This window comes from Streptomyces sp. NPDC086766 (assembly GCF_044746005.1).
Classification (GTDB): Bacteria; Actinomycetota; Actinomycetes; order Streptomycetales; family Streptomycetaceae; genus Streptomyces.
The window spans coordinates 1-57,231 of the sequence record NZ_JBIVBI010000006.1; the positions used below are offsets into that span (position 1 = coordinate 1).

General features: G+C 73.9%; 45 protein-coding genes and 2 pseudogenes (1 of these 47 only partly in view). 20 read left to right on the forward strand and 27 right to left on the reverse strand.

Annotation, left to right across the window (positions count from 1 at the left end):
- Positions 1-457: 457 nt before the first annotated feature.
- Entirely contained in the window at positions 458-907 is a 450-nt protein-coding gene (locus ACIPM1_RS12990) for a PTS glucose transporter subunit IIA (protein ID WP_402432986.1), read from the forward strand.
- Positions 908-988: 81 nt separating this feature from the next.
- Entirely contained in the window at positions 989-2,659 is a 1,671-nt protein-coding gene (gene ptsP, locus ACIPM1_RS12995) for a phosphoenolpyruvate--protein phosphotransferase (RefSeq protein ID WP_402432989.1), read from the forward strand.
- Positions 2,660-2,753: 94 nt separating this feature from the next.
- On the opposite strand, the gene ACIPM1_RS13000 is transcribed toward ptsP, so the two are convergent.
- Together ACIPM1_RS13000 and ACIPM1_RS13005 are read right to left on the reverse strand one after the other, a co-directional pair.
- Positions 2,754-3,650, reverse strand: a complete 897-nt coding sequence (locus ACIPM1_RS13000) for a hypothetical protein (RefSeq protein ID WP_402432992.1) — start codon at positions 3,648-3,650, stop codon at positions 2,754-2,756.
- A 25-nt stretch (positions 3,651-3,675) separates the two neighbouring features.
- A complete protein-coding gene (locus ACIPM1_RS13005) occupies positions 3,676-4,884 on the reverse strand; it encodes an MFS transporter (RefSeq protein ID WP_402432995.1) in 1,209 nt (402 codons plus the stop codon).
- Positions 4,885-4,996: 112 nt separating this feature from the next.
- Here ACIPM1_RS13005 and ACIPM1_RS13010 point away from each other — a divergent pair, with 112 nt between their 5' ends.
- Entirely contained in the window at positions 4,997-6,316 is a 1,320-nt protein-coding gene (locus ACIPM1_RS13010) for an aminotransferase class I/II-fold pyridoxal phosphate-dependent enzyme (RefSeq protein ID WP_402432998.1), read from the forward strand.
- Between the two features lie 9 nt (positions 6,317-6,325).
- On the opposite strand, the gene ACIPM1_RS13015 is transcribed toward ACIPM1_RS13010, so the two are convergent.
- Positions 6,326-8,293, reverse strand: a complete 1,968-nt coding sequence (locus ACIPM1_RS13015; protein ID WP_402433001.1) for an acetoacetate--CoA ligase — start codon at positions 8,291-8,293, stop codon at positions 6,326-6,328.
- A gap of 212 nt (positions 8,294-8,505) precedes the next feature.
- On the opposite strand from ACIPM1_RS13015, the gene ACIPM1_RS13020 reads away from it, so the two are divergent.
- On the forward strand, positions 8,506-10,875 hold the full coding sequence (locus ACIPM1_RS13020) for a TIM-barrel domain-containing protein (RefSeq protein WP_402433004.1): 2,370 nt from the start codon (positions 8,506-8,508) through the stop codon (positions 10,873-10,875).
- A 136-nt stretch (positions 10,876-11,011) separates the two neighbouring features.
- Here ACIPM1_RS13020 and ACIPM1_RS13025 read toward each other — a convergent pair whose 3' ends face one another.
- Positions 11,012-11,548: an NUDIX domain-containing protein gene (locus ACIPM1_RS13025; RefSeq protein WP_402433008.1), complete on the reverse strand. Its 537-nt coding sequence runs from the start codon at positions 11,546-11,548 to the stop codon at positions 11,012-11,014.
- 106 nt (positions 11,549-11,654) lie between these two features.
- Positions 11,655-12,464, reverse strand: a complete 810-nt coding sequence (locus ACIPM1_RS13030; RefSeq protein WP_356195080.1) for a M15 family metallopeptidase — start codon at positions 12,462-12,464, stop codon at positions 11,655-11,657.
- 312 nt (positions 12,465-12,776) lie between these two features.
- On the opposite strand from ACIPM1_RS13030, the gene ACIPM1_RS13035 reads away from it, so the two are divergent.
- From ACIPM1_RS13035 to glpK, 3 genes are all read left to right on the forward strand, one after another.
- Complete coding sequence (locus tag ACIPM1_RS13035; protein WP_402433011.1) at positions 12,777-14,402, forward strand: EAL domain-containing protein; 1,626 nt, start codon at positions 12,777-12,779, stop codon at positions 14,400-14,402.
- 271 nt (positions 14,403-14,673) lie between these two features.
- Complete coding sequence (locus ACIPM1_RS13040; RefSeq protein ID WP_402433014.1) at positions 14,674-14,817, forward strand: hypothetical protein; 144 nt, start codon at positions 14,674-14,676, stop codon at positions 14,815-14,817.
- Positions 14,818-14,819: 2 nt separating this feature from the next.
- The gene (gene glpK, locus ACIPM1_RS13045; protein ID WP_402433017.1) at positions 14,820-16,340 is read left to right on the forward strand and encodes a glycerol kinase GlpK; all 1,521 of its coding nucleotides are present in this window, start codon (positions 14,820-14,822) and stop codon (positions 16,338-16,340) included.
- A 114-nt stretch (positions 16,341-16,454) separates the two neighbouring features.
- On the opposite strand, the gene ACIPM1_RS13050 is transcribed toward glpK, so the two are convergent.
- From ACIPM1_RS13050 to ACIPM1_RS13070, 5 genes are read right to left on the reverse strand one after another with little or no spacing between them, the layout of a single operon-like run.
- Positions 16,455-17,060: a GTP-binding protein gene (locus ACIPM1_RS13050; protein ID WP_402433020.1), complete on the reverse strand. Its 606-nt coding sequence runs from the start codon at positions 17,058-17,060 to the stop codon at positions 16,455-16,457.
- A complete protein-coding gene (locus ACIPM1_RS13055) occupies positions 17,041-20,667 on the reverse strand; it encodes a hydantoinase B/oxoprolinase family protein (RefSeq protein WP_402433023.1) in 3,627 nt (1,208 codons plus the stop codon). The genes ACIPM1_RS13050 and ACIPM1_RS13055 overlap by 20 nt, the downstream gene beginning before the upstream one ends.
- A gap of 24 nt (positions 20,668-20,691) precedes the next feature.
- The gene (locus tag ACIPM1_RS13060) at positions 20,692-21,087 is read right to left on the reverse strand and encodes a DUF742 domain-containing protein (protein ID WP_356195617.1); all 396 of its coding nucleotides are present in this window, start codon (positions 21,085-21,087) and stop codon (positions 20,692-20,694) included.
- Between the two features lie 9 nt (positions 21,088-21,096).
- Positions 21,097-21,531, reverse strand: a complete 435-nt coding sequence (locus ACIPM1_RS13065) for a roadblock/LC7 domain-containing protein (protein WP_402433028.1) — start codon at positions 21,529-21,531, stop codon at positions 21,097-21,099.
- Positions 21,528-24,380, reverse strand: coding sequence for a nitrate- and nitrite sensing domain-containing protein (locus ACIPM1_RS13070; protein WP_402433032.1), 2,853 nt, complete (start codon positions 24,378-24,380; stop codon positions 21,528-21,530). The genes ACIPM1_RS13065 and ACIPM1_RS13070 overlap by 4 nt, the downstream gene beginning before the upstream one ends.
- 419 nt (positions 24,381-24,799) lie before the next feature.
- Between ACIPM1_RS13070 and ACIPM1_RS13075 the strand changes: the two are divergent.
- Positions 24,800-25,430, forward strand: a pseudogene (locus tag ACIPM1_RS13075) (hypothetical protein).
- 137 nt (positions 25,431-25,567) lie between these two features.
- Here the strand turns inward: ACIPM1_RS13075 and ACIPM1_RS13080 are convergent.
- The 5 genes from ACIPM1_RS13080 to ACIPM1_RS13100 all read right to left on the reverse strand — a co-directional run bounded on the left by ACIPM1_RS13080 (position 25,568) and on the right by ACIPM1_RS13100 (position 33,885).
- The gene (locus ACIPM1_RS13080; RefSeq protein ID WP_402433037.1) at positions 25,568-30,271 is read right to left on the reverse strand and encodes a hypothetical protein; all 4,704 of its coding nucleotides are present in this window, start codon (positions 30,269-30,271) and stop codon (positions 25,568-25,570) included.
- Positions 30,272-30,329: 58 nt separating this feature from the next.
- Positions 30,330-31,208 carry a hypothetical protein gene (locus ACIPM1_RS13085; RefSeq protein ID WP_356184990.1) on the reverse strand — a complete coding sequence of 293 codons (879 nt, stop codon included), beginning with the start codon at positions 31,206-31,208 and terminating at the stop codon, positions 30,330-30,332.
- Positions 31,205-31,555, reverse strand: coding sequence for a hypothetical protein (locus tag ACIPM1_RS13090; RefSeq protein ID WP_402433040.1), 351 nt, complete (start codon positions 31,553-31,555; stop codon positions 31,205-31,207). The genes ACIPM1_RS13085 and ACIPM1_RS13090 overlap by 4 nt, the downstream gene beginning before the upstream one ends.
- Positions 31,552-33,078: a hypothetical protein gene (locus ACIPM1_RS13095; RefSeq protein ID WP_402433043.1), complete on the reverse strand. Its 1,527-nt coding sequence runs from the start codon at positions 33,076-33,078 to the stop codon at positions 31,552-31,554. Before ACIPM1_RS13095 ends, ACIPM1_RS13090 begins: the two co-directional genes overlap by 4 nt.
- Positions 33,079-33,189: 111 nt before the next feature.
- Positions 33,190-33,885, reverse strand: a complete 696-nt coding sequence (locus tag ACIPM1_RS13100) for a GntR family transcriptional regulator (RefSeq protein WP_402433046.1) — start codon at positions 33,883-33,885, stop codon at positions 33,190-33,192.
- A 177-nt stretch (positions 33,886-34,062) separates the two neighbouring features.
- Between ACIPM1_RS13100 and ACIPM1_RS13105 the strand changes: the two genes are divergently transcribed.
- The 5 genes from ACIPM1_RS13105 (at position 34,063) to ACIPM1_RS13125 (ending at position 38,571) form a co-directional block, all read left to right on the forward strand.
- A complete protein-coding gene (locus ACIPM1_RS13105; protein ID WP_402433050.1) occupies positions 34,063-35,382 on the forward strand; it encodes an MFS transporter in 1,320 nt (439 codons plus the stop codon).
- A 110-nt stretch (positions 35,383-35,492) separates the two neighbouring features.
- Entirely contained in the window at positions 35,493-36,314 is an 822-nt protein-coding gene (locus ACIPM1_RS13110; RefSeq protein WP_402433983.1) for a putative hydro-lyase, read from the forward strand.
- An 18-nt stretch (positions 36,315-36,332) separates the two neighbouring features.
- Complete coding sequence (locus tag ACIPM1_RS13115; protein WP_402433053.1) at positions 36,333-37,091, forward strand: LamB/YcsF family protein; 759 nt, start codon at positions 36,333-36,335, stop codon at positions 37,089-37,091.
- Positions 37,088-37,705, forward strand: coding sequence for a 5-oxoprolinase subunit PxpB (gene pxpB, locus ACIPM1_RS13120; protein WP_402433056.1), 618 nt, complete (start codon positions 37,088-37,090; stop codon positions 37,703-37,705). The genes ACIPM1_RS13115 and pxpB overlap by 4 nt, the downstream gene beginning before the upstream one ends.
- Positions 37,702-38,571 (forward strand): biotin-dependent carboxyltransferase family protein, encoded by an 870-nt coding sequence (locus ACIPM1_RS13125; RefSeq protein WP_402433059.1) that lies wholly within the window; start codon positions 37,702-37,704, stop codon positions 38,569-38,571. The genes pxpB and ACIPM1_RS13125 overlap by 4 nt, the downstream gene beginning before the upstream one ends.
- Here the strand turns inward: ACIPM1_RS13125 and ACIPM1_RS13130 are convergent.
- From ACIPM1_RS13130 to ACIPM1_RS13140, 3 genes and pseudogenes are all read right to left on the reverse strand, one after another.
- A pseudogene (locus ACIPM1_RS13130) lies at positions 38,552-39,053 on the reverse strand (hypothetical protein); the annotation flags it as partial. The gene ACIPM1_RS13125 and the pseudogene ACIPM1_RS13130 sit on opposite strands and share 20 nt — an antisense overlap.
- Positions 39,054-39,425: 372 nt before the next feature.
- On the reverse strand, positions 39,426-40,844 hold the full coding sequence (locus ACIPM1_RS13135; protein ID WP_402433063.1) for a HEAT repeat domain-containing protein: 1,419 nt from the start codon (positions 40,842-40,844) through the stop codon (positions 39,426-39,428).
- Positions 40,845-41,169: 325 nt separating this feature from the next.
- The gene (locus ACIPM1_RS13140) at positions 41,170-41,562 is read right to left on the reverse strand and encodes an ankyrin repeat domain-containing protein (protein WP_356185025.1); all 393 of its coding nucleotides are present in this window, start codon (positions 41,560-41,562) and stop codon (positions 41,170-41,172) included.
- A gap of 306 nt (positions 41,563-41,868) precedes the next feature.
- On the opposite strand from ACIPM1_RS13140, the gene ACIPM1_RS13145 reads away from it, so the two are divergent.
- Together ACIPM1_RS13145 and ACIPM1_RS13150 are read left to right on the forward strand one after the other, a co-directional pair.
- Positions 41,869-42,063 carry a hypothetical protein gene (locus ACIPM1_RS13145; protein WP_356185027.1) on the forward strand — a complete coding sequence of 65 codons (195 nt, stop codon included), beginning with the start codon at positions 41,869-41,871 and terminating at the stop codon, positions 42,061-42,063.
- Positions 42,064-42,141: 78 nt separating this feature from the next.
- Positions 42,142-43,794, forward strand: coding sequence for a hypothetical protein (locus tag ACIPM1_RS13150; protein ID WP_402433067.1), 1,653 nt, complete (start codon positions 42,142-42,144; stop codon positions 43,792-43,794).
- A 393-nt stretch (positions 43,795-44,187) separates the two neighbouring features.
- Here the strand turns inward: ACIPM1_RS13150 and ACIPM1_RS13155 are convergent, their stop codons facing one another.
- Positions 44,188-45,687, reverse strand: a complete 1,500-nt coding sequence (locus ACIPM1_RS13155) for a PLP-dependent aminotransferase family protein (RefSeq protein ID WP_402433070.1) — start codon at positions 45,685-45,687, stop codon at positions 44,188-44,190.
- Between the two features lie 101 nt (positions 45,688-45,788).
- Here ACIPM1_RS13155 and ACIPM1_RS13160 point away from each other — a divergent pair, with 101 nt between their 5' ends.
- The 4 genes from ACIPM1_RS13160 (at position 45,789) to ACIPM1_RS13175 (ending at position 49,281) form a co-directional block, all read left to right on the forward strand.
- Positions 45,789-46,442, forward strand: coding sequence for a YitT family protein (locus ACIPM1_RS13160; protein WP_402433073.1), 654 nt, complete (start codon positions 45,789-45,791; stop codon positions 46,440-46,442).
- A complete protein-coding gene (locus tag ACIPM1_RS13165; protein ID WP_402433076.1) occupies positions 46,439-47,206 on the forward strand; it encodes a glycerophosphodiester phosphodiesterase in 768 nt (255 codons plus the stop codon). The genes ACIPM1_RS13160 and ACIPM1_RS13165 overlap by 4 nt, the downstream gene beginning before the upstream one ends.
- A 62-nt stretch (positions 47,207-47,268) precedes the next feature.
- Entirely contained in the window at positions 47,269-48,627 is a 1,359-nt protein-coding gene (locus tag ACIPM1_RS13170; RefSeq protein WP_402433079.1) for an MFS transporter, read from the forward strand.
- A 279-nt stretch (positions 48,628-48,906) separates the two neighbouring features.
- Positions 48,907-49,281, forward strand: coding sequence for an RNA polymerase-binding protein RbpA (locus tag ACIPM1_RS13175; RefSeq protein ID WP_071364377.1), 375 nt, complete (start codon positions 48,907-48,909; stop codon positions 49,279-49,281).
- 179 nt (positions 49,282-49,460) lie between these two features.
- Here ACIPM1_RS13175 and fxsA read toward each other — a convergent pair whose 3' ends face one another.
- From fxsA to ACIPM1_RS13195, 4 genes are all read right to left on the reverse strand, one after another.
- Positions 49,461-50,015, reverse strand: a complete 555-nt coding sequence (gene fxsA, locus ACIPM1_RS13180) for an FxsA family membrane protein (RefSeq protein ID WP_402433083.1) — start codon at positions 50,013-50,015, stop codon at positions 49,461-49,463.
- A gap of 90 nt (positions 50,016-50,105) precedes the next feature.
- Positions 50,106-50,900, reverse strand: a complete 795-nt coding sequence (locus ACIPM1_RS13185; RefSeq protein WP_356185050.1) for a polyprenol monophosphomannose synthase — start codon at positions 50,898-50,900, stop codon at positions 50,106-50,108.
- A 546-nt stretch (positions 50,901-51,446) separates the two neighbouring features.
- Positions 51,447-53,057 (reverse strand): amidohydrolase, encoded by a 1,611-nt coding sequence (locus ACIPM1_RS13190; protein ID WP_402433087.1) that lies wholly within the window; start codon positions 53,055-53,057, stop codon positions 51,447-51,449.
- A gap of 48 nt (positions 53,058-53,105) precedes the next feature.
- Positions 53,106-53,546, reverse strand: coding sequence for an Lrp/AsnC family transcriptional regulator (locus ACIPM1_RS13195; protein ID WP_356185056.1), 441 nt, complete (start codon positions 53,544-53,546; stop codon positions 53,106-53,108).
- 270 nt (positions 53,547-53,816) lie between these two features.
- Between ACIPM1_RS13195 and ACIPM1_RS13200 the strand changes: the two genes are divergently transcribed.
- Positions 53,817-54,263 (forward strand): hypothetical protein, encoded by a 447-nt coding sequence (locus ACIPM1_RS13200; protein WP_356185059.1) that lies wholly within the window; start codon positions 53,817-53,819, stop codon positions 54,261-54,263.
- Between the two features lie 352 nt (positions 54,264-54,615).
- Here ACIPM1_RS13200 and ACIPM1_RS13205 read toward each other — a convergent pair whose 3' ends face one another.
- The 4 genes from ACIPM1_RS13205 to ACIPM1_RS13220 all read right to left on the reverse strand — a co-directional run.
- On the reverse strand, positions 54,616-55,788 hold the full coding sequence (locus ACIPM1_RS13205; RefSeq protein WP_402433091.1) for an acyl-CoA dehydrogenase family protein: 1,173 nt from the start codon (positions 55,786-55,788) through the stop codon (positions 54,616-54,618).
- Positions 55,789-56,050: 262 nt separating this feature from the next.
- Entirely contained in the window at positions 56,051-56,743 is a 693-nt protein-coding gene (locus ACIPM1_RS13210; RefSeq protein ID WP_402433094.1) for a TetR/AcrR family transcriptional regulator, read from the reverse strand.
- 70 nt (positions 56,744-56,813) lie between these two features.
- Positions 56,814-56,954 carry an SCO1431 family membrane protein gene (locus ACIPM1_RS13215; protein WP_402433097.1) on the reverse strand — a complete coding sequence of 47 codons (141 nt, stop codon included), beginning with the start codon at positions 56,952-56,954 and terminating at the stop codon, positions 56,814-56,816.
- Positions 56,955-57,109: 155 nt separating this feature from the next.
- A protein-coding gene (locus ACIPM1_RS13220) for a peptidase C39 family protein (RefSeq protein ID WP_402433099.1) crosses the window boundary here: on the reverse strand, positions 57,110-57,231 show its 3' portion. It continues 1,279 nt past the right edge of the window; 122 of the gene's 1,401 nt are visible here — the last part of the coding sequence; its start codon lies beyond the right edge, outside the window; it ends in the stop codon at positions 57,110-57,112.

The window sequence follows — 57,231 nt, forward strand, 5'->3', positions numbered from 1 at the left end:
CAGTCATGACGACCGGAGACGGGGTATCAACATATCTGGCGTTGACTTTTGGCACGCTGTTGAGTTCTCAAGGAACGGACGCTTCCTTTGTACTCGCCCTCTCGGGCTTTCCTCCGGGCGCTTCCCTTCGGTCTTGCGTTTCCGACTCTATCAGTGTTTTCCGCTCTCCCTGACCACCGTCTTGCAGACATGCAAAAGGCGACCCAAAGATAGGATCTGACGAGTTGGATGCTGTCAGGTCTGGACACTTGACGCGTCGCATCTCCCTGAGCAGGGGTACGACTGTACATGCGGCCGTGGAGCCCGTGCAAATCCATTACCTTGGTGGTCTAGACCACCGAGGTGAGCTGGCGTAAGCTCACGCTCGTTACCTGCACTTACCGTGACATCCTGCTGCACAGCGCCGTCCGGGACAGGCGGTGACGGCCCATAGATCTCCACCCCTGGGAGGCTTCCCATGACCACCGTGACGTCCCCGCTCGCAGGACGCGCCATCGGGCTGGCGGCTGTGCCGGACCCCGTCTTCTCGGGAGCCATGGTCGGCCCCGGTACCGCGATCGACCCGGTGCGTGAGCCGTCCGAGGCCGTCTCCCCGGTCGACGGGATCATCATCTCGCTCCACCCGCACGCTTTCGTCGTGGTGGACCCCCAGGGACACGGGGTGCTCGTCCATCTCGGGATCGACACGGTGCAGCTCAACGGCGCGGGCTTCGAACTGCTCGTCGCCAAGGGCGACACGGTGGCGCGAGGACAAGCCGTGGTGCGGTGGAACCCCGCCGCCGTCGAGGCCGCGGGCAAGTCTCCGGTGTGCCCGGTGGTGGCGCTCGAGGCCACCGCCGAGTCCCTCTCCGATCTTCGTGACGGCGGTGACGTGAAGGCCGGCGACACCCTCTTCGTCTGGAAGTGACACCAGTGCTGTCCTGAGAGGGACGGCCGACAGGAAACCATCGCGGCGGCGGGACCCGCCGCACTATCGGGGACGGGTGAGATGGAGACAACGCTGCGAGGCGTCGGCGTGAGCCACGGAGTGGCGATCGGCGAGGTTCGGCACATGGGAACGGCGGTGCTCGAACCGCCGGCCAAGCAGATCCCGGCGGACGAGGCGGAGCGCGAGCAGGGGCGCGCCCGTAAGGCCGTGGAGGCTGTGGCGGCCGACCTGATGGCGCGCGGCAATCTGGCGGGTGGGGAGGCCCAGGCGGTGCTCGAGGCACAGGCACTGATGGCACAGGACCCGGAGCTGATCGCGGATGTGGACCGGCGGATCGCGGTCGGAAGCACGGCCGAGCGCGCGGTCTACGACGCCTTCGCTGCGTACCGGGACCTGCTGGCGGGTGCCGGTGAGTACCTCGCGGGTCGTGTGGCCGACCTCGACGACGTGCGGAACCGCATCGTCGCCCGCCTGCTCGGTGTCCCCATGCCGGGCGTGCCGGACAGCGACCAGCCCTACGTCCTGGTCGCCCGCGATCTGGCGCCGGCCGACACGGCGCTGCTGGACCCGGCCCTCGTCCTCGGTTTCGTCACCGAGGAGGGGGGTCCGACCAGCCACAGCGCGATCCTTGCGCGGGCGCTCGGTGTGCCGGCCGTCGTGGCGCTGCCCGGCGCAGGCGAGCTGGCCGAGGGCACGGTGATCGCCGTGGACGGCAGCACCGGCGAGATCTTCGTGAGCCCCGGTGAGGAGAAGAAGGCGCAGCTGGAGGCCGCGGCGGCCGCGCGCAGGGCGGCGCTCGCCGCCTCGCACGGGCCGGGCGCCACCTCCGACGGTCACAAGGTGCCGCTGCTCGCCAACATCGGCGGTCCCTCGGACGTGGCGGCGGCCGTGGAGGCCGGTGCCGAGGGCGTCGGCCTGTTCCGTACCGAGTTCCTCTTCCTGGACGACCACAAGAAGGCGCCCTCCGCCGCGAAGCAGGTCGAGGCCTATCGGCAGGTGCTGGAGGCCTTCCCCGAGGGCCGTGTCGTCGTGCGGGTGCTGGACGCGGGCGCGGACAAACCGCTCGAGTTCCTGACGCCTGCCGACGAGCCCAACCCGGCGCTCGGTGTGCGGGGGCTGCGGACGCTGCTCGACCACCCGGAGGTGCTGCGCACCCAGCTGACGGCGCTCGCCGAGGCCGCCGAGGGCCTGCCTGTCCACCTCGAGGTCATGGCCCCGATGGTGGCGGACCGGATCGATGCGAAGGCGTTCGCGGAGGCGTGCCGCGCGGCGGGGCTTCGGGCGAAGTTCGGCGCGATGGTCGAGATCCCGTCGGCCGCGCTGCGGGCGCGGTCGATCCTGCGGGAGGTCGAGTTCCTGTCGCTGGGGACCAACGACCTCGCGCAGTACACCTTCGCGGCCGACCGGCAGGTGGGTGCGGTGGCCCGCCTGCAGGACCCGTGGCAGCCCGCGCTGCTCGACCTGGTCGCGCTGGCCGGCGAGGCGGCGAGGGCCGAGGGGAAGAGCTGTGGCGTGTGCGGTGAGGCCGCGTCCGATCCGCTGCTCGCCTGTGTGCTGACCGGTCTGGGGGTCACCTCCCTCTCGATGGGGGCCGCGTCGATTCCTTATGTCCGGGCGACGCTGGCCAAGTACACGCTGGCGCAGTGCGAGCGTGCGGCAGCGGCCGCGCGTGCCGCGGACAGCGCCGACGAGGCGCGCCACGCCGCCCGGGCGGTGCTGTCCGGCGAGTGACCGGTGCTGTCCGGCGAGTGACCGGTGCGGTCCGTTCGCCGGCCGCTTCCGAGGGGCGTCCCACCCGTGTGCGGTTGGGACGCCCCTCTCGCGTCTAGTGCCGGTGCCCGGGTGTCGGTCCCTCCTCTCCGAGGTCGGGGGGCGTGCCGTAGTCCACGTCCGGCTCCGGGGAGATGAGGTCGCCGGATTCGACGTCGGTGCAGTAGGCGTCGAAGACCTCGCCCGCGGTGAGGGGTTCGAGTCCGTCGCCGCGCAGGCGCCAGCCGTAGACCCGGTCGGGGGTGCCGGGGGCGCTGGTGCGCATGACGAGCCCGCCCGGGCTGCGGGTGGCGAGGCCGAGGGCGAGGACGGTGGTGAATTCGAGGGCTTCGGCCTCGTCGAGCTGTGCGGTCCGGGTGTCGTCGTCCTCGTCCGCGTGGAGGACGGCGAGCAGGGTCTCCGGTGTGCCTCGGACGCTGCACACCAGGTGCCGGTTGCCCGGCGGGGCCGTGGCGAGGATGCGGGTGAGGAGGTCGGCGGCCCGGGTGAAGGCGGCGCGGCCGATGTCCTCGCCGCAGGAGGCGCAGGGGCCGAGCCGTGTCAGGAGGGTGGAGGCGTACTCCCAGGTGGCCTGGCGGACGGCTTCGTCGACGAGTTCGGGAACGAGTTCGGCGAGGGGGCGGCCGTCGTAGGGAAGGGCGGGGCCGGTGATCGCGAGTTCGGCGGTGTAGCGGGTGCGGGTGGACGCGGCGTCCGGGTCGAGTCCGTGGTCGGCGCAGAACTCGGCGTATTCCCCGGGGTCGAAGAGGGCCACCGTGGTGTGGCCGCCCTGGGCGGAGCGGGTCCGAAGGAGCGCCTCGACCTGTCGGAGGTAGTCGGTGTGGTCGTCGAAGACGAAGCTGCGGTAGCGCCGCATGGCGCGGAAGTCCTGCTCGTCGGTGAGCAGGCCGATGGTGCCGGCGATCTCCCGGCGCAGGACGCTTCGCATGGTCCGGTGGTCGGTGTGCGCCATGTTTCCCCCATGTGTGCGCAGTCGATCAATGCTCACTCACAGTAACCGGTGGCACTGACAACGCGGTCCGGTGGAGGCGGGCGCGGACGAGGCGGTGCTGGATCAGACAGGTCGCGGCGATGACGGTCCCGAATGCCGTCCAGCCGACGGGTCCGGTGGCGACGGCGCCGGTGACCGCGAGGGGGCCGAGGCTGCGCTGGGCCGACTGGGCGAGTCCGTGGACGCCGAGGTAGGCGCCCTGTGCGGTGTCGGGGGCTAGGGCGACGGAGAGTTCCCAGGAGACCGTGGCGTGCAGGATCTCCGAGAGCGTGAAGAGGGCGGCAGAGGACGTGAGGAGCAGGGTGGCGCTCACGGTGCCGCCGGTGGACGAGAGCGCCATCGTGGCGCCCCCGAGGGCGAAGGCGGCGGAGAGTGGGATCAGCAGGGCGCGGGCGGCCCGGGTGGTGGCGCCGAACCGGGCCAGAGGGACCTGGAGGGCCACCACCATCACGTTGTTGAGCACCATCAGCAGCGGGGCGAGCCCGTGCGGTGCGCTGCTCGCGTGCGCGATCCAGAGGGGCAGGCCGATCTTGAAGACGGCGTCGTCGAGGAAGAGGACGCTCTCGCTGGCGACGTAGGCGAGGTAGGCACGGTCGCGCCAGGGGTTCGCGGGCCGGGCGGTGGGCGCGGGGGCGTGCGAGCCGGTGACGGTCCGGGAGGGCGAGGGCGGTTCCGCGCAGCGCCGGGTGAGCAGGGCGGCGGCGGCGAAGGAGAGGGCGTCGCCGAGCAGCAGCCAGCGGTAGGCGGTGTCGGTGCCGAGGGTGAGCGCCGCCGCGGCTCCGAGGCCGCCGAGGGCCCAGCCGGCGTTGGCGACGGTGCGGTTGACGGCCTGGTAGCGGACGCGGTCCGGGCCGGCGACGCGGGTGGCGTAGAGCCTCGTCAGGACGCTGGCGGCGCGGTCCGCGAGGCTGCCGACGGCCGAGAAGGCGAGCAGGAGGCCGTAGGCGTGGGTGGTGAGCAGGGCCAGCGAGGCCAGGGCGCGCAGGAGTTGCAGGGCGATGAGGACGCGGGTGAGTGGGAGCCGGTCGGCGAGGCGGCCGCCGATCGGGGCGCCGGCGATGCCCACGGCTCCGGCGAGGGCTGCGAGGGTGCCGACCTGGGCGACGGAGAGGCCGGAGACGTAGGTGAAGTACAGGACGGAGACGGAGGCCCACAGGCCGCTGCCGACGCGGTCGACGAGGGTGATGACGAGCATTCTGCGGCCGTCGCGGCCTCCGGGTGTCCGTGGCTTCCTTCCGGTCGCGCGGCGTGTGATGCCCACTGGCTCCCCCTTGCCCCGAGTTATGTATTGATACATAATTATCAACGTGGCAACACAATATGGGATCAGCGGGACGACGGCCAAGGGAATCGCCGCGTCCGTCGAACGCGGCGTGGCCGAGGGCGTGTTGGGGCCGGGGGCGGCGCTGCCTCCGGTGCGGCGCCTCGCGGACGAACTGGGCGTGAGCCCGGGGACGGTGGCCACCGCGTACAAGGAACTGCGCGGACGGGGCATCGTGGTCACGCGCGGGCGGGGCGGGACCGTGGTGGCGTCCGCACCCGCGGTGGCCTCGCGCCGGCCGCCCAAGGTGCCGCCCGGGCTGCGGGACCTGGCCGGCGGCCATCCTGACCCCGGGTTGCTGCCCGGCCTGGTGCCGCCCTCGCGCCTGGCGCCCGGGGCCCGGTCGCACCGCTCCACGCCTCGGCTGGCGCGACTGGAGGAGGTGGTGCGGGACTGGCTGCGGCCCGACGGCGTGCCGGTGGACCACGTGACGTTCGCGCACGGGGCGCTGGACCTGATCGGGCGGCTGCTGTCCGTGGAGCTGCGCCCCGGCGACGCCGTCGCGATGGAGGACCCCGGCTATCACCACCTGCTGGACCTGGTCACCGCCCTGGGACTGCGGAGCGTCCCGGTCACGGTGGACGACGAGGGCATGCGCCCCGACGCCCTGCACGGGGCGCTGCGGGCGGGTGTGCGGGCCGTGGTGTGCAGTCCGCGGGCGCAGAACCCGTACGGAGGGTGCTTCTCGGCAGAGCGCCGCGACGCGCTCCGTGAGGCGCTGGAAGAGCAGCCCGACGTGCTGGTCGTGGAGAACGACCACGCCTCGGCGGTGACGGAAGCCCCCCTGCGGACGCTCACCGGCGGGGGCCTGACGCGCTGGGTGCACGTGCGGACGGTGAGCAAGTTCCTCGGGGCGGATCTGCGCTGGGCCGCGGCGGCCTGCGACGCCACCACGCTGGCCCGGCACGACGGCCGGCTGCTGCTGACCTCCGGCTGGGTCAGCCACCTGCTCCAGGATGCGGTGTACGGGCTGCTGACCGACGAGGCCACGCGCGCGCTGGTGTCGCGCGCGCGGGAGACCTACGCGCTGCGCCGCACCGCCCTTCTCCGGGAGCTGGGAGCCCGGGACTTCGAGGCGCACGGGGTGAGCGGGATGAACGTCTGGGTGCCGGTGGCGGACGAGTCCGCCGTGGTCAACGGATTGCGGTCGTACGGCTGGTGGGTCGCCGCGGGAGCCAGGTTCCGGCTGTCGTCGGGGCCGGGCGTACGGATCTCCGTCGCCGAGCTGGAACCGGCCGACGCGGCGCGGCTGGCCTCGGACTTCGCCGCCGTGCTCGGCGAGTCCGAGGCCACCTATGGCGGATGAGCGGGTTCCTCAGGCGCGCTTGCGGGCCAGGTCCTCGTAGAACCGCAGCAGGTCGAGGTCGTCGATGGATCCCGGATTGACCGCCTTCTCCAGCGGGGTTCCCTGGAGGAGGCGCTTGACCGGGACCTCGATGCGCTTGCCGGTGAGGGTGTGCGGCACCCCGGGTACCTCGATGACCTCGTCGGGGACGTGGCGCGGGGAGAGCTGCTCGCGGATGGTCCGCTTGATGCGGTCGAGGAGATCGTCGTCCAGGACGGCTCCGGGGATCAGGTGCACGAAGAGGGGCATCCAGTAGCCGCCGTCGGGCTGCTCGATGCCGACGACCAGGGACTCCTTGATCTCGGGCAGGCGTTCGACCGCTTCGTAGATGTCGGCGGAGCCCATCCGCACGCCCTGGCGGTTGAGCGTGGAGTCGGAGCGGCCGTGGATGACCACCGAGCCGCGGGAGGTCAGTGTGATCCAGTCGCCGTGGCGCCACACGCCCGGGTACATGTCGAAGTAGCTGTCGTGGTAGCGGCTGCCGTCGGGGTCGTTCCAGAAGTGGATCGGCATCGACGGCATGGGGTTGGTGACCACGAGCTCGCCGACCTCGTCGACCAGCGGACGGCCGCTGGGGTCCCAGGACTGCAGGTCGGTGCCCAGCGAGGGGGCCTGCAGTTCGCCGATGTGGACCGGCAGCGTCGGCACCGCTCCCGCGAAGCAGGAGCACACGTCCGTGCCGCCGCTGACGGACGCGATCCACAGGTCGTCGCGGACCTCGTCGTGCAGCCACTGGAAGCCGTCGGGCGGCAGCGGCGAGCCGGTGGTGGCGACGCACTGGACCCGGGAGAGGTCGAAGTCGCGGGACGGGTGCACGCCCGTCTTGCGGCAGGCCATGACGTAGGCGGCCGACGTGCCGTAGAGGGTGGCACCGGTGCGCTCGGCGACCCGCCACTGGGCACCCGTGTCGGGGTACCCGGGGCTGCCGTCGTACAGGACGATCGTCGTACCGGTCAGCAGGCCGGAGACGAGGAAGTTCCACATCATCCAGCCGGTCGAGGTGTACCAGAAGAAGCGGTCCTCGGGGCCGAGGTCGCAGTGCAGGCCGAGCTGCTTGAGGTGCTCGACCAGGATGCCGCCCTGCGACTGGACGATGGCCTTGGGCAGGCCCGTCGTGCCGGAGGAGTACAGCACCCACAGGGGGTGCTCGAAGGGCACCTCCTCGAAGACGGGCTCCACGTCCGCGGAGGTCAGGGCCGACCACTCCAGGGCGCCCTCCGGCGCCTCGGTCCCCAGGAGCGGGATGTGGACGACGGCGCGCAGGGTGGGCAGCTCGCTGCGCAGTTCGGCGACGACGTCGCGGCGGTCGTGCTCCTTGCCGCCGTAGCGGTAGCCGTCCACGGTGAACAGGACGACGGGCTCAACCTGCTGGAAGCGGTCGAGGACGCTGCGGGCGCCGAAGTCGGGCGCGCAGGAGGTCCACACGGCGCCCACGGCGGCCGTGGCGAGGACGGCGACGACGGCCTGGGGGATGTTCGGCAGGTAGCCGCTGACCCGGTCGCCGGGGCGTACGCCGAGGGCGCGCAGTTCGGCGGCGAGGGAGCCGACCTGGCGGCGCAGTTCGGCCCAGGTCACCGGGCGCACTTCGTGTGTCTCGTCGACGTACAGCAGGGCCGGTTCGTCGGCGCGGGAGCCGGCCGCGCGCAGGGCGTGCTCGGCGTAGTTCAGGGTGGCGCCGGGGAACCACTGCGCCCCGGGCATCGAGCGGTCGCCCAGCACGCGCGCGTAGGGGCTGGAGAACCGCACGTCGAACCACTCCGTGACGGCCTTCCAGAAGGTGTCCAGCTCGTCGACGGACCAGCGGTGCAGGGCCGCGTAGCCGCCGTCGGCGGGGGCTCCGTGGTGCTCGGCCGCCCAGGCCTGGAACCTGGTGATCCGGGCCCGGGCGATGCGTTCGGAATCGGGCTGCCAGAGCGGCTGGGGGTTCTCGGTCGGCATGGTACGGCTCCCGGACTGTACGCGTCGTGTGCGTCGGTCGCGCACGGGCGGGGTGTGCGCGTGACGCGGCTGACACGGACGATGCCATGTGATCGACTTCCGCACCAGGGTGCACCCCACATAGTCGGTGTCGTGAAGATGTGGCCTTGGCACGGGTGAACGGCAGTTGAACGACACCCGCGCGGAGGACTTTCGATGGCAGGCTGAGCAGCATGGAGGGTCGTGACCTGGTGCGTTCGGTGAGGGCGGTCGGTTCGGCGGGGGCGGCACAGGGGGTGCGCACCGTACGGGCCGCCTGGCGCAGGTGGCGTGCCGACGCCAAGGGGCTGCCGTCACGGGGGGCCGAGCGCGCACGGGTCCCCGGCCCGGTGCGGGGCGTGGAGCCCGGGCCCGGGGGTGGGATCGTGCGCTTCACCCGCTCCGACCTGCGGATCACCGTCGCCGTGAACGGGGCGGTCTTCTGGGGCTGGGACGGAGCGGCGCCGGAGCCGTCGTACGCGCTCGCGGGCCGCTGCCCGGAGCCGGATCCCCGCGCGGTGCTGGAGCCGGACAAGGACGGCGGCTGGCGGGTCGTGGCCGAGCGGGTGACCGTGACCGTCTCGCGGCACGGCGCGGTGGAGGTGTGCACGCCCGGTGGGGTGCCGCTGCGGCGCGCTCTGCCGCCTCGCTGGTGGGAGCCGGTGGGCGGCGGGGGCGCGGCGCGCTGGACGCAGCGTTCGGAGGTGGCGGCGGACGCCCGGTTCTTCGGTCTGGGCGGCCGGGCGTCGGGGCCCCGGCTGCGGGACGGCACGTACCGGCTGTGGAACACCGATCCCGGTCGGCCGTTCGGCCCGGGGGACGATCCGCTCTACGTCACCATGCCGGTCGAGCTGGTGGTGGCCGACGCCGGCACGCACCTGGTCTTCCACGACAGCTCGTGGGACGGCTCGGTGACCCTGCGGGAGGGCGCCGAGGGGGCCGGCTCCGGCCACGACAGGGCCGGGACGGTCGAGCTCAGGATGGACGGGGGCCCGCTGCGCTGCTGGGTCGTCGTCGGCACTCCCGCACGCGTGCTGCAGGTCTGGGCAGCGCTGACCGGGGCGGCCGCGCTGCCGCCCGCCTGGGCGCTGGGCCACCATCACGCGCGGTGGGGCTTCGGCAGCGAGCAGGAGGTGCGCCGGATCGTCACCGGGTACCACGAGCACGGTCTGCCGCTGGACGCCGTCCACCTGGACATCGACCACTACGACGAGCACCGGGTGTTCACGGTCGACCACGACCGCTTCCCGAAGCTGCCCGTGCTCGCCGAGGAGCTGCGCCGGGACGGGATCCGGCTGGTGTCGATCGTCGACCCGGCGGTGAAGGCGGAGCGGGGCAACACCGTGTACGACAGCGGGACGGCCGAGGACGTCTTCGTACGGGACGCGGCCGGGCGGGTCGTCCGGGGCGTGGCGTGGCCCGGTGAGACGGTCTTCCCGGACTTCACGGACGCGCGCGTGCGGCGGTGGTGGGGCGGGCTGTACGAGGAGCGGCTGGCCCACGGGTTCGCCGGCTTCTGGCACGACGTGAACGAGCCGACCTCCTTCACCGCCTTCGGCGAGACGACACTGCCCCGGTCGGCCCGGCACGCCCTCGACGGCCGCGGCGGCGACCACCGTGAGGCGCACAACGTGTACGCGCTGTGCATGGCGCGGGCCGGGTACGAGGGGCTGCGCGGTCTGGTCCCCGAGGAGCGGCCGTTCGTGTTCTCGCGCTCGGGATGGGCCGGGATGCAGCGCTACGGCGGCACGTGGTCGGGGGACGTGGCCACCGGCTGGCCGGGGCTGCGGGCGTCGCTGTCGCTGGTGCTGGGCCTCGGGCTGTGCGGGGTGCCCTACTCGGGTCCGGACGTGGGCGGGTTCGACGGGAGCCCCTCGCCGGAGCTGTATCTGCGCTGGTTCCAGCTCGGGGCGTACCTGCCGCTGTTCCGCACGCACGCCGGCCTGCGGGCGGGGCGCAGGGAGCCGTGGGAGTTCGGGCCGGAGGTGCTGGAGCACGCGCGCGCGGCACTCGTCGAGCGCCGGCGTCTGCTGCCGTTCTTCATGACCTTGGCGCATCTGGCACGGCGCACGGGGGCGCCCTATGTGCGCCCGGTGTGGTGGGGAGCACCGGAGGACCGCGCGCTGCGGGACTGCGAGGACGCCTTCCTGCTCGGCGACGGCCTGCTGGTGGCGCCGGTGCTCACCCCGGGCACGGAGCGGCGGGCGGTGCGCATACCGCGGGGGCGCTGGCACGACACGGCGACGGGGCGTGTGTACGAAGGACCGGCGCGGGTGCTGGTCGACGCCCCGGCGTCGCGGATCCCGGTCCTCGCGCGCGCGGGCGCGGTGATCCCGGTGCGGGGCGCGGACGGCGGGCTGGAGCTGGAGGTCTGGGCACCCGCGCGCGGGCGTACGGGTGGCGGGCTGGTGGTGCCGGACGCGGGCGACGGCTGGGACGAGCCGGAGATCGAACGCTACGGCGTCCGCTGGGAGGGGCGGCGGGTGGTCGTGGAGCGCGAGCGGGAGACCGGCGCGGGGGTGCCGCCCTACCCGGTGCGCATACGCGGGCTCGAGGAGCGCTGACGTCCGCCGGGGCCCGGGTGGGGCGGGGCCCCGTGGGGCGCCGGGCCTCGGCCGCTGCCCGGCGGCCCCGGGGCGCGCGGCGGGGCTCAGTCGCCGGACCCGGGGCGGCCCCGAGGAGCCTCGGAAGAGCACGGGCTCAGATGTACCGGCCCTCGAACCAGGCGCGTGCGGCGAGGGTGTGCAGCGGGAAGGCGAGTTCCTCCGCCCTGCGCAGCAGGTGCCAGCCCTCGGTCTCGTCCGTGGCGGCGGACTGCGGCAGGCCCTCGGCCGGGCGCTCGGGCAGCAGCCCGAAGAGGAGCAGATGGCCGTCGGGCGAGCTCATCGCGTCGGCGAGGTGCACGTCTCGGCTCGCCGCGTCGATGCCCGTCTCCTCCTTGAGCTCGCGCACGACGGCCTGCCGCCAGTCCTCCCGGTCGTCGATGTAGCCGCCCGGCAGGGCCGTGCCCCCGCGCGCGGGGGCCACGGTGCGGGTGATGACGACCAGGGCGGTGCCCCGGGTGTCGTACACGGGCTGGAGGGCCACCGCGACCGGAAGGGGGTTGCGGTAGGCGACGGCCCCGCAGGCCGGGCAGGTGCGGGGCCAGCCCGAGACGCCCTCTCCGTAGGGCGCTCCGCAGCTCGAACAGTGGGAGTCCGGCACGGAGTTGACGATGGGATGTTGGTTTTCGGACACGCGCGGACTGTATCCGATCGGAAGGCGTCCGTCCTCCGTCAGGATGCCGGGCCGCTGTCAGGAGGCAGGGCACCTGACAGGAGGCCGGGCAACACCTCCGGGTGGCTCAGCGCCCGGGCGTCAGGGACTTGCTGGAGACCGGGAAGTCGAAGTAGGTGTCGGGGTACGGCTCGGGCTTGTAGGTGTAGTGCCACCACTCCTCGGCCAGGTTCACGAACCCGAGGTTCTCCAGGGTGTTCTTGAGCAGGAGCCGGTTGGCGCGCTGAGGTCCCTGGACGCGCGGGTCGAGAGTGTGGGCGAGGGTGTCGAAGCAGTCGAACCCGGTCCCCATGTCGATGGAGTTGTCCGGAAACCGCTGGTCCTTGGGTGCGTAGCAGGGCACCAGCGCCTGGCCGGGGACGTAGGGGTGCGTGGGCCTCACGGGGAGCTTCACGATCGTCAGGTCCATGGTCGAACCCCGGCTGTGCCCGGACTTCTGCGCGATGTAGCCGTCCTCGAAGAGCCGGGTCTTGTCGACGTTGGGGTAGAACTCTGCCTTCATGGCCTGGTCGTCGAGGTCCTCGGCCCAGCGCACGAAGTGGTCGACGGCACGCTGCGGCCGGTAGCAGTCGTAGACCTTGAGCGTGTAGCCCTGGCTGAGCAGCTTCTCCTGGGCCCGGTGGAGGGCCTGGGCGGCCGGCCGGGTGAGGATGCAGAGGGGCTGCTCGTAGCCGTCGATGCGCTCGCCGACGAAGTTGTGCGGCGTGAAGTAGCGCATCTCCTGGACGATCGTGGGGTCCACGCTGCGCAGCGCCACGAAGTCCTCAGGCGCCCTGGGCTCGGGCGTCGCCCGCGCGGTGGCGGAGGCCGTGGTGACGGTCAGCAGGGCGGTGAGGGCGGGGACGAGTCCGCGCAGGGCCCGGGAGAGTCGTGTCATGTCCCCTGCATCTATCAGGTGCGGTGGCCGTTACGGAAGCGATGACGCATCGGCTCCCCGTGTGGTGGCACAGGGACGGCCGGCAGGTGCCGCCCGGCGTCACCCCCACACGAGCGATCGAGAAGCACGGCTCGGAGGTGACCGCGGCGGGGCTCGGCGGTGACCGCGGCGGGGCTCGGCGGTGACCGCGGCGGGGTGACGGGCCGGCCGACCGAAAGCCCTTTCCCATACGCTGTGTGACCGGCCGGGAATGCTGCGTGAACGTCTCATGAACCGGGCCCGGGCGGGCTCGGCCGACGCCATCCTGCAACCGTGCACTCCTGGACGGATACTCTCCGCTTCGCCTTCCAGCCGGTGGTCAACCTCGCCACCGGCGGGGTCACCGCACTGGAGGTCCTCGCGCGGCCGGAGACGGGCGACGTCCTGGCAGAGGCCCGCCGGGACCCCGACCTCGACGGCCGGCTGGCCGTGCTGGCGTTCCGCGCGGCCGCCCGCCAGGCGACCCCGCTGCCGCTGCATCTCAACGTGTTCGCCGGCACCCTCGCCGACCTCGGCGGACTCGGCCCGCTGCACGAGGCCGTGCACGCGGCGGGCCGGATGCCGTGGGAGGTCACCCTCGATGTCGTCCCGCCGTACGCGCACGTGCCGCACCAGGCCCTGCACGAGGCGGTCGGCGCGCTGCGCGGCCAGGGCTTCCGGATCAGCGCGGACGGCGTCGGCGACGGGGACGCGCCCCTGCGCCTGCTCGCCGACCTCTCCCCCGACCTGCTGAAACTCGACTCCTCGATGCTGGCGCACCCCGCGGCGGTGCGGGCGATGCGGACGCTGTGCGAGGAGTCGGGGGCGCTGCTGGCCGTGGAGGGCGTGGAGACGGAACGGCAGTACGCGGTCGCGCTGTCCGCGGGGGCCCAGCTGGCGCAGGGCGAGCTGTTCGCGCCGCCCTCCCGGCTGCCGGCCGCGGACGTCTACGTTCCGCCGCGTTTTCCCGCGGTCGCGGCCGCCTCACGCCCGGGGCCTTACGTACGCGAGTTCCTGCGGCCTGCGGCACTGCTGCCCGTGGACGCCTCCGCGGGCCAGGTGCGCGCGCTGCTGACCGGCTCACCCGACGTGTCGGGGGTGCTGCTCGTGGACCGGTCGGGGGTACCGGTCCGCTCGGTGCACCGCTCCCGCTTCCTGTTGACGATGTCGGGGCGCTACGGCCACGCCCTCTACGCCGACCGTCCCGCCGCCAGGCTGGGCGATCCGCCGCGCACGGTCGGCGCGGACGCCACGGCCTGGGAGGTGCTGGACGTGGTGGCGGTCGGGGGCCGGGACCGGACCTCGGACGACGTGGCGGTCGTCGACCGGCGGGGGCGGTGCGTGGGTGTCGTCCGGCTGGCGGACCTCGTACGGGCGCTGGCCGAGTCCCGGGTCGAGGAGGCCGCGGGCCTCAATCCGCTGACGCGACTGCCCGGCTCGGACGCGATCACGTCCGAGGTGGACCGGAGGATCGCGGACGGCCGCGGGTTCGCGCTGAGCTGGCTGGACGTGGACGACTTCAAGCGGGTCAACGACAGCGCCGGGTTCGCGGCGGGGGACGAACTCATCCGGTCCGTCGGGCGGGCACTGCAGGGCGCGGCGACCGGATCCACGCGGGTGGGGCACATCGGCGGCGACGACTTCCTCGTACTCGCCGATCCGGACGGCCTGGAACAGACGGCCGCCGCCGTGCTGGACGCGCGCTGGTCGGCCGCCGGGCTTCCGGTCACGCTGTCCCTGGCCACGGTGGTGTGCGCCCCCGCGAGCGTGAGCGACCACCGGCAGGCGGCCGCCTGCCTCGCCCCGCTGAAGCAGGCCGCGAAGGCCCTGCGCGGCGCCGCCTGGGTGCTCGGCCGGGCGGGCCTGCCCGGCCACGAGGTCCGGCGGGGCCCGGCGGTGACGGCGGTCCGGGCGGGCTGAGGGAGGGGGTCGGGGCGCCCTCGACGTGCCGCTGCCCGCGTCGCCGTCGCGGCCCTCGGCGTGGCGCTGTCACGGTTGCCGTCGGCGACCTTGACGCTCTCTGTGCACAGGAGAACACTTCCCGTGTCAGCCGACATCGCCGTACATTCTCGGCGCAATCCGGCACGGATCGGTGCGGTGCGGGCCCCGTCCGCACCCCCGGCTACTCCCCCACGGGTGATTCGGCTGCGACGGCACGCTCCGGCGGAGACGCCGATGGGGACGGCCGTCCGTGCGGATTCACGACAAGCAGCTTCCTGACAAAGTGGCCAAACTGGTACCAGATCCGCCGAAGATCCGCTTCCTCGTCGCCGACCCGACCACGGAGAACGCCGCTCCACGCCTCAGCCTCCAGACCCTCGCCACCAAGGGGTAGCCATGACGGACAACGCCGAGAAGTACGTGGCCGCAATCGACCAGGGCACCACCTCGAGCCGCTGCATCATCTTCGACCACAGCGGCTCCATCGTCGCCGTGGACCAGCGGGAGCACCGCCAGATCTTCCCCAAGCCGGGCTGGGTGGAGCACGACGCCACGGAGATCTGGTCCAAGGTGCAGGCCGTGGTCGCGGGCGCGGTCGCGAAGGCGGGACTCCGCGCGGACCAGCTCAGCGCGCTGGGCATCACCAACCAGCGCGAGACGACGGTCCTGTGGGACCGCGCCACCGGCAAGCCCGTGCACAACGCGATCGTCTGGCAGGACACCCGCACCTCGGCACTCTGCAACGAGCTGGGCGGATCCGACGGCCAGGACCGGTTCCGTGAGCAGACCGGTCTGCCGCTGGCCAGCTACTTCTCCGGACCCAAGGCCGCATGGCTGCTGGACAACGTGCCCGGGTTGCGCGAGCGCGCCGAGCGCGGCGAGATCGCCTTCGGCACGATCGACTCGTGGCTCATCTGGAACCTCACCGGCGGGAGCTCCGGCGGACACCACGTCACCGACGTCACCAACGCCGGGCGCACCATGCTGATGAACCTGGAGACCCTCCAGTGGGACCAGTCCATCCTGTCCGCCATGAACGTCCCCGAGGCCGTCCTGCCCGAGATCCGGTCCTCGTCCGAGGTGTACGGGACCGCGGTCGGGCAGCTCGCCGGCGTGCCCGTCGCATCGGCGCTGGGCGACCAGCAGGCGGCCATTTTCGGACAGGCGTGCTACGAGGTGGGCGACGCCAAGAACACGTACGGCACCGGCAGTTTCCTGCTCCTCAACACCGGCAACCGGCCGGTGCAGTCGAAGAGCGGCCTGCTCACCACCATGGGCTACAAGATCGGCGACGAGCCTCCCGTCTACTGCCTGGAGGGCGCCATCGCCATCACGGGCGCGCTGGTGCAGTGGTTCCGCGACCAGCTCGGCATCATCCGGACGGCGGACGAGATCGAGTCCCTGGCGTCGAGCGTCGAGGACAACGGCGGGGCGTACATCGTGCCCGCGTTCTCCGGGCTGTTCGCGCCGTACTGGCGCTCGGACGCGCGCGGAGTGATCACCGGTCTGACGCGGTACGTCACCAAGGCGCACCTGGCGCGGGCGGTGCTGGAGGCCACCAGCTGGCAGACGCGCGAGGTCGTCGACGCCATGTACCAGGACTCCGGGGTGCAGCTCACCACCCTGAAGGTGGACGGCGGCATGACCAAGAACAACCTGCTCATGCAGCACCAGGCGGACGTGCTCGACGTGCCGGTGATCCGGCCCAGGGTCTCCGAGACCACCTGCCTGGGCGCCGCGTACGCGGCCGGCCTCGCCACCGGCGTGTGGAACGACCTCGACGAGCTGAAGTCGCACTGGCAGAAGGACGCCGAGTGGACGCCGTCCATGGAGGCGTCGGTCCGTGACCGCGAGTACCGCAACTGGAAGAAGGCCGTGGAGAAGAGCTTCGGCTGGCTGGAGGACGGCGAGGGCTAGCCCGGGCGGTCGTCGGTGGGCCGCACGCGCGCGTGGCTGCCGTCGGCACGCACGCGCGCGTGGCGTGGGACGCGGCCCGTACCCCAGTCGGTGGGGGTGCGGGCCGTACGCGGGTCAGGTGGCGACGGTCTGGCGGCGGCTCGCGCCGTACGCCATCGCGTGCTGGACCACTGCGACGAGAACCTCCTTGACCGCTTCCCGGTCGCGCGCGTCGCACAGCAGCAGCGGCACGTCGTCGTCGAGGTCGAGGGCCTGGCGTACGGCCTCCACCGGATACCGGGCGGCCCCTTCGAAGCAGTTGACGCCGACCACGAAGGGGATGGACCGGCGCTCGAAGTAGTCGACGGCGGCGAAGCAGTCCTCCAGCCGGCGGGTGTCGGCCAGCACCACCGCGCCGAGCGCCCCTTCGGACAGCTCGTCCCACATGAACCAGAACCGCTCCTGCCCGGGGGTCCCGAAGAGGTACAGCACCAGGTCCTCGCGCAGCGTGATGCGGCCGAAGTCCATGGCCACGGTCGTGGTGTGCTTGCCCTCGACACCGGTGACGTCGTCGACCGGGCGCCCCGCCTCGGTGAGCAGTTCCTCGGTGCGCAGCGGCCTGATCTCGCTGACCGCGCCGACGAGGGTCGTCTTGCCCACGCCGAAGCCGCCGGCCACCAGGATCTTGAGCGTGACGGGCTCGACCGGGGGCTTGCCGCGCTCAGAACGCCCGAAGATCATCGCTTTCTTCTCCTGCTCGATGGGGGTCGGGCGACGGTGGGCCGTAGCCTCCGCCGCCGGGGGTCTCGATGACGAGGACGTCGCCCGGGGCGACGTCCGCCGAGTCGCTTCCGCCGAGTTCCACGACCGTGCCGTCCGCGCGCTCCACCCGGTTGGCGCCGAGCGCGCCGGGCTCGCCGCCCGCCAGGCCGTACGGCGCGACCCTGCGGTGCTGGGACAGGGTGGAGACGGTCATGGGTTCGAGGAAGCGGATGCGGCGCACCGCGCCGTCGCCGCCGCGCCACCGTCCGGTGCCGCCGCTGCCGCGTCGGACCGCGAACTCCTCCAGCCGGACGGGCAGCCGCCATTCGAGGACTTCGGGGTCGGTGAGGCGGGAGTTGGTCATGTGGGTCTGGACGACGCTCGCGCCGGGGAAGCCGTCGCCCGCGCCGGACCCGGACGCGACGGTCTCGTAGTACTGGTGGCGCTCGTTGCCGAAGGTGACGTTGTTCATCGTCCCGGAGCCCTCGGCCTGGACGCCGAGCGCCGCGTACAGGGCGCCGGTGACGGCCTGGGAGGTCTCCACGTTGCCGGCCACGACGGCGGCCGGCGGCTCGGGGCTGAGCATGGAGCCGGGCGGCACCACGATCCGCAGGGGCCGCAGACAGCCGTCGTTGAGCGGGATGTCGGCGGCGACCAGGGTGCGGAAGACGTACAGGACGGCGGCGTTCACCACGGAGAACGGGGCGTTGAAGTTGGTCGCGAGCTGCGGTGAGGTGCCGGTGAAGTCGATCGTCGCCGAACGGTCGACGCGGTCCACGCTCACGCGGACCCGGATGACCGCGCCCGCGTCGGTCTCGTAGGCGTACTCGCCGTCGTCGAGGGCGTCGATGACGCGGCGGACCGCCTCTTCCGCGTTGTCCTGGACGTGCCGCATGTAGGCCTGGACGACGTCGAGGCCGAAGTCCTCGATCATGCGGGCGACCTCGTCGACCCCCTTGCGGTTGGCGGCGATCTGGGCGCGCAGGTCGGCGAGGTTGGTCCGCGGATTGCGGGAGGGGTACGGCGCCTCGGTCAGCAGCCGGTGGGTCTCCTCCTCGCGGAAGCGGCCGTTCTCGGCGAGCAGCCAGTTGTCGAAGAGGACGCCCTCCTCCTCGATGGTGCGGCTGTGGGCGGGCATGGAGCCCGGCGCTACGCCGCCGATCTCGGCGTGGTGGCCCCGCGAGGCGACGTAGAACAGGATCCGGTCACCCTCCGTGCCGAAGACGGGGGTGATGACGGTGACGTCCGGCAGGTGCGTGCCGCCGTGGTAGGGGTCGTTGACGGCGTAGGTGTCGCCCGGCCGCATCCGGGGGCCGCGGCGCCGGATGACCTCCTTGACGCTGGTGCCCATCGAGCCCAGGTGGACGGGGATGTGCGGGGCGTTGGCCACCAGGTTTCCGTCCGGGTCGAACAGGGCGCAGGAGAAGTCGAGGCGCTCCTTGATGTTGACCGACTGGGCCGTGGACTCCAGCCGGGCGCCCATCTGTTCGGCGATGGACATGAAGAGGTTGTTGAACACCTCGAGGAGAACCGGGTCGGCTTCCGTGTCGAGTTCGGAACTCTGCGTGACCGCCGCGCGTTCCATGACCAGATGCCCGTCGCCGGAGGCCGCGGCCCGCCAGCCGTCGTCGACGACGGTCGTCGCGCCGGCCTCGGTGATGACCGCCGGGCCGGTGACGGTCTCGCCGGGGGGCAGGTCCTCACGGCGGTGGTGGGGTACGTCGCGCCAGGCGCCGCCGGTGTGGAGACGGACGGTCTCCGCGCCGGCGGAACGGCCGGCTGCGGCGCGGTAGGGGGCGAGGGCGGAGAGGTCGGGGGGTTCGGTGACGCCGGTGGCTTCCACGGAGAGGGCTTCGACGACGACGGGACGGTCGAGTGCGAAGGAGTACGTGGCGCGATGACGTTCTTCGAAGGCGTGCTTCATCGCGTCGGGCTCGGTGAGCTCGACGGTCAGGGTGGTGTCCGTGCCGTCGTAGCGGAGCTGGGCGCGGCGGGTGACGCGGATGCGGTCCGGGGGCACGTCCTCGGCCAGGAGTTCGGCGCGGGCCGCGCCCTCCAGGTCGTCGGCGGTCTTCAGGACACCCGGCATGGAGGCGGGTTCCAGGGGTGCCTCGACGGACTGTTCGCGCATGGCGGTGGTGTCGGCGAGGCCGATGCCGAGCGCGGACAGCACGCCGGCCATGGGCGGGACGAGGACGGTGCGGATGCCGAGCGAGTCGGCGACCATGCAGGCGTGCTGACCGCCCGCGCCGCCGAAGGTGGTGAGGGCGTAGCGGGTGACGTCGTGGCCCTTCTGCACGGAGATCCGCTTGACCGCGTTGGCGATGTTGGCGACGGCGATCTGCAGGTACCCCTCGGCGACCTGCTCGGGTGTGCGGTCGTCGCCGGTCCTCTCGCGGATCTCCCGGGCGAGGGCGGTGAACCGCTCGCGCACGAGCGCCTCGTCCAGCGGCTGGTCTCCGCCGGGGCCGAACACCGCGGGGAAGTGCGCGGGCTGGATGCGGCCCAGCATGACGTTGGCGTCGGTGACGGCGAGCGGGCCGCCGCCGCGGTAGCAGGCGGGTCCCGGGACCGCGCCCGCCGAGTCGGGGCCGACCCGGTAGCGGGAGCCGTCGAAGTGCAGGACGGAGCCGCCGCCCGCGGCCACGGTGTGGATGTCCAGCATCGGCGACCGCAGCCGGACGCCCGCGATCTGCGTGGTGAAGACCCGTTCGTACTCGCCCGCGAAGTGGGAGACGTCGGTGGAGGTGCCGCCCATGTCGAAGCCGATGACGCGGTCGTAGCCGGCGAGCTGGGACATGCGTGCCATGCCGACGATGCCGCCCGCGGGTCCGGACAGGATGGCGTCCTTGCCGCGGAACTGCCCCGCCTCGGCGAGTCCCCCGTTGGACTGCATGAACATCAGCCGTACGCCTTCGAGTTCGTCGGCGACGTGCTGGACGTAGCGGCGCAGCACGGGCGACAGGTAGGCGTCGACGACGGCGGTGTCCCCGCGCGGGACGAGCTTCATCAGCGGACTGACCTCGCTGGAGAGCGAGATCTGCGGGAAGCCGATCCGGGCGGCCAGTTCCCCGACCGCTCGCTCGTGCGCGGGGTGCAGATGGCTGTGCAGGCAGACCACGGCGACGGCGCGGATCCCGTCGTCGTAGGCGGCCTGGAGGGGGGCGGCCAGGGCGTCCAGGTCGGGCGCGCGCAGGACGGTGCCGTCCGCCGCGATGCGCTCGTCGATCTCGATGACGCGTTCGTGGAGCAGTTCCGGCAGTTCGATGCGGCGGGCGAAGATGTGCGGGCGGTTCTGGTAGCCGATGCGCAGGGCGTCGCCGAACCCGCGGGTGACGAGGAGCAGGGTCCGCTCCCCGGTGCGCTCCAGCAGGGCGTTGGTGGCGACGGTGGTGCCCATGCGGACGGCGTCGACGTGGGCCGGGGAGCCGTCGAGGAGTTCGCGCACTCCGGCCACGGCCGCGTCGGCGTACCGGGCGGGGTTGTCGGACAGCAGCTTGTGCGTGATCAGGCGGCCGTCCGGACGCCGTGCGACCACGTCGGTGAAGGTGCCGCCTCGGTCGACCCAGAACTGCCAGCCTGTCACGTCACTACCCCGCTTCCGCGCCGCTCACAGCGCCCGGAGGCCGTTGATCACGTCGCGCAGAATACTCTCGTCCGGCAGTTCGGCCGGGGGTACCGGACGGTTCACATGGACGTACTCCTCGTCCACGAGGTCACCGACGAGGACCCGTACGACGCCGATCGGAAGGTCCAGTTCCGCGGAGAGCTCGGCGACCGACTGCGGGGTGTCGCGGCACAGTTCGACGATGTCCACGTGCTCCGGGGACAGGGTGTGGTCCGTCTCCGGATCGTCCACGTGGGGTTCCGTGACGACCACCGCGATCAGATCCAGGCGGTGCTGGGCCGCATGGCTGGTGCGGCCCCGCGTCATCGCGTACGGACGGACCACGGGTCCGGCCTCGTCGTCGAACCAGTGTCTTCTGGCCTGACCGTCTCCGCTCATGTCATCTCACTACCCACCGGCGGGCAGATCGGTGCGCGGAGCGGCGCCCAGATGGACGCCGACCCGCTTGACGAGGAGGGTCATCTCGTAGGCGACCTGTCCCACGTCCGAGTCGGCGTCCGAGAGGACGGCGAGGCAGCTGCCGTCGCCGGCGGCGGTGACGAACAGGAAGGCGTCGTCCAGCTCCACGACCGTCTGCCGGACGCTGCCCGCCTCGAAGTGGCGGCCGACGCCCTTGGCCAGGCTGTGGAACCCGGAGGCCACGGCGGCCAGGTGTTCGCTGTCCTCGCGGGTGAGGTCCTTGGACACGCCCGTGGCCAGACCGTCCCCGGAGAGGACGACGGCCTTGCGGATGCTGGCGACGCGGTCCACGAGGTCGTCCAGGAGCCAGTTCAGCTCCACCTTGTCGGTCGTGTTGTGGCCGGTGGCCTTCGGTGCGGTCATCGACCGTCCCCCTTTGTCGTTCCTTGTGCTGTGCCGTCCGGGGCGTGGTCGCCCGCGGTGTTCTCCTCACGGCCGCGCTGCCAGCCGCGCTGGAGCGAGGCCATCCGGCTGCGCACCTCCTCGGCGTCGCGATCGGCTGATCCCGGCCGGTTCTCGCTGCGCCGCTCCGGGCTCCGCTTCAGTTGCGGGGCGAGATTCGCCTGCCGGACGCGCCGGGGCAGCGGCATGGCGCCGGGCTCGCTCTCCTCGGGGGCGGTGGCACGGCCCCGGCCCGGGCCGTCCGGGCCACCGGCCGCCAGGGCGGTGCGCCGGTCGCGCTGGGGAAGGGCGGGAGCCTGCTCCGGGCGTTCTCCGGTGGGCGGGGAGGCCGGGGTCTCCTCGCGTCCGCCGAAGCGGTCGGCCGAGGCGGTCGGACGCCTCAGCGTGGTCTCGCCGCGCCGACGGGCCGGCAGCGGCGCCACCTCCGGCTCCGGCCGCTCGAAGCCCGCCGAGGGCCTCTCGTCCGGCGGCTCGCGCCGGGTCCGGTGGTCGGTGACCGGGCGTCCGTGGGAGCTGACCAGCTTCGGCGCCCGGCGCCGGGGCAGCGGTACCGGGACCGCCGGGTCCCGGTCGGCGCCGTCTCCGTCGGAGGCGCCGCGTCCACCGGGATCCGGGCGGTGTCCGGCGTCCTGGCGGATCGCCGGGTCGTCGGTCTCCGACCGGCCGGAGGAGCGGCGCGGGCGGAACAGCGCCCCGTGTTCGCCGTCCTCGTCGTCCTCGTCGTCCAGGCCGGCCGGGAAGGCGCCGAGGGCGCCCAGGCCGATGGAGGCCTCCAGTTCCACCGGCCCGTCCAGCAGCGAGGCCGGAAGGCCGGGAAGCTGTACGGGCGCCTGGGAGAGCGCGGTCCCGCGGCCGTTCTCGCGTTCGGGCGCGGGGCGGTCCCGGTCGAGGCGGAAGCCGACGCCGTTGGTGTCGGGGACGTCGTCCGTCAGCAGCACGTCCGGGAGGAAGACGACGGCGGTGGTGCCGCCGTACGGGGACGGCTGCAGGGAGACCCGGACGTTCTGCCGCTGGGCGAGCCGGCTGACGACGAACAGGCCGAGCCGGTCGGTGTCGGAGAGTTCGAACTCCGGGGTCTCCGCGAGCCGGAGGTTGGCGTCGAGCAGCGCTTCGGCGGCCATGCCCAGACCGCGGTCGTGGATCTCCAGGGTGAAGCCGTTGGCGACGCGCTCTCCGACAACCTGCACGGCGGTGTGCGGCGGTGAGAACATCGTGGCGTTCTCCAGGAGTTCGGCCACCAGGTGGGTGAGGTCGGCGACGGCGGGGCCGGTGACGGCGACACGCGGCAGCCGGCGGACCTCGATGCGTTCGTAGTCCTCGACCTCGGCGACCGCGGCGCGCACGACGTCCATCAGCTGCACGGGCTTGCGCCACTGTCGGGACGGGGCGGCGCCCGAGAGGATGACCAGGCCCTCGGCGTGCCGGCGCATCCGGGTGGTGAGGTGGTCGAGGCGGAAGAGGTCGGCGAGTTCCTCGGTGTCCTCGGTCCGGCGTTCCATGGTGTCGAGGAGGGTGAGCTGCTTGTGCAGCAGGACCTGGCTGCGGCGGGCGAGGTTGACGAAGACCTCGGAGACCCCGGCGCGGAGTTCGGCCTGCTTGACGGTGGCCTCGACGGCGGCCCGCTGGAGGGTGTTGAGGGCCTGTCCGACCTCGCCGATCTCGTTCTTGTCGTACTCGAGCCGCGGTACCTCGGTCTCCACGTCCACCTGTTCGCCGGCCGACAGGCGGCGCATCACGCTGGGCAGCCGGACGCCGGACGCCTCGTGGGCCTCCAGCCGCAGCTGCCTGAGGTCGCGGACGAGGCTGCGGCCGATGCGTACGGACAGGACGAGGGAGACCAGCACGGCGGCCAGACCGAGTACGCCCGCGACGGCCGCCTGGAGGACGACGTCCATGGCGAGGGGGCGGACGCGTTCCTGGTAGCGGTCGCCCACCTGGTCGTCGAGGGCGCGCAGTTCGTCGAGCACGTTGCTCGCGGCGGTGTCCCAGCTCTTGGCGCTGACGTCCCGGGGCGTGCCGGCGCCGGAGGAGACGACGGCCCGTTCGGCGGAGCGCAGCGGGGCGGTCGAGGCGTCCTTCCAGAAGTGCTCGTAGCGGTCGCTCTCGGACGCGGGGATCAGCGGCAGGTTGATCTCGTACAGGAGTGTGCGCTGGGCCATGAGGTCGGAGATGTCGCGCACCTCGGCGCGGGACAGCCTGCCGACCACCAGGGCGGAGCCGAGCAGGGCGTCCTCGCGGGAGAGGAGATCCCGGGCGCGGGTGATGTTGACGAGGGCCCGGGCCTCCTTGTTCATGTCCACGTCGTCGATGCCGTCGAGGGTGGACAGCAGCGTGAAGCACGGATCGACCAGGCGGTTGTAGAGGTCGAAGGCCTGGGCGCGGGAGAGGGTGCCGCCCTCCACGCTGCGCCGCAGGGAGCCGACGCCGTCGAGGGCGTCCAGGGCTGCGGTGAGATGGTCGCCGTCGTCCCGGTCCATGCCGTCCCGCACGGAGGCGTTCCGCGCGTTCTTCCGGAGCCTGGCGATCACCCCGTCGGTGGCGGCCCGGGTGCGGCGGAGCGCGGTCAGCGCGTCGGAGGCCCGGGGATCGGCCAGGTAGACGAGGGTCTGGCGGCGTTCCTGCTGCAGGGCTCGCACGGTGTTCTCGGTCGGGTAGCCGACCTTCTCCACGAGGGAGGTCACATGGAACAGCTGGGTCGCCTCGCGCCCTGTGATCACGGTGGCGAAGGCCCAGATGGCGGTCAGCGACAGCAGCGGCACGAGAAGCAGCGCCACGATCTTCCGGCGGATGGACTTTCCGCGAAAGCGCATGGCCTCCCCCAGCTCGACCCCCAGGGAAAGGGGGTACACATGTGCGTCAACAAACGGCGCGAGCCTACTACCGACGCACAGATAACTCGAAGAGCTGTCCGGAGCCAGAACTTCCGCACCGGGGACGAGAGATGGGGAGTTGTCAGGGCATTGCGGGAGATGGCGCCCCGGAATCCGAAGTCGGCGGGCGTAGCGGAACGGGTCGTCCGACTTGTTGAGTTGGCCGATATTTTTCCCACCGGGGAATCTTCGCGACGTCTCGTTCGTCCTACTCCATGGGAAATGGGGGCGGAATCGGCCACAGGAGCCGTGTCCCGCACCTGGGCGGCGTAAAGCAGCGCAAGCCGGGCAGCCAGAGGGAAGCCGGTTCTTCGGACACCGGGGCGAACGGTCTGCTGGCGGTGGGGAGTGACAGGTTGATGGGCACGGCGGAGCGGTGCGACACGGCCGCTGACGACGAGGCGGCGCATGTGACGACGGTGCGAGGGGCGGCCGGGGCACGGGATCGCGACATTCCGGCGGCGCGGGCCGTCTCGGAGAGGGGACCCGTCCCGGCCGCGGAAGCGGCCGGCTCGGCGGCGCCCCGCGGCGGTGCGGCGACGGCCGACGGACAGGAGGTGGAGTTCGCCACGGCGAACACGGCGTTGAGGCGGCCTGACAACAGGGCGCTGTGGGTGGAGGAGCCCGCGCGGCGGCGCAGGCTGCCGGATCCCGTGCGGGTGGCGGCCGTGCGCGCGGTTCTGATCATCTCCGTGACGCTCATACAGGCGGTGGTGGCGTTCCTGTGCACCATGGCGGAATCCTGGCTGGCGTTCCCCATGGTGATCAGCAGCGTGGCCAGCACGGTGGTCGCCACCTGGGCGGCGCTCGACGTCTGGGTGACCCGCCAGGTGTGGAACCAGCGCTACGGCGTCGTCTCGGTGCCGAGCAGCACCGCGCGCGCCCTGCGGCGCGAGCGGCACCGGACTCGGCGCCAGGAGCGGGCGACCGAGCGGAACCAGCGGCGAATAGGCCGTGAGGGGAGGCGCGGGGCAGCCGTCGCACCCCTGAGCCCGGGCCGGCTGTCGCACCGCTGAGGACTCACGGCCGTGCCCGGAACCCGGTGACCCGCCAGGGGATGGGCTCCGGGCACGGCTCCCTCGGCCGGTGGCCTGAGGCGCCGGTCCGGGAAGGAGGACGAGCGAGGGTCACGCGGGCCGTTTGAACATCCGGGTCGCCGTGATCTCGCTGTGCACCGTCTCCCCCGCGGGGGCCTGCTGCGGCAGTCCCGGCCTCAGGTGCTCCTCGACGCTGATGTACTTCAGTCCGGCCCTCAGGTCGGCGTCGTTGCGCAGCCGGATGACCAGCGGGAACTCCGCCAGCGCGGTCGTGTCGAACAGGCCGGTGGTGTAGAGGAGCTGGACGCCGAGCGCGTCGGACACGGCCCGCTGGAGCTCCAGCAGATAGGTGGCGTTGGCGCGGCCGATGGGGTTGTCGAGGAACAGAGTGCCCGCGTGCCGGTGCTTGTCGCGGCCGCGGTCGTTCGACCTCAGGGCCGCCATGGTGCAGTAGAGGGCGATGGCGGCGGTGAGCAGCTGACCGCCGGAGAAGACGTCGCCCATCTGCCCGACGGGGACCCGCTCGGCGCGCAGCACGGCGTCCGGCTTGAGGATCTCGACGGCGACGCCTCGGGGCTGGAGGGCGGCGGCCACGCCGCGCAGCAGCAGTGACATCCCGTCGCGCCGCAGGTCGGAGTTCTTCTTCACGGCGGCCCGGGTGGCCTCGTCGATCACCTCGCCGAGCCGCTCGGTCAGCGTGGCCTGGTCGGGCTCCTCGAAGCGGATGCGCAGGAACTCCTGCCCGGACCACTCGCCCAGTCCCTCGGGCAGGCGGGACAGCCGCTGTGCGGAGCGCAGGGTGGCGAGGGCGGACTCGACGAGCCCGCGCAGCCGGTCGACGATCGAGTCGCGGTTGCGCTCCAGCTGGTCCAGCTCGTCGGTCAGGACCCGCAGGCGGGGCGCGAACGCCTCGGCCCACTTCTGGGCGTGTTCGGGCAGCGCGGCGGCGGGCAGTTCGCGGATCTGCTGCCGGGCGGGGGTGTGGACCTGTTCGTAACGGGTGGCGTTGGCGTGCCGGACGAGGATGTCGCTCGCCTCGCGCACCGCGGCTTCCGCGGCGGACAGGTCGGCGGCGCAGCCGCGCAGCGAACGGCGGGTCTCGGCGGCGGCCTGCCGGGCCTCCTCCAGGCTGCCGGGGTACGGCTCCTGCTCCTCCCGCTCCTCCTCGGCGGTGTGCTCGCGCAGCAGGTCGCGGAGCAGGGCGGCGACCTCGTCGAAGCCGCTCGCCGCGTCCTCGGCGGACCGGTGGGCCTCCAGGAGTTCGGCGTGCGCCGCACGGGCCTGCGCCAACGCCTCGGTGCGGGAGGCGAGTTCGGCGGTGGCCGTGCGCAGCAGGGCCTGTGCGTGCTCGGCGTCGCGCGGGAGGAGCTCCTCGGGCAGCTCGGTGTGCGTCTCGGCGTCCTCGGCGGGTGCCAGCCGCTCGGCCTCGCCGCGCAGCCGGCCGAGCTGCTCGCTGGCGGTCGACATACGGGTCTCCAGGAGCTGCACCAGCTCCTCGGCCCGGGCGGCGGCGGCCTGCCGGGACGGACCGTCGGATCCGTCGGGCGACTGCAGGAGCTGCTCCGCGCGGGTGCGGACCTTGTTGCTCAGCCGGTCCAGTTCGGCGCGGGCCGCGCTCTCGTCGCTCTCCGCCCGGGCCTGCTCGGCGCGCAGGTCGGCACCGACGCCGACCTTCTCGTAGACCTGGGAAGCGGCGCGGTATGCCTCGCGCAGGGCGGGCAGGGACGCCTTGGGGGCGGTGCCTTCGTCGGTCTCGGGGACGTCGTCGGGGGCGCCGGCGATCTCGGAGCGCTCGGCGCGCAGCGCGCGGGCGGTGCGCCGGGCGTCGTCGGCGGCGCGCTGGGCGGCGCGCCGGTCCTCGTCGGCGGCCCGGGCGCGGTCCAGGCAGGTCTGGGCGCGGGCCTCCGACTCGGCGGCCTCGTCGGCGAGTTCGCGCAGTCTGGCCTGCCAGCCGGCGCGCTCGCGCAGCCGGAACGCGAGTCCGGCGAGGGCGTCGGCGGCGCGCCGCGCCTTCTGCGCGGCCTCCTGCCGCACGTCGCGCACCTGGGCCGCCTCGGCGGCGGCCTCGTCGCACTCGGCGCGCGCGGTCCGCGCCTCGGCCAGCTCGGCCTCGGCCTCCTCGGCGAACGCGCGCGCGTCGCGGGCGGCCTGCGCCAGTTCGGTGAGCCGTCCGGCCGGGCAGCCGGTGCGCCAGGAGGCGAGCCGGGCGGCGAGTTCGCGGTCCTTGCCGAGCCGGGCGGCGAGCCGCCGGATCTCCTCGTCGCGGTCGGTCGCCCGCGCGCGCAGCGCCTGCCGTTCCTCGTCGGCCGCGTGCTCGTCGTGCATGGCCGGGTTCGGCGGTACGAGGAAGACGTCACCGGGCGCCCGGTCACCGGCCGGGGGCGGAGCGAGCAGGGCGGACGCGGTGCCGACGGCCACGGCGGAGCGAGGCAGCAACGCGGCGTCGGCGAGGGCCTCGCGAGCCCGCGCGTGGGTGTCCGGGTCGGTGATGATCACACCGTCGACGAGTTCGGGCCGGGCGGCCAGGACCCGCGCGTGGTCGACGGGGTCGACGGCCTGGGCGAGGTAGCGCCAGCCGGGGAGGGCGGGAATGCCGTGCTCGCCGAGGAACTCGACCGTGGCCAGCACGTCAGGTCCGGGGGGCAGCAGTCCGCCGTCACCGAGCGCGCCGAGGATGCGGGAGTCGTCGGCGGCGGCGGTGCGCAGTTCGAAGAGGTGCCGCTCGGCGGAGGAGACGGCGTCGTCGAGCAGTTCCCGCAGCTCGTCGGCGAAGCGGTCGAGGTCCTCGGGGGTGAGGGAGCCGGTTCGGCCCTCCGCCGTAGCCGGGTCGCCGCCGTCCTCGGCGGGGTTCGCGGCCGGTTCCTGCTCCTGGGCCGCGCCCGGGCGCCCGGAGACTCCGTCGGGCCCGGTCCGGGGCCCGGGCACTGCGACCCGGCCCGCGCCCGTGGTGCCGGGCAGGCTCAGCAGTTCGGCCAGCCGCTCCTCCGCGGCCAGCGCCTCGGCGATCCGCCGCTCGGCCTCGTGGCCGCGCTCCGCCGCCGTCGCCGCGTCGGCCGCGCGGGCCGCCGTCAGTTCGGCGCGGGACTCGGCGGAGGCCGCCTCGCGCGCGAGGTCGGCGGCCTTGCGGGCGGCGTGGCGGGCCGCGTCCCAGGCGGCGACCGCCGTCTTCTCCGCGTCGCTGGCGGCCAGGGCAGCGCGCGCCGGGTCCGCGTCGGGGGCGCTGTCGTCGAGCCAGCCCGCGCGTACCGCCTCGGCGGTCTCCTGCTCGACCTCGGCGAGGCGCTGGCGCAGGTGCCCGGACTCGCTGCGGGCGCGCTGCGCCTCGGTGGCGGCGGCGGTCGAGTCCCGGTGGGCGGACTCGCCGGTCTCCTGGAGCAGCGCGGAGCGCTCCTCCCCCTCGTTGGCGAGGGCCTCGGCGCGCTCCGCGGCCGCGTGCAGGGCCCGTACGAGATCGACGGCCGCCCTGGCGCGGGCGGCGAGCGCGGGGGCCGCGTCCCGTTCGGCCTCCTGGATCGCGCTGGAGACGCGGGCCACGCGGTCGGCGGCGGCGCGATGGCGCAGCACGGTCTCGGCGGCCTGCCAGGCGGAGTGCAGGGTGCGCGCGTCGGCGAGTTCCCGCTTCTGCGCGGCGGCGGACTTCTCGGCGGCGGCGAGCGCCAGGGAGGCGTGCCGGTAGGCGATTTCGGCGGCGATCAGCGAGCTGCGCTCCCGGGCGCCCTCGCTGTGCGTGACGGCGTACGCGGCGGCCGTGACCCGCTGGGCGAGGTCGGCCGCCCGCACCCGCTCGCGCACGGCCCGGGCGGTCAGCCGCCGGGCCAGGCCGCGCGTGCGCCGCTCCGCCCCGGTGTGGACGTCGCGCGCGCGGGCGCGGGTCTCGGCGGCCTCGACGATCCGTCCGAGCAGGTCCACCGAACCGGCGGTGAAGTCGCGTTCGGCGATGAGCTCGGCGCGCCGGCCGAGCTTGTTGCCGAAGCCGCTGACGAGGTCGGCGAGCCCGTCGGTGTCCCGGGTGTCGGTGACGGCGCGCAGCAGCAGATCGGTGAAGTCGGCGTCCTTCTTGACCGCGAAGAGGCCGGCCGCCTCGCCCTCGTCGGCGTTCATCTCCCTCTGGTAGCGGAAGAGTTCGGGGTCCAGGCCGAGCTCGCCGAGGTGCTCGGTCCAGCGCTCGTGGATCTCCTCCCAGTGCGCCTCCAGGTGCGGATAGGCCTTGCCCGCCTCGGTGAGGGCGTCGCGGAAGCCCTTCATGGTGCGGCGGCGGCCCTGCGCGCCCGACTGGCCCTCGGCGGACGGCCGTACGGCGGTGGCCTCGGCGACGGGGAGGTTGTCCAGGGTGAGTCCGGGGCCGGGCCGGAAGGAGTACCAGGCCTCGGCGAACTTGCGCGGGTCGTTGGACACCTGGCGGCCGCGCCACTCGCTCACCTTGCCGACGACGACGCACTCGCCGGTCTGCACGTGCTGCCACTCCAGGGCCACGTGCCCGCAGTCGTCGGCGAGCAGGAACTTGCGCAGCACGCCGGAGCTGGCGCCGCCCAGGGTGTTGCGGTGGCCGGGCAGCATCACCGAGAAGATCAGCTTGAGCAGGACCGACTTGCCGCCGCCGTTCTCCAGGAAGAGCACGCCGGCGGGCGCGGGCCGGCGCGGCGGGCCGACCGGCTCCTCCTCGAAGAACTCCGCCTGGGTGGGCGCGGGGTCGGGCACGGGCTCCCCCACGCCCCGCAGGTCAAGCACGGTGTCGGCGTAGCGCGCACCGGCGGGCCCGATGGAGTAGAGGCGGACCCGGGACAGCTCGTACATGGCGGACTCTCGTCAGTCTTCTTGCAGATCGGCGGAACGGGGGCAGGGGATCGAGGGATCAGGAGTGGAACGGCAGCCCGGCGTCGGCAACCAGGTCCAGGTCGTCGGTGTCGTCGGCGGGCAGCAGGGTCGGGGTGCCGTCCGTGACGGGGACGATGCCCAGGTCGAGGAGCTCGGCCAGGGCGGCGCTGCCCGCCATGTCGCGCACCTGGAGCTGGTAGCGGGCCGTCGTGCGGTAGGTGCCGCCGTGGTCGTCGCCGGTGCGCTGGAGGAATCCGGAGTCGGTGAGGAAGCCGACGGCCTTCGCCACGATGCCGGTGGTGGAGGCGGCGGGGCGGCGGGCGTCCTTGGTGGCGCCCGTCGCGCTGCGTCGGGCCCAGATCCGCCAGGCGGCCTCCAGTCCGGGGGCGTCGGTGGCCGGGTCGGTGTTCTCGCCCTGCTCCTCGGCCCGTTCCTCAAGACGGCGGCAGGCCTGCCGGACGAAGGCGTCGACGCCGTTGACGGTGACACGGCCGATGTAGCCGTCGTCGGCGAGGTCCTCGGGACGCGGGAACGCCAGCGCGGCGACCGCGAGATGGGCGAGGCCGTGCAGGAACCGGTCCGCGGAGTCGGTGGCGGCGCGACGCGCGTAGTCGCCCATGCGGACGGCGAAGACGGAGTCCTCGGCGGCGGTCACCGCCATGCCCGCGCGCGGGGACACCTCCAGCACCACGAGCCCGAGTCCGGCGGCCACGGCGTCCGCGAGCCGCGCGAACGCCGGGTCCTCCCGGTGGCGGCGCAGCAGTTCCGCGTACTCCTGGTCGCGCGCGGGCTGCAGCTTGGGCTGCAGTCCGAAGGCGACGAGCCGCGCCGCGTCGGCGGCGTCGGCGGGCGTGACGGCGGACCCCGCCGGCGCGGCGGCGGGCTCGGGCTCGCTCCAGTCGACGTGCTCGGTCACGGTCGGGGCTCCTTGCTGCGGTGGTGCTCGCTGGGGTGGTGCGCGCCGGGGTGGCACCGGGGGGTGCGGGGGTGCCGGTTGCCGTGGTGGTCTCGGGGGTTGCCGCGGTCCTGCCCGGCGTGGTGGCGGCGGCTGCGGCGGTCGTGCCGGGCACGGTCGTGGCTGACGACGTGGCGGCGGCTGACGCGGTCGTGCCGGACACGGTCTCGCGAACCGGCGACGCGCCCGCCGAGGTCACGCGAACCGGCGTCGCGCCGTTCGAGCTCGCGTCCGTCCAGGTCACGCGGACCGGGATCGTGCGGGCGGGGGTGGTCGTGCGCGTGCGGGTGGTTCCCGGCCGGGCTCACGCCGCCTCCGTCCGGTCCGCAGCCATCCCCGCCGCGTCCAGCAGGGCGGTCCCGACGATGAGGTCGGCGCCGCCGAACTCCGGGTCGTCCAGTTCGGTTCCGTCGTCCACGGCGAACAGCAGCTTCTCCTCGCCCTGCCGGTAGGCCGTGCCGACCGGCGGGCTGGCCGCGTGCACGGCCAGCAGGGCGACCAGGTACGGCAGTTCGGGGTCCTTGCGCCGGGCCTGGGCGAGCAGCCCCGACAGCCGCCGCGGCGCGTCCGCCGGCAGGTCCAGCAACTCCATCGCGGCCGTCAGCTGCTCCTCGCTGAACCGGCTGTCGTCCGGGGTGGCGATCAGGTCGGGCTCCGGCATCTCCGCGCCGAGGTGCTCCCGCTCCACGGGCGGGGTGAGCAGGAGGTCGACGAGATCGCCCACCCGGACGGCCACCGGGGTGCGCAGCCCGGTCCCGCGTGCGAAGAAGGCGTCCGTGACCCGGATCGCCCGCTCCACCGGGAGCGGGAGGGTGGGGGCGAGGAGGTGGCCGTAGAGGTCCGTGCCCGAGGCGGTCAGGGGGGTGGCGAAGGCCTGCCGGTCCTGCTCCGCGCGGAACAGCGGGCCCGCCTCCAGGAGCCGGGACTGCAGCTGCGTGTGCCGCCGGATGCAGTCCTTGACGATGTCGACCAGTTCCGCGGCGCGGCGCTTGTTCTCCGGGTCCTCGGACTCGTCGCGGGCGCGGCGGATGTTGGTGAGGATCGCGTTCTCGTGCCGGTAGCGGTCGGCGACGTGGTCCAGTGCCTCGGCGATCATGTCGGGCACGGCGCCCAGCCAGTCCACCGCGCGGACGTTGCGCCGGGTCGCGTCCAGGGCCCGGCGGAGGGTCTCCGAGTACTGCACGGTCCGGTACCGCGCCTGCTCGGCGGCGAGCTGGGCGTCGGCGAGGCGGCCGCGGCTGATCAGCACCTCCAGCTTGACCTCGGCGGCGATCTGGGCGCTGGTGACATCGGTGTCGAGGGCGCCCACGAGGACGTTGACCGCCTCGTCCGTCGTACGGAGGTAGACGCTCCCGCCGGGGCCGGGCACCTCCTCGATCAGCTTGAAGTCGTAGTCCCGGCGCACGTACGTGCCGTCCGGGTCGAAGGTGCCGTACACGGCGCGGAAGCCGCGGTCGGCGCTGCCGACGTTGATCAGGTTCTCCAGGACCCAGCGTGCCACGCGCTCGTGCTCGGCGACGGGCCGGCGCGGGGCCTGGGCGGCGACGCGCGGGACGAGCCGGGCCACGATCTGGTCGTGGTCGGCGCCGGTGTCGAAGTCCATGTTGAGCGTGACGAGGTCGATGGAGGCGAGGGCGATCTCCGCCATGCCGTACACCGAGTACTCGCCGGCGAGGTTGGCCTTGCGCGCGTCGAGGTCGTGCAGCGGCGCCGTGCAGGCCAGCGCGCGCAGCCGCCGCGCCAGCCCCTCGTCGGCGGCCGGCCCCGGGGCGGGGCGCGGCCCCGCGCTGAGCTGGGGCGGAACACGTTCCGTCGATGCAGGCGAAGTCACGGTGCACAGACTAGGTCCTCGGTCCGACAACGGCCCAAACGACGCAGATGGGCCCCGGCGCCCCGGAGCCCCACCCGCCCTCGCCGACCTGGCGCCGGTGACCCCGCGGCGCTACCCGTCCTCGCCGACCCGCCGCCGGTACACCTCCACGACCCGGGCGAGCGAGTCGTCGAGGTAGACCGCGAGGACCCGCTCGGCCGTGTCGCGGTCGCCGGCCTGGAGGGCCTGCAGGAGCTGCTGGTTGCGGGCGAGGTACGGCTCGTGCAGCCGCCGCGGGTCGTCCACCACGTGGAAGGCGAGGCGCAGTTCGGCGAAGACGCTGCGCATCAGCTCGTCGGTGCGGTCGCTGCCGGCCAGCGCCACCAGTTCCCGGTGGAAGTGGATGTTGGCCGTGCCCAGCTCTTTCCAGTCACCCTCACGCACCGCCCGCTGCCCCTCCGCCACGGCCCCGGCGAGGCCGTCCAGCGCGTACGGCGGCTCGCCCAGCCCCCGTACGACGGCGCACTCCACGAGGCGGCGGGTGCGGTAGATGTCCTCGACGTCCTCGACGGTCAGCACCCGTACGAAGACCCCGCGGTTCAGTTCGTGGACGAGCAGCCGCTCGTGCGTGAGCAGCCGGAACGCCTCGCGCAGCGTGTTGCGGGACACGCCGAGCGCCCCGCCGATGCTGTCCTCCGACAGCCGGGTGCCGGGCGGGAAGTACCCCTCGGCGATACGGCTCCTGAGGATGTCCGAAACACGCTCGGCGGTGCTGGTGCGCCCCAGCAGGGCCCGGTCGCCGGCCAGTCCCGTCAGCTGCTCTGCCATGCCCGGAATTACACCGCAGACCCGGGAACGAAACAACAGGGGTATTGAAGGATCGTTCAACGATCCTCTACCTTGCTGCGCACGGCACCGCGCCGCTCCCCCGTCGCGGCTCCGTGAACTCCCCCGCCGTTCGGCTCTTTTCCAGCACCCTCCCGTCCCTCAACCGCGAGGTGGCCCATGAGCACGACCCCTCCACCGCAGGCAATGACCTCCGACACACGCTCCGCATCCGGTGAACACGGCGCCGGCGACGGCGCGTTGGGCTGGCTGCGGGCCCTGGACCCGCGCGGCCGCCGCGCCTTCGCCGGCGCGTTCGGCGGCTACGCCCTCGACTCCTACGACTACTTCACCCTGCCGCTGAGCATGGTCGCGCTGGCGGCCTACTTCGGCCTGGACAGCGGCCAGACCGGCCTGTTCACCACGGTCACGCTGGTCGTCTCGGCGATCGGCGGCGCGGTCGCCGGTGTGGTCGCGGACCGGGTCGGCCGGGTCAAGGCACTGATGATCACGGTGATCACGTACGCGGTGTTCACCGTGGCCTGCGGCTTCGCCCCCGACTACGAGACGCTGCTGGTCTTCCGCGCTCTCCAGGGGCTCGGCTTCGGCGGCGAGTGGGCGGTGGGCGCGATCCTCGTCGCCGAGTACGCGAGCGCCAGGCACCGCGGCCGTACCCTCGGCGCCGTCCAGAGCTCGTGGGCGGTCGGCTGGGCGCTGGCGGCGATCGTCTACACGCTGGTGTTCTCCTTCGCCGGCGACGACCTGGCCTGGCGCGTGATGTTCTGGACCGGCGCGCTGCCCGCGCTGCTCGTGGTGTGGCTGCGCCGCCGGGTGCACGACGCGCCGGAGGCGGCGGCCGCGCGGGAACGCAGCGTGCGCAAGGGCTCGTTCGCGGCCATCTTCCAGCCGGGCGGCGCCGGGTCGCCGGGCCTGCTGCGGACGACGGTCTTCGCCGTGCTGCTCTCCACCGGCGTCCAGGGCGGCTACTACACGCTGGCCACGTGGGTGCCGACGTACCTGAAGACCGAGCGGGGCCTGTCGGTGGTGGGCACCGGCTCCTACCTGACCTTCCTGATCTCCGGCGCCTTCGTCGGCTACCTGACCGGCGGCTACCTCACCGACCGGCTGGGCCGGCGCCGCACCATCTGGCTCTTCGCGCTGCTGTCGGCGATCTGCGTCCTGGCGTACGCCGACATCCCGAGCGGCGCCAACACCCTGCTGCTGATACTCGGCTTCCCGCTCGGGTTCTGCATGTCCGCGATCTTCAGCGGCTTCGGCTCCTACCTGAGCGAGCTGTACCCGACGGAGGTGCGCGGCACGGGGCAGGGCTTCACGTACAACACCGGCCGCGCCGTGGGCGCCGTCTTCCCGACGCTGGTCGGCTTCCTGGCCGACAGCTGGGGCGTGGGCGGCGCGCTGGTGTTCGGCGCGGTCGGCTACGGTCTGGCGGCCCTCGCGCTGCTGGGGCTGCCGGAGACGCGCGGGAAGGAACTGGTGTGAACACCGCGGACGACCGCCTGCCGACGGTGGCGGACGACCTGCCCCCGGCCGTCTCACAGGACCCGGCCACGGCCTACGATCCGGCTTCGGCCGTGGCGGTCGGCCCGACCCTGGCACCGGCGGAGGACCGCCCCGTCGTCCTCGTCGACGAGCACGCGCGCGCGTGGAGCCCGAGAGCGGCCCGGGCCCGCTTCCGGGACGGGCTGACGGGCCCCACGGCCGGGGTCGCCGCGGGCCACACCCAGGTGAACCTCATCTCGGTCCCCGCCGACTGGGCGTACGACATGCTGCTGTTCTGCCAGCGCAACCCGAAGCCCTGCCCGGTCCTCGACGTCACGGACGCCGGTTCCTGGACGACGCCCCTCGCCGCCGGCGCGGACCTGCGCACCGACCTGCCGCGCTACCGGGTGTGGCGGGACGGCGAGCTGGTGGACGAGCCGACGGACGTGCGCGGCCACTGGCGCGACGACCTGGTGTCGTTCCTGATCGGCTGCAGTTTCACCTTCGAGTGGGCGCTGGCCGGGGCGGGGGTGCCGATCCGCCACGTCGAGCAGGGCCGCAACGTCCCGATGTACGTGACGAGCCGTCAGTGCCGTCCGGCAGGGCGGCTGCACGGCCCGATGGTCGTGTCGATGCGCCCGGTGCCGCCGGATCACCTCTCGGCGGCGATCCGGGAGAGCGGTCTGCTTCCGGCGGTGCACGGCAGCCCGGTGCACTGCGGCGAACCCTCGGGGCTCGGCATCGAGGACCTCGGCCGTCCCGACTTCGGCGACCCGGTGGACGCCGCGCCGGACGACATCCCGGTGTTCTGGGCCTGCGGAGTCACCCCGCAGGCGGCGGTGATGGCCTCCCGGCCGCCGTTCGCCCTCACCCACGCACCGGGCCAGATGTTCCTGACCGACGCCCGCGACGAGCAGTACCGCGTGGCCTGAGGAGAGACGCGAAGGACCATGACCTCGATCGATCTGAACGCCGATCTCGGCGAGGGCTTCGGCCGCTGGCGGCTGACCGACGACGAGCGGCTGCTGTCCGTCGTCACCAGCGCCAACGTGGCCTGCGGCTTCCACGCCGGGGACGCGGTGACCATGCGGCGGGTGTGCGAGCTGGCGGCCGAACGCGGCGTGCGGATCGGCGCGCAGGTCTCCTACCGGGACCTCGCCGGGTTCGGGCGGCGCGCGATGGACGTGCCGCCCGCCGAGCTCGCGGCCGAGGTCGCGTACCAGATCGGCGCCCTGGAGGTCTTCGCGCGGGCGGCGGGCACCCGGGTGTCGTACGTCAAGCCGCACGGCGCCCTCTACAACCGGGTCGTGCACGACGAGGAGCAGGCCGGCGCGGTCGTCGAGGGGGTGCTGCTCGCGGACGGCGCGCTGCCGGTGCTCGGGCTGCCCGGCTCCCGGCTGCTGGAGCAGGCCGGGAAGGCCGGGCTCCCGGCCGTCACCGAGGCGTTCGCCGACCGCGCGTACACCGACGAGGGCACGCTCGTGCCGCGCGGCCGGGACGGCGCGGTGGTCACCGACCCGGACACGGTCGTGGAGCGCTCGGTGGGCCTGGCCCACGCCGGGAGGGTCGCCTCGCACTCCGGGGCACCGGTGGCGGTGCGGGCCCGCTCGCTGTGCCTGCACGGCGACACCCCGGGGGCGGTCGAACTGGCGCGGCGGGTCCGGGAGCGGCTGGTGGCGTCGGGCGTGCGGGTGGAGGCGTTCGCATGAGGGCGCTGCCCGTCGGCGAGCGGGCGCTGCTCGTCGAGGTGTCCTCGGGCGAGGAGGCCGAGGCCCTGCACGCGGAGCTGCTGCGCCGCCGCGCGGCGGGCCTGCTGACGGTGGCCGAGATCGTGCCCGCGGCCCGTACGGTCCTGCTCGACGGCCTCGACGAGCCGGACCGCCTGGCCCGTGAGCTGACCGCCGCCGAGGTGCCGCCCGTCCTCCCGCGCGCGGAGCGGGTGGTGGAGCTGCCCGTGCGCTACGACGGCCCGGACCTCGCCGCCGTCGCCGCCCACTGGAACGTCCCCGAACGGGAGGTCGCCCGCCTCCACGCCGCCACCGACTTCCGGGTCGCCTTCTGCGGGTTCGCCCCCGGTTTCGGCTATCTCACCGGTCTGCCCGCCCGCTGCCACGTGCCGCGCCGCGCCACCCCGCGCACGGCCGTCCCGGCCGGTTCCGTGGCGCTGGCGGGGCCGTACACCGGGGTGTACCCGCGCTCCTCGCCGGGCGGCTGGCAGCTGATCGGCACGACCGACGCGGTGCTGTGGGATCCCGCGCGGGCGCCGGCGGCGCTGCTGTCGCCGGGCACCCGGGTGCGCTTCGTCCCGGTGGGCGCCGCATGACGGACCGCGCGCTCGTCGTCGTACGCGCCGGGGCGCTCACCACCGTGCAGGACGAGGGGCGTCCCGGCCACGCGCACCTGGGTGTTCCCCGCTCCGGGGCGCTGGACGCGCCGGCCGCCGCGCTGGTCAACCGCCTGGTCGGCAACCGGCCCGGCGCGGCCGTCCTGGAGACCACCCTCAACGGCTGTGCGCTGCGCCCCCGTTCGGCGGTCACCGTGGCGGTCGGCGGCGCGCCCTGCCCGGTCGCGGTGGACGGCCGGCCAGTGGCGTGGGGGGCGCCGGTACGGGTCCCCGCCGGTGCGCTCCTGGAGGTGGGCGCGGCCGTGGCGGGAGTACGCAGTTACGTCGCCGTCCGCGGCGGGGTCGCCGTCGAGCCGGTCCTCGGCAGCCGCTCCACCGACCTGCTGTCCGGGCTCGGCCCGGCCCCCCTCACGGACGGCGCGGTGCTTCCCCTGGGGCGGCCGACCGGTGTCCCCGCGCGCGTGGACGTCGCCCCGCAGCCGCGCCCTGCGGCCGAGCTGGTCCTGCGGGTGACCCTCGGGCCGCGCGACGACTGGTTCGGCCCGGCGGCGCTGCGCGCCTTCACCTCGCGCACCTACCGCGTGTCGGCGGCGAGCAACCGCATCGGCCTGCGCACCGACGGACCGGCCCTGGACCGCGCCGGTGCGGGCGAACTCCCCAGCGAGGGCATGGTGCTGGGGGCGGTCCAGGTCCCGCCCGACGGCCGGCCGGTGGTCTTCCTGGCCGACCATCCGACGACCGGGGGCTACCCGGTGATCGCGGTCGTGCGCGGCGCCGACCTCCCGGCAGCCGCCCAGGCGGTCCCGGGGACACCGGTCCGGTTCGTCACGGCGGGCCGCCGCTGAGCGCCACGGCGTCCCCGACCCGCCACAGACCCTTCCCCTCCCGCCCGCCTTCCCCCCTTCGGTCCACCGCTCCTCCCCCGGTCCGCCGCGCCGTCTCCGCCGTCGACAGCGCGGCCAGGGCGGCGGACACCGCGACGTACGCGTGCAGGTCGGGGCCAGCGCTGGTGCCGCGGGCGCGGTGACGCAGCCCGTCCGCGGCGAGGGTGAGCAGTTGGGGGAGCAGGTCGGTGCACCGCCGGGCCATCCGGCCCGTGCCCGCCGTGGCCGGCCACCACGGGTCGCCGCGCGGGCAGTTCGGGCTCGGGCGAGGGCGCGGCGCCCGTCGCGAGACCGGCCCCGGTGAGCAACCCGTGCAAGCGCAACGCCAGTTGGCGATGGCCGCGCTCACCGGGGTGCAGCCGGTCAGCGCTCCACATGACCCGGTCGCCGAGCCACTCCCCCTCGGCGGCGTGCAGACGCACCGCCCCGTACCGGTCGGACAGGGGTCTGGGCCCCGCCGCGCGCGAGGTTGGTGAACCACGGGGCCGCGGCGTCGGGCCCGGCCCCGGGGACGAGGGCGCCGCCCTGTCCGGGCGGCGCCGGGGCCTTGGGCGGGGCCGGGGCGACAACGAGGGAGCGTGACCGCGATCGACGAGGTGCCGGGCGGTCTGGAGCGCGCAGTGGGCCACGCCGTTCACATCGGGGGAAGGATCAGGTCCCGACCACGGCACGCATACCGGTGTTGTCGCCGGGAGGGACGTGGACGCGTCGACGTCGATCTTGCCGCCACGAGGAACGTCCTGTGAGCGTTGGACCGGGCGACCGGGCAGGTCAGCCGCTGTCCACGTACTCCTGACACCGGGGTCGCCCAACGTTCACGCGGTCGGCGCGTCGGGGCCGATCCGGCTGCGGACGGCTGTCTGGACTTCGGCCTCCTCGGCCGGATCGGCGGCGAGCCGGCGCAGTTGCTCCACGACGCGCAGGTCGCCGGTCTCGGCGTGCCGGGCGGCGAGTTCGCGGGTGGTCTCCTCGCAGTCCCACAGGCATTCCACGGCGAATCCGGTGGCGAAGGAGGGGTCGGTGGCGGCCAGGGCGCGGGCGGCCCGGCCGCGCAGATGGGAGGAGGCGGTCTCACGGTAGATGTGCCGCAGGACCGGGGCGGCGCAGGTGATGCCGAGCCGTCCGGCGCCGTCGACGAGGGTCCACAGGGTGGGCGCGTCGGGGCCCTCGCCGCGTACCGCCTCCCGGAGGGCGGCGAGGACGAGGTCGCGGTCCCGGGTCCCACCCCGGCAGGCGAGGACGCGGCCGGCGGCGGCGCCCAGCCGGTCGGGCCGCCGGGCCCAGCCGCGCGCCCGGTCCACGGCGGCGACACTGCGCATCCGTTCGAAGGCGTCGACGGCGGCCTCCACGGCGGCCGCCGAGCCGTCGGCCACCGCGGACTCGATCAGGTCCAGGGCGTCGGGGTCGTTGGCGTCGGCGAGGTAGCGCAGCGCGGTACAGCGGGCGCCGTCGCTGCCGTGCCGGGCGGCCCGGACGATCTCGGGCCGGTCCTCCGGCCCCGCGACGGCGGTGAGGCAGCGGGCGGCCGGGACGTGCAGGACGGCGCCCCGTTCGATGCCCTGCTGGGCCCACTCGAACACGGCCGCCACGCTCCACCCCGGGCGGGGCCCGGAGGGGCGCAGCTGCCGCTGCCAGCGGTCGAAGCAGCCGGCCTCCTGGGCGGCCCGCACGCGCGAGGCGACGGTCTCCCGCGGGTCCTCGGCCCACAGCCGCCACGGCCGGGGCTCGAAGGCGTCGCGCACGGTGGCGGCCAGTTCGGCCTCTCCCTCCGCGTCGGCGGGGAATCGCGCCAGGACGGGTGCGGCGAGGGCGCGCAGCCCCGCGTCGTCGTCCCGCAGCGCCAGCTCGTCCAGGGCCCAGGCCCAGTTCGAACCGACGGCCGCGTACCGGCGCAGGAGGGCGAGGGCGTCGCGCCTGCCGTAGGAGGCGAGGTGGCCGAGCACCGCCAGGGCGAGGCCGGTGCGGGACTCGTCGGTGTCGAGGACGTCCTCGGGGTCGAAGAGGTGCGCCTCGACGGCGTCCAGCTCGCCGTTCAGGTCGAGGTAGAGCCGGGCGTAGTACAGGGAGCGGTTCTCCACCTGCCAGTCGTGGCGGGGGTCGTGCAGCACGCAGTGGTTCAGTGCCGCGAGCGCCTCGGCGCGGGGGGCGGTGAGCGCGTGCAGCGTGCCGTCGCCGCGGCCCCGCTGGAGCAGGCCGAGCAGCGTACCGCTGGGCGCTATGACCGGATCGAACATGGGAAACAGCCTCACATCAAGCGTCGACGCAACCGGGAACCGCGCACTACCTGGCCGCGTGACAACACGTCGGAGCGCCCGCCGTCTCTTGCTTGCTGTAGCCCATCTTCCTCTGCCTCTCGTCGGTGGCCCATGCGGACCGCATCACGGCCCGCGCGGTGCGGCAACCCCTGCCCAGCCATCGCGTCCGTGAATCACGACGTCATGATGACCCCGGCGTGCGAGCTGCCGCGACCGATATTTCCGGCGGCCCCGTACCGCCTCCCCCGTTTTCCTTGCCGTGCCTGGTCGAAAGGGCCGTCTCAGCTGCTCACGGCCCGTGGGTTCACTTCTCGCCGAACAGTTCCAGCAGCTGCGTCCGGCCGAACATCCGGGCCGTGTCCGCGGCCGACGGCGTGCCCAGGGAGGGGTCCGCGCCCCCTTCCAGCAGGGCCTCGATCACTTCCTGCTCCCCCTTGAAGACCGCTCCTGCGAGGGGGGTCTGGCCCCGGTCGTTGACGCGGTCGGCGTCGGCTCCGCGGGCCAGCAGGGCGCGGACCGCGTCGGCGTGGCCGTGGTAGGCGGCGAGCATCACCAAGGAGTCGCCGCGGTCGTTGGTGAGGTCGGCCGGGACGCCCGCGTCGACGTACGCGACGAGCGCCTCGGTCCGCCCGCGCCGGGCCAGATCGAAGATCTTGGTCGCCAGCTCCACGACCTCGGGGTCGGGGGCTTCGGTCATCGGCCGGACCGCCTCTCACTGCGAACGATGGGACTGCGCGGAGCAAGCGTACGGCGGCGAGCGGTGCCGTCCGTACGGGTGAATCGCCAGCGTACTGGCTCGCGCGGCCACAGGACCGGACGGCCCGGAGGCGAAGATCACCACAGCCGTGACCGGGCGCGACGGGGCCGGTCCCCGGACCGTCGGCTCCGCCAACGGGTGGAAATCAGCAGAAATTCACCCGCTTGCACCTTTTGTCATATAGATACATGCTGTGATGCTGGAAGGACTCAGGGTGACTGTCCCCTCGACACCAGGAGTACCGACATGATCCTCTCCGTCTCAGGCGTCGTCCTGTTCGGCACCATCGTCTTCGTGTTCTTCCGCAAGGACGGACTCAAGCCCTCGCACGCGTGCGTGTCGACCATGTTCGGCTTCTACCTGGCCAGCACGGCCGTCGCCCCGGGCATCAAGGCCGGCGGCGAGAGTCTGGCGAGCCTACTGGGAGGGATGAGGTTCTGACGCCGTCCTCCCCCTAGGACCGCCCCAGTTCCGTCCAGGGGTCGACCCATCGCCCGTACGCACGTCCAGGAGGCAGAAGTGGCCCGCCGCCCCCTCCCCCGCATTCTGAGCACAGGCAGCGCGCAGATCGCCCGGAGCCGGGAGCTGGCCCGGACGGCGGCCGACAGTGCCACCGACGTCCTCCACCCGCTGATCGCCATCACCCGCGGTCTGGGCCGGCTGGCCTCGGCCGGCCGGCGCAGGTGGGCGGACACCCCGAAGGACCGGCGAGGGCCACTGCTGTTCCTGGTGGCCTCGCTGATCCTGGTGGTGGCCCTCGTGCCGTACGGGCCCCTGCTCGCCGCCGTCACCCTGCTGACGGCGGCGGCCTGGCAGGGCCGCGACCGCGCCCCGTCGGAGCCCGACGGCCCCGACGAGTCCCACGTCCAGAGGCTGCAGTCCCTGTACGAGGCCCTGGTCCCGTACTTCTCCGCCGCCGGGGACCCGGCCCCGCTGTACGCCCACGGCGGCGAGTGGGAGAAGGCCTTCCCCTCCTACGAGTTCGACGGCTCCAGCCGGATCTCCCACCTGCTGATCCGCTACCCCGCCTACTTCACCGACGGCGAGCCGGAGGCGCGTGCCCGCATCGAGCACCTGCTGACCGCCAAGTCCGGCCGCGGCCGCGAGTACCTCTTCGCCTGGGACGAGGAGGGCAACGAGCTCGCGGTCACCGCCCTGGCGCCGCTGCCCACCGACCTCGCCGCCCAGCGCTTCGTCACCGCGCCGGGCGAGACGGTGCTCGGCTTCACCGACCCGGGCGAGGTCCAGCGCACGCTCCCCCTCACCTACGGCGAGGAGAAGCGGGACGTTCCGCCGGTCGTCTGGCGCACCGGCCTGCGCTCCACCGAGCCGCACCTGCTGGCCATGGGCCAGCCCGGCAGCGGCACCTCCACACTGCTGCGCTCCCTCGCGCTCCAGGCCCTCCGGCACGGCGACGTGCTGATCGTGGACGGCGGCGGCACCGGCGAGTACGCCTGCCTCACGGGCCGGGACGGGGTCCTGGCCGTCGAGTGCGGGCTGACCGGGGTCCTGGCCAGTCTGGAGTGGGCCGCCACCGAGACCGAGCGCCGGCTGATCGCCGTCAACCGCGCGCGCCAGGCGGGCCTGCCGCCGCCGGACGACACCAAGCGGCCCCTGTGGGTGCTGCTCGACCGTCCGACCGCGTTCACGCACCTGGCCGCCGCCGACGGCCGCAGGGATCCGCAGGCCCTGCTCCAGGTCCCGCTGCGGCACGGCCGCGCGGTCAACGTCACGGTCGTCGTGGCCGACCAGTTCGACAGCGCCGACGCGCTGAGCGAGGGGGTACGGCAGCACACCCGCGCGCGCGTGGTGCTCGGGCCGGCCACGGCCGAGCAGCTCAAGGCGGTGCTGGGCGCGCCGGCGCACACGACCCCGCTGTCCGCCGTCCCGCCCGGCCGCGGCTACGCCCGGCTGGGCACCGGGGCGGTCCACCGGCTCCAGGTCCCGGCGACCCCCGACCCGTACGACGACAACGCGAGCGAGGCGCACCGGCAGGCGGTGCTGGACCTCCTGCCCCCGAAGACCACACCGGCGGACGGCGAGACGGTCCCGGAGCCGACGGAAGCCGTGCGCCCGGAGCCTACGGAGGCGGTGCCCCCGGAGCCGACGGAAGCCGTGACCGCGGAACGGGCGGACGCCATGACGAAGGCGGCGGTGGCGGAGCCCTCGTAGCGGCAGGAGGCGCGACGGGCCCGGCGGCCGCGTAACGCGCCGGGCGCGCACGCCGTGCCTCGGCGCGGAATGCGGCGGGCACGGAACCAGCCCGGCGCACGCGACGGGCTTCGGCGCAGGACCGCCCGGACGCGGAACCAAACGGGCGCGGAACCAAGCGGGCGCGGAACCAAGCGGGCGCGCGGGCCAGCCCTCGGCGCGGAACCTGACAGGCACGGAACCTGGCGGACGCGGAACCACCCGGGCTCGAGACCAACCTGGCGCGCACCCCAAGCCCCGGCGCGGAACCCGGCGGACGCGGTACCAACCGGGCGCGCACGACCGGTCTCAGCGCTGAACCCGGCAGGCGCGGAACCCGGCAGGGGCCGAACCGGCCGGGCTTTCCGTCAGCGGTCAGGCCACGAAGGTCCGCGGGGGTTCGGAGCCGCCGGACGCCCCCGTCTCCACCAGCCGTGCCGCCGCCGCCAGCCGCGTCGCGGCCTCCTCGGCCACCGCGCCCGCGACCGTGAACGGCAGCCGCACGTAGCCCTCGAAGGCGCCGTCGACCCCGAAGCGCGGGCCGGACGGGACGCGCACGCCGACCCGCTCGCCCGCCTCGGCGAGCCGGGAGCCCGACAGCCCGCCCGTGCGCACCCACAGCGTGAGCCCGCCGCCCGGCACCTCGAACTCCCAGTCCGGCAGCTCCCGCCGTACCGCCGCGACCAGCGCGTCCCGGTTGCCGCGGGCCTGCTCGCGCCGGATCTCCACGGCCTGCTCCCAGCCCCCGGTGCTGAACAGCCAGTTCACGGCGAGCTGCTCCAGGACGGGGGTGCCGAGGTCGGCGTAGGCGCGCGCGGCGACCAGGCTGCGGACCACGTCCGGGGCCGCCCGGACCCAGCCGATGCGCATCCCGGCCCAGAAGGCCTTGCTGGCCGAGCCGACGGTGATCACCGTGGATCCGGCCGGGTCGAAGCCGCATACCGGCCGCGGCATGTCCAGGCCGGGCTCCAGGTACAGCTCGCTCATGGTCTCGTCGACGACGAGCACCGTCCCCGCCGACCGCGCCGCCTCCACCAGCCGGCGCCGCTGGTCCTCGTCGGCGAGCGCGCCGGTCGGGTTGTGGAAGTCGGCGACGACGTAGGCGAGGCGCGGCGCGGCCTCCCGGAGCACCTGGCGCCAGCGGTCCACGTCCCACCCGGCGAGCCCCTCGGCCATCGCCACCGGCACCAGCCGGGCGCCTGCCTCCCGCATCAGCTGCAGGATGTTCGCGTAGCTCGGCGACTCGACGGCGATGCGCTCGCCGCGGCCCCCGAACAGATGGCAGATGGCGTCGATGGCGCCCATGGCACCCGTCGTCACCATGATCTGCTCGGGCATGGTCGGAATGCCGCGCGCGGTGTACCGCTCGGCGATCATCGACCGCAGCGCGGGCAGCCCGGCCGGGTAGTCGCCGTGCGTGTGGGCGTACGGCGGCAGCTCCTCCAGCGCGCCCTGCACGGCCCGGGTGAGCCACGGCTCGGGGGCGGGCAGGGCCGCGCAGCCGAGGTCGATCATCGAGCCCAGCGCCTCGGGCGGCAGCGGTTCCAGCCCCCGCGCGGGCAGCGGGTTCCCGGCCGGGACCGCGGTCCAGCTGCCCGCCCCGCGCCGGGACTCCAGGAAGCCCTCCGAGCGCAGCGCCTCGTAGGCGGCGGCCACCGTGGTGCGGCTCACCGACAGGGACAGGGCCAGCTCCCGCTCGGCGGGCAGCCGGGCGGCCACCGGGACGCGGCCCTCCAGCACCAGCAGCCGGATGCCGTCGGCGAGCGCGCGGTAGGCGGGCGGGCGGCGCGCGCCGGGGCCCGCCGGACGGTCCTGCTGGGAGGTGAGCAGCCGGGCGAGCTGCGCGGCACCCACCGCCGAGGTCCACTGCGCCATGATTTCCAGTCCACCTTCTCCGAATTGGCCATGGATGGCTTCTCTTCCCGAGCCACAGAGTGTCACGCGTCAGGCCACTACCACCACCCAGGGGGTTCACTGTGTCCACACCGGGCCGACTCGGACGACGGCTGGTCCAGCTCTACGCGGGCCTCGCGCTGTACGGCGCCAGCTCCGCGCTCCTGGTCGAGGCGGGCCTGGGCCTGGAGCCCTGGAACGTGCTGCATCAGGGACTGTCCGAGCTGACCGGTCTGACCATCGGAGTGGTGTCGATCGTCGTGGGGGCCGCGGTGCTGCTGCTGTGGATCCCGCTGCGCCAGCGCCCCGGCCTGGGCACGGTCTCCAACGTCTTCGTGGTGGGTCTCGCCATGGACGGCACCCTGGCGCTGGTGCCCGAGGCGCATTCCCTCCTCGTCCGGGTCCCGCTGCTCCTCGCGGGCGTCCTGCTCAACGGCGCGGCCACCGGGCTGTACATCGCGGCCGACTTCGGGCCGGGCCCTCGGGACGGGCTGATGACCGGACTGCACCGGCGCACGGGCCGCTCGATCCGCCTGACGCGCACGGTCGTGGAGGTGGCGGTCGTCGTCACCGGCTTCGCCCTCGGCGGCACCGCCGGCCCCGGCACCCTGCTGTACGCGCTCGCCATCGGCCCACTGGCCCAGCTCTTCCTGCGCGTGTTCGCCGCCCCGGCGGCATCCCCGGGCAGCACGGTCGTTGCCACCGGGACACCCGAACGGGCGATACTGCGACCGTGACCACCCGCGTACGCCACCCGTATCTCGACCACCCGGGCCCCCTCGCCTTCGCGCACCGCGGAGGGGCGGCCGACGGCCTGGAGAACACCGTGGCGCAGTTCCGGCGCGCGGTCGCGCTGGGCTACCGCTACATCGAGACCGACGTGCACGCCACGGCGGACGGCAGGCTCGTCGCCTTCCACGACGCGACCCTGGACCGGGTGACCGACGGCGCGGGCCGGATCGCGGACCTGCCGTGGCGGGACGTGGCGCGGGCGCGCGTGGCGGGCCGTGAGCCGGTGCCGCTCTTCGAGGAACTCCTGGAGACCTTCCCCGAGGTGCGCTGGAACGTCGACGTGAAGGCCGAGCCGGCGCTGCGCCCGCTGCTGGACCTGATCGAGCGGGCCGACGCCTGGGAGCGCGTCTGTGTCGGCTCCTTCTCCGAGGCGCGCGTGGTCCGGGCCCAGCGGCTGGCCGGGCCGCGCCTGGCCACGTCGTACGGCACCCGCGGGGTCCTGGGGCTGCGGCTGCGCTCCTGGGGCCTGCCGGCCGCGCCGCGCCGCTCGGCGGTCGCCGCGCAGGTGCCGGTCGCGCAGTCGGGCGTCCCGGTGGTGGACCCGCGCTTCCTGCGCGCCGCCCACGCGCGCGGGCTCCAGGTGCACGTGTGGACGGTCAACGAGCCCGCGTGGATGCACCGGCTCCTGGACCTCGGCGTCGATGGCATCATGACCGATCACATCGACACGTTGCGCGAGGTCATGGAGGAGCGGGGCGTCTGGGTCTGAGCCCCGTCCCGTCCCTTCCGAAGATCCCGCGCGGGATCTTCGGCGGGGAAGCGAGGGCACGGGTGGGCACCGGCACCGTGCGGGCGGAGGCGGCCGACGAGGCCGCCGAACGGCGGCGCGAGCAGCGCGGCTGGTACTTCTACGACTGGGCGTGCTCCGTCTACTCGACGAGCGTGCTCACCGTGTTCCTCGGCCCCTACCTCACCTCGGTGGCCGAGTCGGCGGCGGACGCGGACGGGTTCGTGCACCCGCTGGGCGTCCCGGTGCGGGCCGGATCGTTCTTCGCGTACTGCGTGTCGGCGTCCGTGATCCTCGCCGTCCTCCTGATGCCGATGGCGGGCGCCGCGGCCGACCGGACGGGCCGGAAGAAGCCGCTGCTGGCGGCCGCCGCCTATGTGGGCGCCACCGCGACCACGGGCCTGTTCCTGCTGGACGGCCACCGCTATCTGCTCGGCGGGGTCCTGCTGATCGTCGCCAACGCGTCGCTGGCGGTCTCGATGGTCCTGTACAACTCCTATCTGCCGCAGATCGCCCCGCCCGAGGAGCGCGACGCGGTCTCGTCGCGCGGCTGGGCCTTCGGCTACGCCTCCGGCTCCCTGGTGCTGATCGCGAACCTGGTGCTCTTCACCGCGCACGGCTCCTTCGGCGTCTCCGAGACCGCAGCGGTCCGGATCTGCCTGGCCTCGGCGGGCCTGTGGTGGGGCGCCTTCACCCTCGTACCGCTGCGGCGGCTGCGGGACCGCCGCGCGCCGAAGGACGCCACGGCGACGGCGGCGCGGGCGCACGGCTGGCGGCAGCTCGCGGCCACGGTCCGGGACATGCGGCACCGGCCGCTCACCCTGGCCTTCCTGCTCGCCTACCTCATCTACAACGACGGCATCCAGACGGTGATCTCCCAGGCCTCCGTCTACGGGTCCGAGGAGCTGGGCCTGAGCCAGTCGACGCTGATCACGGCGGTGCTGATGGTCCAGGTGCTCGCGGTGGCGGGGGCGCTCGGCATGGGGTGGCTGGCCCTCAGGCACGGGGCCAAGCGGACGATCCTGGGTTCGCTGATCGCCTGGGCGGTGACGCTCGGCGCCGGATACTTCCTGCCCGCCGGGGCGCCGGTGGGGTTCTTCGTGCTGGCCGGCGGCATCGGGCTGGTCCTCGGCGGCAGCCAGGCGCTGTCCCGGTCGCTGTTCTCGCACCTGGTTCCGCCGGGCAAGGAGGCCGAGTACTTCTCGGCGTACGAGATGAGCGACCGCGGCATGAGCTGGCTGGGGCCGCTGCTGTTCGGCGTGACCTATCAGCTCACCGGCAGCTACCGGGACGCGATCGTCTCGCTGGTGGTCTTCTTCGCGCTCGGGTTCGTGCTGCTCGCGCGGGTTCCCGTGCGGCGGGCGATCAGGGAGGCGGGCAATCCGGTCCCTGATCGGATTTAGCACTCGGGCCGAAAGGGCGGTAGTGTACGCGTTTGGCCTGCCAGGCGTACCGTTACTGCGCGTCAAAGATGCCGAAACGCTGGGTGACATCTCCTAGTAGATGTGACAAACCGGGCGCCGGTGGGTACTGCACTGGTTGACAAGGCTGCGGCTACGACGGCGACGCATGACCCGGAACGGGACATCGGAACGGGAATCTTTACCGCCGACCGGACGTTGACCGGATGACGACGACAGCGACACCTGTCCTGTGGGCGACAAGCCCGGGAGGCACGATTCATGAGTGAGCGAGCTCTTCGCGGCACGCGCCTCGTGGTGACCAGCTACGAGACCGACCGCGGTATCGACCTGGCTCCGCGCCAGGCCGTGGAGTACGCATGCGAGAAGGGGCACCGGTTCGAGATGCCCTTCTCGGTCGAGGCGGAGATCCCGCCGGAGTGGGAGTGCAAGGTCTGTGGGGCCCCGGCACTCCTCGTCGACGGCGACGGCCCGGAGGAGAAGAAGGGCAAGCCCGCGCGTACGCACTGGGACATGCTGATGGAGCGGCGCACCCGTGAGGAACTCGAAGAGGTCCTCGAGGAGCGTCTGGCCGTTCTGCGGTCCGGGGCGATGAACATCGCGGTCCATCCGCGGGACAGCCGCAAGTCGGCCTGAGTCCCGTCGGCCGGGCTCAGGCCGGATCACCGCGCACGCACACATGACCGCGGGCGCCGTACGTGTGGTTGACGTACGGCGCCCGCGGTCTTGTTTCTGCCCGTGCCGTGCCTGGGTCCGCGCGTGCCGGAGGCGCGCTCGCGCACGGGTCCGCCGGCGCCCGGGTCCGCTCGTGGCGCTCAGCGGGTGAGGGGCGGGCGCTGCTCCCCGGGTCCGTCCGCCGGCTCCTCCCGGATCACCTCGCCCTGGACGACCCTGCCGTCCGGCCGCTGGATGCGCACCTGCTGGAAGGCGTCGCCCAGGCTGCCCGGCGCGGCCGTGCGCAGCGTGCGGTCCACCGTCCGCTCCGCCAGGCGGCTCACCGCCCGCTGGACCGGCGGGATCAGCAGGAGCAGCCCCGCGACGTCCGAGATCAGGCCGGGGAGCATCAGGAGCAGGCCGCCCAGCATCACCAGCCCGTTGCCACCGCGGCGATCCGGGGTGCCGCCGCGCTGCAGGGCCTCGTTCAGGTTCTGGAAGGCGCGCCGGCCGGCCCGCTTGATCACCGCCGCGCCCAGCACGAACCCGGCGAGCAGCAGCAGGAAGACCGTGAAGCCGCCGGCCACGCCCGCGACCACCGTCAGCAGCCAGATCTCCAGCACCAGCCACGCGACCGCACCCAGCGGCAGGTACCGCAGGAGCCGGGAGCGCCGGGGCCGGGTGGCGAACGGAGAGGTCGGAGCGCCTGTCGTCATGCCCCCAGTGTGCCTGGCCGCGGCTCAGCGCGGGATAAGCGGGCCCGGGACCTCCCCCGCGCGCTCCCGCTCGCCCGGTGCGCACGCCGGCTACGACCGCTCCCGACCGCCGCGGCCGGTGAGCTTGGTCACCCGCTCCCCCACACCCCAGGACGTGACCCGCCACAGCGCCTCGACGACGATGTCCCGGCTCATCTTGGAGTCGCCGAGCTCCCGCTCCACGAACGTGATGGGCACCTCGACCACGTGGTAGCCGGCCCGGACGGCCCGCCGGGCCAGATCGACCTGGAAGCAGTAGCCCTGGGAGGCCACATCTTCGAGGCCGAGTCCCTCCAGGGTGCCGCGGCGGAAGGCGCGGTAGCCGCCGGTGACGTCCCGGATCGGCACGTCGAGCATGAGCCGCGAGTAGGTGCTGCCGCCGCGCGAGAGGAACTCGCGGGTCTTCGGCCAGTTCACCACCCGTCCGCCGGGCACCCAGCGGGAGCCGAGCACCAGGTCGGCGCCCTTGAGGGCGGTGAGCAGGCGGGGCAGCTCCTCGGGCTGGTGGGAGCCGTCGGCGTCCATCTCGACCAGCACGCCGTAGTCGCGCTCCAGGCCCCAGCGGAAGCCCGCGAGGTAGGCGGCGCCGAGGCCCTCCTTGCCCTTGCGGTGCAGCACGTGGACCTGTGCGTCGTCGGCGGCCAGCTCGTCGGCGAGCTTGCCGGTTCCGTCGGGGCTGTTGTCGTCGGCCACGAGCACGTGCGCCTCGGGCACGGCCTTGCGCACCCGGCCGACGACCGCCTTGATGTTCTCCGACTCGTTGTAGGTCGGGATGATCACCAAGGGGGTGCCGAGCGGGCCGTACCGTCTCTGCCGGGCCTGTGCCGCGCCGTTGCCGTCGTTCACTGCTGCCCCTTCATGTCCATACGCAGAGGTCCACCATAGTGGCCGCGGCCTGCGCCGACGTGACGGCACGTTCGTACGGTGGTGTCCGTTCGACAAGAGCGGGGTAAGGCCGCTCTTTTCAGGGCCTTTCCCGGGTCTTCCCGTCCTGCGAGTGGGGGCCCGGCGCCCTTCGGGCCGACCTCGGGCCCGCTGGCTGCGGATCGGCCGAGAGCCGTTGTCTACTGAGCACCCGGGCCCCACCCGGGTCACACCCTGCCGACCGTCCGGAACATTCGCCCGCCGACGCGGGCGCTGAGCCTGGCTCCCAGTGACGGTGACCCGGTGCGGCACACCGTCCCTGACCCAGCGGCGCCGCGACGCGTGCACGGAGGTTCCCCGGTCGGGCGTCCGGTGGTGGACCCGGCAGAACCTACCGGCCCCCTGCCGCTGCCTGTCAACAGCCGTTTGAACTGCGCAAACGGCCGCCTTACGGGCTCCGGTGCGGAGGATGCGCAGGTCGCGCGACGATGCGGCGGGCGGTGATCGCCGCCGCACCGATCCGGGAGATCACTCCCCCGGCCGTACGAAGACCGTCCGCCCGCCCACCACGGTGCGCAGGCAGACGGGCAGGTCACGGCCCGGCGTGAGGTCGGGCAGTCCGGGCGTGCCGGAGCGCGGGTCGGTCGACCAGCGCGCCACCCGGTCGTCCGGGGCCTGCACCACGAGTTCGTCGGTGCGCCAGACGGCGTAGTCGGCGGGGGCGCCCGGCACCAGGACGCCCGCGTCGTCCCGGCCGGTCGCCCGCCAGCCGCCGCGCGTGTGCGCGGTGAACGCGGCGCGCACGGAGACCCGGTGCTCGGGGGTGCGGTGGAAGGCCGCCGCCCGGACCGTGCCCCAGGGGTCGAGCGGGGTGACGGGGCTGTCGGAGCCGAGCGCGAGCGGGACCCCGGCACGCAGCAGCGCCGCGAACGGGTTCAGCGTGCGGGCCCGCTCGGCACCGAGGCGACGCGCGTACATGCCGTCCTCGCCGCCCCACAGGGCGTCGAAGGCGGGCTGCACGGAGGCGGTCAGGCCGAGTTCGGCGAACGCGGCGATCGTCTCCGGGGTCAGCATCTCGGCGTGCTCGACCCGGTGGCGGGCGGCGCGGACGCGGGCCGTGCCCACCTTGTCGGCGGCGGCGCGCACGCCCTCCACGACCGCGGTCACGGCGGCGTCGCCGATGGCGTGGAAGCCCGCCTGGAGGCCCGCCTCGGTGCAGGCGACGACGTGGGCGGCGACGCCCGCGGCGTCCAGGTAGGCGACGCCGGTGTGGTCGGCGTCGGCGTACGGGCGGTGCAGGCAGGCGGTGTGCGAGCCGATGGAGCCGTCGACGAAGAGGTCGCCGGCCGCGCCGGCCGCGCCCAGCGCGCGGGCCCGGGCGACGCCCTCCTCGCCCGCCTCGGCCCAGTAGCCGGTCACCCGCGGGCCGGGCTCCTGGGCGGCGAGCCGCAGCAGGCCGGTGAAGTCGTCCTCGGAGGAGATGTCCGGTCCGGCGCACTCGTGCACGGAGCCGATGCCGAGGGCGGCGGCGCGGGTCAGGGCGGCGCGCTGGGCCTCGGCGCGCTGGGCGGGGGTGACGGCGGCGAACGCGGCGGCGCGCACGGCGTGGTGGGCGTCGGCGGTGAGCGGTCCGTCCACCGGGCCGAGGCCCGGGACGAGGTCGAGCAGCGCGGTGGTGACGACCGCCGAGTGGACGTCGATCCGGGTCAGGTAGAGGGGACGGCCGCCGGTGGCCGCGTCGAGCTCCGCGCGGGTCGGGGGCCGGCCACCGGGCCAGCGCGCCGCGTCCCAGCCGTGGCCGAGCAGCACGCGGTCGTCCGGGCGGGCGGCGGCGAAGTCCCGTACCGCCGCGAGCGCCGCCTCCAGGGTCGGGGCGCCGGACAGGTCGAGGCCGGTCAGGGCCAGGCCCGTGGCGGTGGTGTGCACATGGGCGTCGGTGAAGGCCGGGGTGACCAGGGCGCCGTCCAGGTCGACCACCTCGTCGACGCCGTCCGCGAAGGCGTCGGCCGCGCCCTCGGAGCCGACCCAGGCCACGTGTCCCGCCTCGACGACCATCGCGGTGGCGAACGGGTCGGAGGGGCTGTGGACCTCGCCGCGGCGGAGGAGGACGGTCTGGGGCTCGGCGGTGCGCTCACTCATGGGGAACAGTCTCGCCCGTGGGGTGAGCGGCCCGGCGGGCAGGTCGGTTCAGACGCGCGGCGGCCGCGCCTCGTACGGCGTCGAGAGCACCACCGTCGTCCGCGTCGACACCCCGGCCAGCGACCGCAGCCGGGCCAGCAGCTCCTCCAGTTCGTGCGGGGTGGCCACGCGCACCTTGAGGATGTAGTTCTCGTCGCCGGCGACGCTGTGGCAGGCCTCGATCTCGGGAACGCCGGCCAGGCGGTCCGCGATGTCGTCGGGGGCGCTGGGGTCGAACGGTTTCACCGAGATGAAGGCGGTCAGGGGCAGCCCCACGGCCTCGGGGTCGACGACCGCGGCGTACCCGCGGATGACGCCGCGCTGCTCCAGCCGCCGCACCCGCTGGTGCACGGCGGACGTGGACAGGCCCGTGGCCTTGCCCAGGTCGGTGTAGCTCATCCGCCCGTCCGTGACGAGCAGCTGCACGATCTGTCGGTCCAGCTCCTCCATGGCGCAAGAACCTACAGTGCCCGTGATCTCCGCGGGCGCTTCGGGCCCGGCAGGTCATGCACCGGATCGCGGCGGGCCCGTGGACGACCGGTGTGCCACCTGGGGGACGACACGGGCACGGCGGGCACCTGCGGGCGGCATGTGACGAACGCCACAGCCTCCGGGCGCTCTCCGTCACGACCGCGTGATTACCCCCGAGACCTGGCGGGAAGTGCTTGCTGTGGTCGAGGCCGCAGCGCCTTCACGGCCCAGCCTTAGGGGGAGAATCCCATGCAGAGTCTTCAGCGCCCTGGTCGATCTGTGCCCAGGCGGCAGCAGCCGGTCGTCGAGCCCGAGCCGGAGGGCGTCGAACCCGACGCCCTCGACGACGTCGACGGCGAGGACCTCGACGCGTACGACACCTTCGAGATGTACCGGGTGATCTGCCCGGACTGCGCGCAGCCCATCGCCCTGCTGGCGGACGAGGAGGTCCTGCCGGAGCACGCCCGGTGCGCCTCGCCGTGGAACCCGTTCGGACTCACGGTCTGTGCCGGTACGGGCCGCCGCGCCACCGAGGCCCGGCCCGCGGACGAGTCCTTCCGGCCCCAGGAGCAGGACACCGCGCTGCTGTTGACGCTCCCCCAGGGGCTGGACTGGCGGACGCAGCCCTTCTCGCACGTCGGCGGCCCGGGCTCGCGCCCGATGCGGGTGCCGGTGATGCGCCGCGACGCCGCCTGAGCGGTCCCGCCCCCCGTCGGCGCCGACGGGGGCCGCCCCGCCCCCCGTGACGGGTACGCCCCTGAACACACGGCCGATTCCGTACGGCGGTGACCTGAGCACCCCTCGCCGCGTTGGTGGGGTATGGCTCCCTCGTACACGGCGACCGGGCGTCAGCGCCTCATCTTCGTGCCGCCGCCCGCAGAATCGGTGCCGCCCGCAGAATCGGTTCCGCCGGTGCCGCCGCAGCCGCAGGACCCGCCGATCTACCGCGATCTGGTCCGCGCCTGGGCCGACCGCGGCCGTACCCTGCCGGGGCGCGACGACCCGGAGTGGGTCCGGCTGGCGGCGCCTCCGGCGGGTCTCGAACCGCTCAGCGGGTCTCCGGACCCGCTACATGACGAGCAATGACCATCCGCTGGATCTGGTTGGTGCCCTCGACGATCTGCAGGACCTTGGCCTCGCGCATGTACCGCTCGGCGGGGAAGTCCGCCGTGTAGCCGTATCCGCCGAGCACCTGGACGGCGTCCGTGGTGACCTGCATGGCGGTGTCCGTGCAGAACAGCTTGGCCATGGCCGCCTGCCGGGCGAACGGCCGGCCCGCGTCGCGCAGCCGCGCCGCCGCCAGGTACAGCGCGCGGCCGGCCTCGATCCGGGTCGCCATGTCGGCGAGCATGAAGCGCAGCCCCTGGAAGTCGGCGACGGGCCGCCCGAACTGCCGCCGCTCCGCGGCGTAGGCGACCGCCTCGTCCAGCGCGGCCTGGGCGAGGCCGATCGCGCAGGCCGCGATGCCGAGCCGCCCGGAGTCGAGCGCGGACAGGGCGATGGCGAAGCCCTGACCCTCCTCGCCGATCCGCCGGCCGTCGGGCACACGCACCCCGTCGAGGTGGATCTGCGCGGTCGGCGAGCCCTTGAGCCCCATCTTCCTCTCCGGCGCCGCGGCGCTCAGCCCCTCGGCGTCACCGGGCACCAGGAAGGCGGTGATGCCGCGCGGGCCGTCCTCGCCGGTGCGCGCCATGACCGTGTAGAAGTCGGCGACCCCGCCGTGCGTGATCCAGGACTTGGTGCCCGTGATCACCCAGTGGTCGCCGTCGCGGACCGCCCGGGTGCGCAGGGAGGCGGCGTCCGAGCCGGAGGAGGGCTCGGAGAGGGCGTACGCGCCGAGCAGCCCGCCACCGAGCATGGCGGGCAGGTGCTCGACCTGCTGCTGCTTGGTGCCGTAGGTGGCGAGCCCGTAGGCGGCGAGGGTGTGGACGCTCAGGCCCAGGCCGACGGTGAGCCGGACGGCGGCGAGCTCTTCGAGCACCTGGAGGTAGACCTCGTAGGGCTGGTCGCCGCCGCCGTACTCGGAGTCGTAGGGCAGGCCGAGCAGGCCGGACTGCGACAGCAGGGCGAAGACCTCGCGGGGAAAGCGCCCGGCGTCCTCCTCCTCGGCCGCCTTCGGGGCGATCTCGCGCTGCGCGATGTCGCGGACGAGCGAGATCAGATCCCGGGCCTCGTCCGTGGGCAGTTGCCGGTCCACCGGCTGCGGGGCGCGGTCGGGCATGGCGACGCTCTCCTCCCTCTCGGGCACATCGGCGGACGTGCGCCTTGGGTGGGGGCGGCTCCGCCGGGTCGTTCTCGAAGGCCGGCCGGTGCGCGCACTCCCGGGTCACGGAAGCTGCTGACCAGCGGCTGTGCGCTGTGAGTATGCCCGATCGGCGGCACGGAGTCACCGGTTAACGACCGCTTACTTCAAGAAAGGGTCCACGACCTCCGACCGGCCCGGGCCGTCGACCCGACCGGGCCGGCCCGCGCACCTCTCGCCCTCAGCCCTCCCGGCGCGCGGGCGCGGGGGCCGGGTAGGACGGGTCCAGCTCCTCGACCGCCCGCAGCGCGCCGCCCAGCGTCCTCACCAGCAGGTCGCGCATGGTGTCCCGGCTCAGTTCGGGGCGGTCGATCCAGTCGAGGGTGGCGCCCTCCACGCCGCACACCCAGCTCAGCAGGCCCATCCGGGCCGCCGGTGCGACGGTGGCGCGCCCGTAGGCGCCCTCGGCGATGGTCGCCACGATCGCCTCGCGCACCCCGTCCCGGATGGCGTGCACCTGGGCGTCGAAGCCGACGCCGCCGCTGACGATGGTGCGGAAGGCGGCCTGGTTGTGCTCGGCGTAGCGCAGATAGCCCTCGATGGTGCGATGCAACCGGTCCACGGGCGGCAGTTCGCGACCGCTCCCCGCGAAGGCGACCAGGTCCTCGAGCGAGTCCTCGACGATCGCCAGGTAGTAGCCCCGCTTGGACCGGAAGTAGTAGTAGATCAGCCCCTTGGCGACACCGGCGTGCCGGGCGATGTCGTCCATCGACAGGGCGTCGTAGGAGATGTCGGCGAACAACCGCCGTCCGATGGCGATGAGTTCGGCGCGACGGGCCACGGAGCGCTCGGTGCCGCGGGGCCGGGGCGGGGTGGTCTCCGCGGGAACGGAGTGGCGGGCCTCCGGGAGGACGGCGTCACGCTCTTGGCTCATATGCACTTCGGGCCCCGGGTCTCCGGCTGGCGGTGGGACCCGCAGTATGGCAGGTCGGCCCTGTCTCAGGTCACAGCAGGCCGAGCCGGGTGACGAGCATCGCGATCACCACGACCAGGATCCAGCCCAGGACGTGTTCGAGGGTCTCGGAGTCGTCGCGCCGGGGGCCTCCGGTGCGGGCGCGGGCGGTGGTCGCCGACTGTGCGGTCATGGGCTCTCGCAGTGCTCGGACGTGCTCGGTGGTCTCCCCCGTCTCCCCCGTCCCCCCGGTCCACCTTGCCACTCGCGGCCGCCGGCGCGGCGGAGAGCTTGGTCACAGCGAAGGCCCCGGACCACCGGGACCGGGGCCTTCGGCCGCGTGCGCCGTCAGCGCACGCCGACGGCCGCGAGCGCCCTGCGCTGGTGGGCCGTGGGCCGGGCGGGGAAGTACAGGTAGCAGACGCCTCCGGTGCCGGAGACGACCTTGCCGGAGGCGTTGTACCGCTTGG

Excerpts from the sequence above, each read along its gene's own strand:
- ACIPM1_RS13135 (WP_402433063.1), bottom strand. The coding sequence starts at position 40,844 with ATGTTCGATCCGGTCATAGCGCCCAGCGGTACGCTGCTCGGCCTGCTC.
- ACIPM1_RS13005 (WP_402432995.1), bottom strand. The coding sequence starts at position 4,884 with ATGCTCGTCATCACCCTCGTCGACCGCGTCGGCAGCGGCCTGTGGGCC.
- ACIPM1_RS13100 (WP_402433046.1), bottom strand. The coding sequence starts at position 33,885 with ATGGCAGAGCAGCTGACGGGACTGGCCGGCGACCGGGCCCTGCTGGGG.
- ACIPM1_RS13200 (WP_356185059.1), top strand. The coding sequence starts at position 53,817 with ATGCAGAGTCTTCAGCGCCCTGGTCGATCTGTGCCCAGGCGGCAGCAG.
- ACIPM1_RS13105 (WP_402433050.1), top strand. The coding sequence starts at position 34,063 with ATGAGCACGACCCCTCCACCGCAGGCAATGACCTCCGACACACGCTCC.
- ACIPM1_RS12990 (WP_402432986.1), top strand. The coding sequence starts at position 458 with ATGACCACCGTGACGTCCCCGCTCGCAGGACGCGCCATCGGGCTGGCG.
- ACIPM1_RS13015 (WP_402433001.1), bottom strand. The coding sequence starts at position 8,293 with ATGCCGACCGAGAACCCCCAGCCGCTCTGGCAGCCCGATTCCGAACGC.
- ACIPM1_RS13000 (WP_402432992.1), bottom strand. The coding sequence starts at position 3,650 with ATGGCGCACACCGACCACCGGACCATGCGAAGCGTCCTGCGCCGGGAG.
- ACIPM1_RS13050 (WP_402433020.1), bottom strand. The coding sequence starts at position 17,060 with ATGATCTTCGGGCGTTCTGAGCGCGGCAAGCCCCCGGTCGAGCCCGTC.
- ACIPM1_RS13115 (WP_402433053.1), top strand. The coding sequence starts at position 36,333 with ATGACCTCGATCGATCTGAACGCCGATCTCGGCGAGGGCTTCGGCCGC.
- pxpB (WP_402433056.1), top strand. The coding sequence starts at position 37,088 with ATGAGGGCGCTGCCCGTCGGCGAGCGGGCGCTGCTCGTCGAGGTGTCC.
- ACIPM1_RS13155 (WP_402433070.1), bottom strand. The coding sequence starts at position 45,687 with ATGGCGCAGTGGACCTCGGCGGTGGGTGCCGCGCAGCTCGCCCGGCTG.
- ACIPM1_RS13080 (WP_402433037.1), bottom strand. The coding sequence starts at position 30,271 with ATGTACGAGCTGTCCCGGGTCCGCCTCTACTCCATCGGGCCCGCCGGT.
- ACIPM1_RS13140 (WP_356185025.1), bottom strand. The coding sequence starts at position 41,562 with ATGACCGAAGCCCCCGACCCCGAGGTCGTGGAGCTGGCGACCAAGATC.
- ACIPM1_RS13205 (WP_402433091.1), bottom strand. The coding sequence starts at position 55,788 with ATGCCCGACCGCGCCCCGCAGCCGGTGGACCGGCAACTGCCCACGGAC.
- ACIPM1_RS13195 (WP_356185056.1), bottom strand. The coding sequence starts at position 53,546 with ATGGAGGAGCTGGACCGACAGATCGTGCAGCTGCTCGTCACGGACGGG.
- ACIPM1_RS13125 (WP_402433059.1), top strand. The coding sequence starts at position 37,702 with ATGACGGACCGCGCGCTCGTCGTCGTACGCGCCGGGGCGCTCACCACC.
- ACIPM1_RS13145 (WP_356185027.1), top strand. The coding sequence starts at position 41,869 with ATGATCCTCTCCGTCTCAGGCGTCGTCCTGTTCGGCACCATCGTCTTC.
- ACIPM1_RS13210 (WP_402433094.1), bottom strand. The coding sequence starts at position 56,743 with ATGAGCCAAGAGCGTGACGCCGTCCTCCCGGAGGCCCGCCACTCCGTT.
- glpK (WP_402433017.1), top strand. The coding sequence starts at position 14,820 with ATGACGGACAACGCCGAGAAGTACGTGGCCGCAATCGACCAGGGCACC.
- ACIPM1_RS13020 (WP_402433004.1), top strand. The coding sequence starts at position 8,506 with ATGGAGGGTCGTGACCTGGTGCGTTCGGTGAGGGCGGTCGGTTCGGCG.
- fxsA (WP_402433083.1), bottom strand. The coding sequence starts at position 50,015 with ATGACGACAGGCGCTCCGACCTCTCCGTTCGCCACCCGGCCCCGGCGC.
- ACIPM1_RS13175 (WP_071364377.1), top strand. The coding sequence starts at position 48,907 with ATGAGTGAGCGAGCTCTTCGCGGCACGCGCCTCGTGGTGACCAGCTAC.
- ACIPM1_RS13190 (WP_402433087.1), bottom strand. The coding sequence starts at position 53,057 with ATGAGTGAGCGCACCGCCGAGCCCCAGACCGTCCTCCTCCGCCGCGGC.
- ACIPM1_RS13215 (WP_402433097.1), bottom strand. The coding sequence starts at position 56,954 with ATGACCGCACAGTCGGCGACCACCGCCCGCGCCCGCACCGGAGGCCCC.
- ACIPM1_RS13070 (WP_402433032.1), bottom strand. The coding sequence starts at position 24,380 with ATGCGCTTTCGCGGAAAGTCCATCCGCCGGAAGATCGTGGCGCTGCTT.
- ACIPM1_RS13065 (WP_402433028.1), bottom strand. The coding sequence starts at position 21,531 with ATGACCGCACCGAAGGCCACCGGCCACAACACGACCGACAAGGTGGAG.
- ptsP (WP_402432989.1), top strand. The coding sequence starts at position 989 with ATGGAGACAACGCTGCGAGGCGTCGGCGTGAGCCACGGAGTGGCGATC.
- ACIPM1_RS13060 (WP_356195617.1), bottom strand. The coding sequence starts at position 21,087 with ATGAGCGGAGACGGTCAGGCCAGAAGACACTGGTTCGACGACGAGGCC.
- ACIPM1_RS13030 (WP_356195080.1), bottom strand. The coding sequence starts at position 12,464 with ATGACACGACTCTCCCGGGCCCTGCGCGGACTCGTCCCCGCCCTCACC.